This window comes from Polaromonas sp. DSP2-3-2b2 (assembly GCF_049895905.1).
Taxonomy (GTDB): Bacteria; Pseudomonadota; Gammaproteobacteria; order Burkholderiales; family Burkholderiaceae_C; genus Polaromonas.
The window spans coordinates 1-56,761 of record NZ_JAFCTH010000014.1 but is presented as its reverse complement, the minus strand read 5'-3'; the positions used below and the strand labels follow the sequence as shown (position 1 = coordinate 56,761).

The window sequence follows — 56,761 nt, the reverse complement described above, 5'->3', positions numbered from 1 at the left end:
CGGCGCGACAAACGACCACAGGCGGGCAAAAATCTGCCCGTTGAGCTCGCTCACCAGACTGGAAATGAGCTCGATCCGGGCCCCTCCGCTGTGCAGCAGCGCGATCAGGCCGTCCATCTGCAAGGCCGCCGTCCGGAGTTCCGCAATGGACGCGGCCTGCTCGACCTGCAGCGCAATCAGGTGCGAGTGGTTGGACACAAAGCTCATCAGGTCGAGCTGGCTCAGCACGCCCAAAATAGCATCGCCTTCGCGCACCAGCACGCGATGGACGCGGTGGCGAATCATCGCCAGCAGGGCCTCGGACAGTTCCGCGTCGGCCTGAACCGACACCAGCGTGAACTGCGCGACCTCGCGCACGGCCAGTTGCTGGGGCGGCTCGGGTCGCAGCAGGGCATCGCGCAAATCGGTGGTGGTGAACATGCCGATGCGTTCCACGCCGTCCTTGGTGTCCCGCACCAGCGCATTGCCCAGCCCCTGCGCCGACAGCAGGCGGCAGACCGACACCAGGTCCAGCCCGCCATCGACAAAAAAGGGCTTGCGGATGTACGCGTCCTTGACCCGCACCATCATCAACGACAGGAATTCACGGCTTTTACGGTTTTCTGCTGCAGCCGAAAGCCGTTGCGACAAGTCGGCAAACACCAGCGCACTGAACAGCGCGTTACCCGAAATCAGCGCGCGCGCCGTGGCGCCGGGCAGCTGCCAGGCCTCCACCTCGTCCAGCGCCTGCAGCACGCCGCTGGCGCGGCCGGCCATCACCGCGCGAAAGGCAAAAAAATCGGGCGGCCCATAGACCGCCACGACCTCACCGGCTTCCATCTGCTGGACATGTCCCTTGACCAGCACATACACATGGGCCGGTTCCATGTCAGGTGTCAGGATCACGTCCCCCTTCGGGAAAGACACCCTGCTCAGGTTGCCCCGCACCAGCGCCTGCTGCTCCGGGCTCAGGCAGTCAAAAGGCGGCGCATTGAAAGAAAAGGGTTCTGAAGAATCGTCCGGCATGACGGGTTTCCCATGAAAAAAGGACTGCAGGCTATTGAATCCTGCAGTCCTTCTAGGTTATCGCAAGTCGGACCGAATGGCCCGCCTTGTCAGGCAGACACCATCAGTGGCCCGAAGCACCCGCAGCGCCGATGCCGGTTTCGGAGCGCACCTGCTGCGCCAGGAAGCCAGCGCGGTCGATCTGAGCCTGCTTGCTATTGTCCAGAATGGAGAACAGCCAGATACCCAAAAAGCCGAGGGTCATGGAGAACAAGGCAGGCGAGGCATAAGGGAACAGCGCTGAACCCTTGGGGTTGCCCAGCGTGACTTCCCAGACAGAAGGCGACACCACCGTCAGCGCCACCGACGAGATCAGACCCATGAAGCCGCCAATCACCGCGCCGCGCGTCGTGCAGTCTTTCCACAGCACGGACATGAACAGCACCGGGAAGTTGGCCGACGCGGCAATCGCAAAGGCCAGTGACACCATGAAGGCGATGTTTTGCTTTTCGAACGCAATACCCAGCACCACGGCAATCACGCCCAGCACCAGCGTGGTGATTTTCGAGATGCGCAGTTCCGAAGCGCTGTCAGCCTTGCCCTTCTTGATCACCGTGGCATACAGGTCGTGCGAGACAGCCGAGGCGCCCGACAGTGTCAGGCCGGCCACCACCGCGACGATGGTGGCAAACGCCACCGCCGAGATGAAGCCCAGGAACACGTTGCCGCCCACGGCGTTGGCCAGGTGAATGGCTGCCATGTTGTTGCCGCCCAGCAGGCCGCCCTTGGCGTCCAGGAAGGACGGGTTGGTCAGCACGAAGCTGATGGCGCCAAAACCGATGATGAAGGTCAGCAGGTAGAAGTAGCCAATCCAGCCGGTCGCCCACATCACCGACTTGCGCGCTTCCTTGGCGCTAGGCACGGTGAAGAAGCGCATCAGGATGTGTGGCAGGCCGGCGGTGCCGAACATCAGCGCCATGCCAAAGGAAATGGCGGAAATCGGGTCTTTCACGAAGTTGCCGGGGCCCATGATGGACTGGCCAAGCTTGGCGGCTTCTTCAGCCGTCTTGCCGGTGCTCGATGCCAGGTCGGCCTTGATCTTTACCGCCTGGGCGAACATCGCTTCGGGGCTGAAACCGAAGTTCCAGAGCACCATGATCGCCATGAAACTCGCTCCGCCCAACAGCATGACAGCCTTGATGATCTGCACCCAGGTAGTGGCTGTCATGCCGCCAAACAACACGTAAATCATCATCAACGAACCGACGATGACCACCGCGATCCAGTATTCCAGACCAAACAGCAGCTTGATCAGCTGGCCCGCGCCCACCATCTGGGCGATCAGGTAAAACGCCACCACGACCAGGGTGCCGGAGGCCGCAAAAATGCGGACCGGTGCCTGCTTGAAGCGAAAAGCCGCCACGTCGGCAAAAGTGAACTTGCCCAGGTTGCGCAAGCGCTCGGCCATCAGGAAGGTGATGACCGGCCAGCCGACCAGAAAGCCGATGGAGAAAATCAGGCCGTCAAAGCCGCTGGCCATCACGGCTGCGGAAATACCCAGGAAGGAAGCGGCCGACATGTAGTCGCCGGCAATTGCCAGGCCGTTCTGAAAGCCGGTGATGCCGCCGCCGCCCGTGTAGAAGTCAGCAGCTGACTTGGTCTTGGACGCAGCCCACTTGGTGATGAACAAGGTCAGCACCACGAAGCCGCCGAACATGCCGATGGCCGTCCAGTTGGTGGCCTGCTTTTCAGACTGGCCCAGGTCTGCGCCGGCGGACCAGGCCGCAGCCGACACGCCAAACAAGGCCAGCAGCGTCAAGATGCGCCGGATGTTGTCAGATTTGAAATTCATTTGAGCACCGCCTTGGTAACTTCTGCCGTCAGGTCGTCAAACTCTTTGTTGGCGCGCTTGACGTAAATGGCCGTGATCAGGATTGTGAAAACAATGACGCCAAAGCCGATGGGAATGCCCACCGTCATGACACCCTCGCCCATCCGCTGGGACAAAAAGGGCTTATTAAAAGCCACCAGCAGGATGAAGCCGTAGTACACGAGCATCATGGCCAGCGTGAGCCACCAGCCGTAGCTGGTGCGCTTGGCCTTTAGCTCCTGGTATTTTGGATTTCTTGCAATCCGTTGAACCAAATCATCATCCATATCGCTATCTCCTCTGAGTAAATTTCGTGAGACGAAGGTTAAGTAGGAGGACTTACCGCCTACTTACTCGGCGACTAGGCACTTACCCTGTAGTCGCATGCGATGCAAGCAGCGGAAAACCCGAAAATGCGCCGGCGCAGGTTGAATAAAAAAGCGCGCTCCTCCACTGCGGTGGGCAAGACCCGCCAGATCAAACCCCGCCGGATCAATAGCCGCGCATGGGATCGACGACGCCAGCCACCGCCTCGCCGCGCTGCAGTGCACGGATCTTGCCGGCAATCTGGGCAATGCTTTCCTCGCGCAGCGTACGCGCCGAGGTGTGCGGCGTGAGGGTAATTTTTGGGTGCGTCCAGAACGGATGCGCCGCAGGCAGCGGCTCGGTGCGAAATACATCAAGCATGGCGCCTGCCAAGTGGCCGCTGTCGATCAGCGCGATCAGGTCGTCGTCCACCAAGTGGCTGCCGCGCGCGACATTAATAACGTAGCCGCCCGGCTGCAACCGGGCCAGCGTGTCATGGCGCATGACGTTGTCGGTGTCCGGCGTGAGCGGTAGCAGGCACACCAGGATGCGGCTGGCCGTCAGAAAGTCGTTGAAACCCGCGTCGCCTGAAAAGCAGCGCACGCCGGGAACGGCCCTGGCACTCCGGCTCCAGCCCATCACCGGAAATTCGAATTGCGCCAGCGCCCGGCTGACACGCTCGCCCAAAACGCCCAGCCCCATCACGCCGACCGGAAAATCGGCGCGCAGGCGCGGCTTGCGGTAAGACCATTTGCCTTGCGCCGCATCCGCCTCGTAACCATCAAATTCGCGGAAATGCCGGATCACTGCATGGCAGACGTATTCGGCCATCTGCACCGACATGCCGGCGTCGTCGAGCCGCACGACCGGAACGCCGGGCGGCAGGCGCAGCTTCATCAGCGCATCGACGCCGGCGCCAATGTTGAAGATGCCCTTGAGTTGTGCCTGCTCGTCGATGAACTGCTGTGGCGGCGTCCAGACCACGGCATAGTCGGCCAACGGCGCGCCCGCTGACCAGATGTCCACCTCGGCGCCGGGAAAGGCAACACGAAAGCCTTCAAGCCAAGGCTGGGCTTTGGTGTCGGTACAGCAAAAAAGGATGCGCATTCAGGCTTTCATGAGGTTCAAACTGCAATCTTAAGCAGCTCCGACCCCTCGGTGACCTGGTCGCCGGGCGCGTACATCAACTCCTCGACCACGCCGTCGGCCGGCGCGGCAATCGTGTGCTCCATTTTCATCGCTTCCATCACCGCCAGCGGCTGGCCCTTTTTGACCGTGTCGCCGGCCTTGACCGAGAACGACAAAATCTTGCCGGGCATGGGCGCGGTCAGGCGACCGCCTTCGGCGTGGCTCTCGCCGGCGTGGGCCAGCAGGTCAATCGCGGTGATCTGGGTTGCGCCGCGCGCGGTAAAGACATGATCGACCTCGCCTTGCGTATAAACCGTTGCGCTCAAGCGCTGGCCGGCGAACTGGATGTCTATGCCCTGCGCGCCTTTGGCAAACACCAGCGGACCGGACACCTCGCCCACCGTCAACTGCAAGGCGCCGTCATGCCCATAGGTCAACGTGGCTTTCGCCGGCTCGCCATGGAAGTCGAACTCGAACGGCCGCTGCGTCACGCCATGCGTTTGCCAGCCATCGCGGCGGCTGAACGGGTCGCTGCCTTCAGCGGCTTGTTCACTCAGCAGTGTCTGGGCAATCGCGCTGGCCGCCGCCATTGGCAGGCCGACCGGCTCCTGCCTGAACAGCACGGCTTCCTCGCGCGGGATCAAGGCCGTGTCAAGGTTCGCCTGGGCAAACGACGGGCTGCGCACCACGTAGCGCAGGAACTGCACATTGGTACTCAAGCCCACGATGCGGGTCTCCGCCAGCGCCTCGTCCATGCGGGCCAGCGCTTCTTCACGCGTCTGGCCATGCACGATCAGCTTGGCGACCATCGAGTCGTAGAACGGCGAAATCGTGTCGCCCTGGCGCACGCCGTCGTCAATGCGAACGGTGCCGCGCTCAAACGCCGTACACACCGGCTTGTCATACACATGCAACGTGCCGGTGGTCGGCAAAAAGTTGTTGTCCGGGTTCTCGGCGCAGATGCGCGCCTCGATGGCGTGGCCGTTGATCTTCAGCTGGTCCTGCGCCAGCGGCAGCTTTTCGCCCGACGCCACGCGCAGTTGCCACTCGACCAGGTCCAGCCCGGTGATGGCTTCGGTGACCGGGTGCTCGACCTGCAGCCGGGTGTTCATTTCCATGAAAAAGAAATTCATGCTGCCATCGGCGCGCTGCTCGACGATGAATTCGACCGTACCGGCGCCGACATAGTTGACCGCGCGGGCGGCCGCGACAGCGGCCAGCCCCATCTGCTGACGCATCTCGGGCGACAGGCCGGGCGCAGGGGCTTCTTCGAGCACTTTCTGGTGGCGGCGCTGCACCGAGCAGTCGCGCTCGAACAGGTAAACGTAGTTGCCGTGCATGTCGCCAAACACCTGGATCTCGATGTGGCGCGGGCGCTGCGCGTACTTTTCAATCAGCACGGTGTCGTTGCCAAAGCTGTTGATGGCCTCGCGCTGGCAACTGGCCAGAGCCGCCGCGAAATCCTCGGATTTCTCCACCGCGCGCATGCCCTTGCCGCCGCCGCCCGCGCTGGCCTTGATCAGCACCGGGTAGCCGATGCGGTCCGCCTCGTGCTTGAGCATCACCGGGTCCTGGTCCGCGCCGTGGTAGCCGGGCACCAGCGGCACGCCGGCCTTTTCCATCAGCTGTTTCGATTCAGCCTTCAGGCCCATGGCCTTGATGGCCGACGCCGGCGGGCCGATGAAGACCAGCCCGGCCTCGGCACAGGCTTTGGCGAACTCCTCGTTCTCGCTCAAAAACCCGTAGCCGGGGTGAATCGCCTCGGCCCCCGTTGCCTTGGCGGCTTCGATGATGCGTTCCCAGCGAAGGTAGCTGTCTTTGGGCGCGCTGCCGCCGATGTGGACGGCTTCATCACAAAAGCTCACATGCTTGGCGTCGGCATCGGCATCCGAATAGACGGCCACGGTCTTGATGGCCATGCGGCGGGCGGTGGCGGCAACGCGGCAGGCGATCTCGCCCCGGTTGGCAATGAGGATTTTTTTAAACATGAGGCTCATTCTTTGAAAAAGGGGACTTCAGGGTGAAAGCGGGCGGCAATCCCGGGTCGGTCTTGCCGCTGAAAATGCGCGCCATACGGGTAAACAGCTGGGTCAAAAAACGCCAGCAAAGGCGGATAAGCCAGACGCTGAGCACCAGCACCACGACCAGCAAGGGAATAAAAACAAAAGGATGCGCCACGGCCAGCCAAAGCCCGGCCGGCACCAGGCTGTCCTCGACCAGCGAGGTGCCGATATTGGTGAAGGGCTCGGGCGAGGTGTTGATGGCCGCCCGTGACGTCGCCTTGGCGGCAAAACTGGTGCCTGCGAGCGTTCCGCCTACCAATGCCGCTACTAAACTCATAGCAGCGCTGTCGGCGCTGAACACGCCCGCCGCCAGCGCCGCCCCGGCCGGAATGCGGATGACGGCATGCACCACGTCCCAGAGCGAATCGAGCCCCGGGATCTTGTCGGCGAAAAACTCGACAAACACCATGAACCCGCTGGCGCCCAGCACCACCGGATTGGCCAGCAGGTGCAGGCCCTGTGGCAATTCCATCCAGCCCAGGTAACCCGCCAGGCCGGTCAGCAGCAGCACCAGGTACAGGCGTATGCCGCTGGCCCAGCCGACGGCACCGGCCAGGGCGACGAGTTGCGCGGTATCCAAGGCTTGCATGGTGAAGCTCCTTTGAAAACTCAGGCCAGCCAGGACGGCTTGCGTTTTTGCAGGAAGGACTGAACGCCTTCCCGGCCTTCGCTGCTGGTGCGGATGTCGGCAATGCCCTCGACGGTGCGGCCGATCAGCGGCGCCTCGATGTCCCGGCCTGCCACTTCCTGCACCAGCACCTTGCAGCTGCGCACGGCATTCGGGCTGGCGCTGACCAGGGCATTCGTCAGTTCGGCCACCTTGGCGTCCAGCTGGTCGGCGCCCACCACTTCATGCACGAAGCCGATGCGGTGCGCTTCCTTCGCATCGAAGCGCTCGGCGGTCAAAAAGTAGCGGTGCGCCGCCCGCGCGCCCATGGCGCGGATCACATACGGGCTGATGGTCGCCGGAATCAGCCCCAGCTTGACCTCGCTCAGGCAGAAGTTCGCCGTGTCCACGCTGACCGCCATGTCGCAGGCCGCGACCAGCCCCATGCCGCCGGCATACACGTCGCCCTGGATGCGGGCGATGGTGGGCTTGGGGCATTCGTACATCACGCGCAGCATCTCGGCCAGCGCGCTAGCATCCGCCAGGTTTTCGTCACGGGTGTAGTCGGCCATGCGGCGCATCCAGTTCAGATCAGCGCCGGCGCAAAAGGCCGGGCCCACGGCGGCCAGCACCACGGCGCGCACCTCGGCGCGGCTGGCGGCGTCCTGGAAGGCGGCGGTGATTTCCGCAATCACCTCGTCATTGAAAGCGTTGCGGATGTCGGGGCGGCTGAGCGTGAGCGTCAGCACGGCGCCCCGCTGGGTGGTTTCAAGTGCGTTCATGGCTTGCATCCCTCACATGCGGAACAGGCCGAATTTCGTATCGGGAATGGGCGCATTCTGCGACGCGCTCAAGCCCAGCGCGAGCACGCGGCGGGTGTCGGCCGGGTCGATCACGCCATCGTCCCACAGCCGCGCCGTCGCGTAGTACGGATGGCCCTGGTGCTCGTACTGGCTGCGGATCGGCGCCTTGAAGGCTTCCTCTTCCTCGGCAGACCACGCGCCGCCCTTGCCCTCGATGCCGTCGCGCTTGACGGTGGCGAGCACGCCGGCGGCCTGGTCGCCGCCCATGACGCTGATGCGCGCATTCGGCCACATCCACAAAAAGCGCGGCGAAAACGCCCGGCCGCACATGCCGTAGTTGCCGGCGCCAAAACTGCCGCCAATGATGACGGTGAACTTGGGCACCGCTGCCGTGGCAACCGCCGTCACCATCTTGGCACCGTTGCGCGCGATGCCTTCGTTCTCGTACTTGCGGCCGACCATGAAGCCGGTGATGTTCTGCAAAAACACCAGCGGAATCTTGCGCTGGCAGCACAGCTCGATGAAGTGCGTCGCCTTGAGCGCCGACTCGCTGAACAAAATGCCGTTGTTGGCGATGATGCCGACCGGCATGCCTTCGATGTGCGCGAAGCCGCAGACCAGCGTGGTGCCGTAGCGCGCTTTGAACTCGTCGAACACGCTGCCATCGACGATGCGGGCGATGATCTCGCGCACGTCAAAAGGCTTGCGCACATCGACCGGAATCACGCCGTACAGCTCCTCTGCTCCGAATTTAGGAGCTAACAGCGCCCGCCCAGTCTGCGCAGAAGCCTTGTTTTTATTCAAATTCTTGACCGAAGCCCGCGCCAGCGCCAGCGCATGCAGGTCGTTTTGCGCCAGGTGGTCGGCCACGCCCGAGAGCCGGGTATGCACATCGCCGCCGCCCAAATCTTCGGCCGTCACGACTTCGCCCGTCGCGGCCTTCACCAGCGGCGGGCCGCCCAGGAAAATCGTGCCCTGGTTCTTGACGATGATGCTTTCGTCGCTCATGGCCGGCACATAGGCGCCACCCGCCGTGCAGCTGCCCATGACCACGGCGATCTGCGAGATGCCGAGCGCGCTCATGTTGGCCTGGTTGAAAAAGATGCGGCCGAAGTGGTCGCGGTCCGGGAACACCTCGTCCTGGTTCGGCAGGTTGGCGCCGCCTGAATCGACCAGATAGATGCAGGTCAGGTTGTTCTGCTGGGCGATTTCCTGTGCGCGCAGGTGCTTCTTGACGGTCAGCGGGTAATAGGTTCCGCCCTTCACGGTGGCGTCGTTGCAGACAATCATGCAGTCCACGCCGCTGACGCGGCCAATGCCGACGATCAGGCCGGCGCAGGGCGCATCGCCCTTGTACATGCCGAGCGCGGCCAGCGGCGCGACTTCCAGAAACGGCGTGCCGGGGTCGAGCAGCATCTGCACGCGGTCGCGCGGCAGCAGCTTGCCGCGCGCCGTGTGGCGGGCTCTAGCGACTTCGCCGCCGCCGGCAGCCGACTTGGCCAGCTGCACATGAAGGTCGTCCACCAGCGCGCGCATGGCGCTGGCATTGGCCTGGAAGTCGGCGGAACGGGCGTTGAGTTGGGTGTCTAGCGTGGTCATGGGTGCTTGGTTTCTTTCAGGCGGTTCAGGCAGTTTTGTCTTCTTCCAGCCCGAGCTGGTTTTTCATTTCGTCGCGGATCTTGAATTTCTGGATCTTGCCGGTCACCGTCATCGGGAAACCGGGCACGAAGCGGATGTAGCGCGGCACCTTGTAGTGCGCAATCTGGCCCTTGCAGAAGTCGCGAATCTCGTCCTCGGCCAGCGTCACGCCGGGCCGGGGCACGATCCAGGCGCACAGTTCCTCGCCGTAGCGCTTGTCGGGCAGGCCGACGACCTGCACATCCTGCACCTTGGGGTGACGGTACAAGAACTCTTCAATTTCGCGCGGGTAGATGTTTTCGCCGCCGCGTATCACCATGTCCTTGATGCGGCCGACGATGTTGACGTAGCCTTCGGTGTCCATCGTCGCCAAGTCGCCGGTGTGCATCCAGCCTTCGCCATCAATCGACTCCTGCGTGCGAACCGGGTCGTCCCAGTAGCCGTGCATCACCGAATAGCCGCGCGTGCAGAATTCGCCCGACACACCGGGCGCGACGATCTCGCCGCTTTCCGGGTCGATGATCTTGATGTCGAGGTGCGGCTGTACCAGGCCGACGGTCGAGACGCGCTTGGCCAGCGGCGTGTCGATTGAACTCTGGCAACTCACGGGGCTGGTCTCGGTCATGCCGTAGGCAATCGTGATCTGACCCAGATTCATGTCGCTGACGACGCGCTTCATGACTTCGGTCGGGCACGGCGAACCGGCCATGATGCCGGTGCGCAGCGTGGACAGGTCGAACTCGGCAAAGCGCGGGTGGTCGAGTTCGGCGATGAACATGGTCGGCACGCCGTGCAGGCCGGTGCATTTCTCGTCCTGCACCGTCTGCAGCACGCTCAGCGGCTCGAAGCCGTCGTTCGGGTAGACGATGGTGGCGCCGTGCGTCAAACAGGCCAGGTTGCCCAGCACCATGCCGAAGCAGTGGTACAGCGGCACCGGAATGCAGAGCCGGTCGGCCGGCGTGAGCTTCATGGCTTCGCCGATGAAAAAGCCGTTGTTCAGGATGTTGCGGTGCGTCAGCGTTGCGCCCTTGGGGAAACCGGTGGTGCCGCTGGTGAACTGCAGGTTGATCGGGTCGGTCGCCTTGAGCGTAGCGGCCACGGCGGCCAGCCGCGCATCGTCCGGGTTGCCGCTGGCCAGCAGATCGGAAAAGCGCGTCAAGCCGGGCTGGTCATCGCCCTGCCCGGCTTCGTCAATCCAGACCACGGTGTGCAGGTGCGGCAGCGTCACGGATTCGAGCTGGCCGGGCTGGCCGTGCGCCCATTCGGGCGCCAACTCGCGCAGCATGCCCAGGTAGTCGCTGGTCTTGAAACGCGCCATGGTGACCAGCGCCTTGCAATCGACCTTGTTCAGCGCGTACTCGACTTCGGCGGTGCGGTAAGCCGGGTTGATGTTGACCAGAATCAGGCCGACCTTGGCGGTCGCCAGCTGCAGCAGCACCCATTCGGCATTGTTGTGCGACCAGATGCCGACGCGCTCGCCGCTCTGCAGGCCCAGTCCCAGCAGCGCGCTGGCCAGGCGGTCGGTTTCGCGCTGCAGTTCGCGGTAGCTGTAGCGGCGGCGCTGATGAACGCTGACCAGCGCTTCGTGGTCGGGCTGCCGCGCCGCGAGGGCGTCAAAAAATGCGCCTATCGGCTGCTCGATCAGCGGCACGTCGGTGGCGCCACGGGCGTAGCTGCGCGTAAAGGGTAGCGTGGAAGGCGCGGCTGCGGGATGCGATGCGGAAAGTTCTTCGCTCATGGTTGTCTCCTTGCGCCGCCAGCTCGGGCGGATGCGACAGTATGGCCCATGCCTCGTGGCCACGGCCGCCAGCAGGCGCCACCGAGGTTGCAAATCGCGCCACTGACGGGCACACTTGCCGCCATGCTGCTGCCGTTATCCGTTTCTGCTGCCCTGAAGCCGTCCGGCGCGCCGGCCATGACGCCCATCGCGTTCGTGCAGGCGATCGTGCTGGCTTATGAGCGGCGCGGCATGCGCCCGGCCGAGGCGCTGGCGCAGGCACAAATTGCGCCGGCGGCACTGCTCGATCCCGCGTCGCGCATCACCGCCTGGCAGATGGAACGCATCTCGGACGCGGCCATGCAGGAACTCGACGACGAGGCGCTGGGCTGGTTCAGCCGGCGCCTACCCTGGGGCAGCTACGGCATGCTGGCGCGCGCGTCCTTGAGCGCGCCCAGCCTGGGCGTGGCGCTCAAGCGCTGGTGCCGGCACCACGGGCTGATTGCCGACGACATCGCGCTCAAGCTGTCGGTCACCGGCGACACGGCGATGCTGGCGATCACCGAGCAGCGCGACCTGGGCGCCTTGCGCGAGTTCTGTTTGGTCTCGGTGTTGCGCAACATTCTGGGCGTGGCCAGCTGGCTGATCGACTCGCGCATTCCGCTGCTGGGCGCGCAGTTTCCGTTTCCCGCACCGGCGCATCACGAAGCCTACTCGGTGCTGTTTTCCGGCCCCACCGCGTTCGACACCGCGCCGGCGGGCATCCGCTTTGACGCGCGCTATCTCGCCCTGCCGCTGCGGCGCGACGAACGCGCCTTGCAGCAAATGCTGCAGCGCGCCCTGCCGCTCACGGTGCTGCCCTACCGGCGCGACCGGCTGCTGGTGCAGCGGGTGCGCCAGGCGCTGGCCGCCCATCCGGCGCAAAGCCACAATGCCGAGGCGCTGGCCGTGCGGCTCAATGTTTCCCCGCGCACACTGCACCGCCAGCTCAAGGAAGAAGGCGCCACGCTGCAGGCGCTGAAAGACGAGGTGCGCCGCGCGCGCGCGCTGGAACTGCTGCTGCGCACGCAGCGGCCGATCAAGCAGGTCGCCGAAGCGGCGGGCTTTCAGAACGAAAAAAGCTTCATGCGCGCCTTTCGCGGCTGGACCGGCCAGTCGCCCGCGGAATTCAGGCGCGCCGGGTAAGCGGCAGACGGGCTAGGCGCACCGCCCATGCGGAATCGTCCCGTCCGGTTGCAAATCCATACACATCTTCTGTGGATAAGTTTGTGCAGCACTCCCGGGTAAACCCTTGAAACCCTTGCCAGACGCGGGCTTCAACAGGATGCCCGGCAAACAAGCAATGTGCGTAACTCGCAGCGACTAAGCGTCGATCAGGCCGCCGCCAGCAACGCCGGCAGGTCGGCCATATGGGCAAACAGCTGGTTCGCGCCGGCCTGACGCAAGGCCGCGCCGTGCTCGGGCAGCGGGCAATAGGCCCAGACCGTGGCCCCCGCCGCCACACCGGCCGTCACGCCGGTCGTCGTGTCCTTGATCACCAGGCAGCGCGCACCGCTTGCGCCCAGGTGCTTTGCTGCGGCCAGGTAAACATCGGGCGCCGGCTTGGAGCGCGGCATTTCTTGCCCGCTGAAGATGCGCCCCGCAAAGTAATCCATCAGCCCGACCTGCGCCAGCTGCATTTCGACCTTGAAGCGGTCCGCGCCCGACGCGCAGGCAATCCGCTCGGCCGCGTGGGCGTGGGCAGCGGCCACGGCCTCGTGCGCGCCGGCAATCGCCTGCAGGCGCGCCTGCAGTTCGCGGTTGCGCCGGTCATAGAACTCGGCCATCCAGTCCTCGGTCAGCGGCCGGCGGGTTTGGGCTTCGATGAGGGCGCGCTCGTCGCGCACCGCCTTGCCCACGAAGACGCGCATGCATTCGGCCGGCGTCAGCACCCAGCCGCCCGCTTCGAGCATGTCGCGCAGCACGCCGTTGGTGATGGGCTCGCTGTCCACCAGCACGCCGTCGCAGTCGAACAAGATGGCTTCAAAGGTCATATTTACTCACTTTTAATAGCTGCTTGCGCTCGCCAGCATTGCGCCAAAGGCCGATTTGGCACTAAAACTGGTCGCCATCGACGTAAAACCAGCGTCCCTGCTCGCGCATGAAGCGGCTGCGCTCGTGCAGCCGCACCGCGCGGCCCGCTTCGCGGCAGCGGGCGACAAACTCGACTTCGGCATGGTCGACGTCGAGCGTCCGGTGCGAACGCACTTCCAGCCCCAGCCATTTCGCGCCGGGCGCAAAGTCCAGCGTGGCCGGGCGCGTGGAGGCATGCCAGGTGGCGAGCAAATAATCGGCCCGCTCCAGCACGAAAGCGCTGTAGCGCGAACGCATCAGGGCTTCGGCGTCGGGGGCGGGGATGTTTTCTTCTAGGCACGGGCCGCAGCAGGCGGAAAAAGGCAGGGGCTGGGTTTTGGCGGGCTTGGTCGGATTCGCCGTGGTGCGGCCGCAGGGGCAAGGAGTTGTCATGCGTTCAGGGTCTCATGACCCATTGCCATACTCGTACCCTTCAAGCGTGTCAATGTCTCACTCATTACGCTGATTTATTAAAAGACTTCAGCGCAGGTTCGGGTAGGCGAACTTGCTTGTTGAAAGCATTAGGACTCTGGCGGCACGCTGGTAGAAATTTTGATTTTGGAATTGCAGCCATTGCAAAGATATTCGCTCGCACCATAAAAGTCACCTTGATTCTGGAGAACGTATTTCGCGCCCGCGTTGAGGCACCCCACGCATACCCAATGTGGAGGTTCGTCGCAAACCAAGTCTTCTTTCAACGAATACGCATAGATACCCGCCTCAATAGCGATGAGCCGATACCTTTGTTTCTCCTTGCTCCATGCTTCTTCTTTGGCGAGTTGCTCTTTAAGGTTCCGAATTTCATCAGCCATTGCAGCCTGATCTGCATTCGCTGCAAGCGCGTTGCTTTGCGCTAGCAAGATCGCGCTTTGAAGTTCAATGACCTTGCCTTGGACTTCAGCCATTGACTTGAGGTCGAGAAACCCCTTCGCCATATCGGATGCGACCTTCAAGCCGGAGATAGTTCCTTGAATTAGTGAAAGGTCCATGAGAGTTGCAATGTAGATTTAACTGGTGATGCGTAGCACTATCGTCAGGCCGCCAGCAAACTGAGCCGTCAATACCTCAGCCAACAACCGCCTCACCCATAGCCGCCCCCAGCCCAATCCCCTCCAGCGCCTCCGCCAGCTGCCCCACGGTGCGCTCCACCTGGTGCCACTTCTCCAACCCGAACAGCCCGACGCGAAAGGTCATGAAGTCCGCGCCTTCGTCGCATTGCAGCGGCACGCCGGCGGCGGTCTGCAGGCCCTGGGCCAGGAATTTCTTGCCCGACTGGATCTCAGGGTCGGTGGTGTAGCTGACGACCACGCCGGGCGCCTTGAAACCGTCGGCGGCAACGCTTGGCAGGCCCCGGCTTTCGAACAGCGCGCGCACCTTTTCGCCCAGCGCAATTTGCTCGGCCTTCACCTTGCCGAAGCCATAGGCCTGCGTTTCCTGCATGGCGGCGCGCAGGCGCATCAGGGCGTCGGTCGGCAGGGTGGCGTGGTAGGCGTGGCGGCCTTTTTCATAGGTTTCCATGATCTGCAGCCACTTCTTCAGGTCGCAGGCAAAGCTGGTGCTGGTGGTGCCGTCGATGGCGATTCTGGCGCGCTCGCTGAGCATGACCATGGCGCAGCACGGCGAACTGCTCCAGCCTTTTTGCGGCGCGGAAATCAAGACATCGACGCCGGTCGCCTGCATATCGACCCACATGGCGCCCGAGGCAATGCAGTCAAGCACGAACAGCCCGCCCACGGCGTGCACGGCGTCGGCCACGGCGCGCAGGTAGTCGTCGGGCAGGATCATGCCGGAAGCAGTTTCGACATGCGGGGCAAAGACGACGGCGGGCTTTTCGCGGGCGATGGCGGCCTGCACCTCGGCAATCGGCGCGGGCACCCACGGGACTTGCGCGCCGGTGCCCGTCTGGCGCGCCTTGAGCACGGTCGAGGCGGCGGGAATGTTCCCCATGTCGAAAATCTGCGTCCAGCGGTAGCTGAACCAGCCGTTGCGCAGCACCAGCACCGGCTTGCCGGTGGCGAACTGGCGCGCCACGGCTTCCATGCCGTAGGTGCCGCTGCCGGGCACCAGCGCCACCGAATGCGCGTGGTACACGTCTTTCAGGATGCGCGAAATGTCGGTCATCACGCCCTGGAAGCTGCGCGACATGTGGTTGAGCGCGCGGTCGGTGTAGACCACCGAGAATTCGAGCAGGCCGTCAGGGTCGATGTTGGGCAAGAGTCCGGGCATGGTGTTGTCTCACTTTGGTTGGCAGAAGTCGGATGGGCAGCTTAGCACTGTGCGCTGCAAAAAGGGATCGGCGTGTGCCGGGCGAACAAGCGATCCACCCACCGAACCGGCGCGCAGAAACCGCCCCATCGCCCGGCGGATACCGTTCGCATCGCTGGGCGGGGGCGACTCTGCGCCCGGCAGCAAAACCGGGGCGACTCAGTGCGCCGGATCAAGAAAAGGGGTGCCCGGCTCGCTCACATAAAAGATGACGACCCGCAAGGCGTCCGTGGCGCTCTTGTTGTGGCCCGTCATTTTCACGTTGGGCGGCTCGACAAAAGCCTGCCCCGCGCTGACGACGACGGGCGCCCTGCCCTCCAGGTTCAGCGTGAACTGGCCTTCGAGCACATAAACCGTGACCGGTGAGCGGTGCGTGTGAAACACGGTCTGATCGCCGGGCTTGAACGCGGCGGTCAGCACCCTGACCTCTTGCGTGTCCGACTTGGGCATCTGCAAGACGTTTTCCTTCAGGACCAGCTGCGGGGTGGCCAGGCCGGGCGCCTGCGCCTGCGCCGCCGGCCCGAAAGCGGCGCCCAGCGTCAAGGCCAGCAACGCGGCGCGCGTGCGACATGGGGGTTGATGGTGCGGTTTCATGGCAAGACCTTTCATCAGCGGTGGAGATACCGGTCAGTCTAGGCTTCCCCGCGCCCGTGCGCCAGCCGCAAATTTGCATAATGGGGCCGCAACCATGGGGAGTTCAGCATGTTCGACTGGGACGATCTCAAGCACTTTCTGGCCGTCGCGCGCCATGGCAGCACCACGGCTGCAGCGCGTGCGATGCACGTCGATCAATCGACCGTGCAGCGGCGCCTGGCGGCGCTTGAACGCCGCATCGGACAAAGCCTGGTCGAGCGGCGCGCCACCGGCTACCGCCTGACGGCCTACGGCCTGGCGTTGCTGCCGCACGCCGAGAGGGTCGAGCAGGACATGCTGTCGCTGGAGCGCTTTGTGCAGTCTTCTGCGCGTGCGCTGAATGGCGTCATCCGGCTGACCTGCCCGGAGCCGATCGTGCTGCGCATCAGCAAGTCAACGCTGCTGGAGCGCCTGGCGGCGCGCCATCCGGGTCTGCACGTCGAGTTTGTGATGAGCGACCACTACGTTGACCTGAACAAGGGTGAGGCCGATGTGGCGCTTCGGTCTGGCGACACCGTGGACAACCAGCTGATCGGGCGCAAGATCGCCGACTCCCTGTGGGCGGTGTACGGCGGCTGCGACTATTTGGCGCAGCACGGCAGCCCGCGCGGCCTGCAGGAACTGGCGCAACACGCCTGGGTCGGGTTCGACGAGAGCATGGCCAACCACCGCGCCACCCTGTGGCGGCGGCAGGTGGCGCCCGGCGCCAGAACGGTGGCCACGAGTGGCAGCGTGCTGGGAACGGTTCACTTCGCCAAAGCCAGCCTGGGTCTTGCGGCGCTGCCAACGGCGCTCGGTGATGCCGAGCCCGACCTGGTGCGGGTGCTGGGGCCGGTGGCCGAATTGACGCGCAGCTGGCGCATGCTGACCACGCGTCAGCTCAGGCGCACGCCCCGGGTGTCGGCCTTTTTCGAATTCATGGCGCAGGAGGTGCAGACGCTGCGGCCCATCCTCACGGGCTGAGTGGTGCGCAAGCGGCGCCGGACTCACGCAGTTTGCCTGCGCAGCGCTTAAGGCAGGGCTCTGGCCAAGCCGGCAAACACTCGCTTTTCGATAGCAACCTGTGCCGGCAAAGCGGGGGCCAGCGGCCTTTTTGGCTTGCAACTGGCCACCATCGTGGCAACACCGGGCAGCCCTGCCGGTCTCAGGCACGTCAGCCCTTCTTGGCTTTGCGCTCTTCCAAGGTTTCGGTCGGTGCGCCCTGCTTTTGCCACTCGGCATAGCCGCCGTCGATATGGGCCACATTGCGCATGCCCATGTCCTGCAGCGTCTTGGTCGCCAGCGCGCTGCGCCAGCCGGCGCCGCAAAACAGGATGAACTCCCGGCTCTCATCGGCAAAGATCGGCTTGAAATAGGGCGAGGCCGGATCAACCCAGAATTCCAGCATGCCGCGCGGCGCCAGGAAGGCACCGGGCACCGTGCCTTCGCGCTCCAGTTCGCGCACGTCGCGGATATCGACGATCTGCACCGCCGGGTCGGCCAGCCGCGCTGTTACGGCCTCGACCGAATAGGTTTTGACTTCTTCCATGGCCTCATCGACGAGGGACTGGAAACCTTTGGTAATGGGCATGAGTGTCTCTCCTGAAATGAGGGATGGCTTTAAGCCAGCGCGCGCTGGATGATGATTTTCTGCACATCCGACGTGCCTTCGTAGATCTGGCAAACCCGCACGTCGCGGTAGATGCGCTCGACCGGAAAATCGGTCACGTAGCCGTAGCCACCGAGCGTCTGGATGGCGATGCTGCAGACTTCTTCGGCCATTTCGCTGGCGAACAATTTGGCCATCGCCGCTTCCTTCAGGCAGGGCCGGCCGGCGTCGCGCAGGCTGGCGGCATGCCAGATCAGCTGGCGGGCGGCCTCCAGCTTGGTCGCGCAGTCGGCCAGCCTGAAGCCCACGGCCTGGTGGTTGAAGATGGCGGTGCCGAAACTCTGGCGGTCCTTGGCGTAGCTCAGCGCCACCTCGAACGCGCTGCGCGCCATGCCGACGCTTTGCGCGGCAATGCCGATGCGCCCGCCCTCCAGCCCGCCCAGTGCGATCTTGTAGCCTTCGCCCTCGGCGCCTATCAGGTTCTCGACCGGAATGCGGCAGTCGTCAAAGTTGACCTGCGCCGTGTCGCTTGAATGCTGGCCGAGCTTGTCTTCCAGCCGCGAGGCTGAATAGCCGGGCGCGTCGGTCGGCACGATGAAGGCGCTCATGCCTTTTTTGCCGGCGCCCTTGTCGGTGACGGCAATGACGATGGCGACCTGGCCGTTCTGGCCGCTGGTGATGAACTGCTTGACGCCGTTGAGCACGTAAGCGTCGCCTTGCCTGCTAGCGGTGGTGCGCAGCGACGAGGCGTCGCTGCCGGTGTGCGGCTCGGTCAGGCAGAAGGCGCCCAGCATGTCGCCCTGCGCCAACGGAGTCAGCCACTGCTTTTTCTGCGCCGGGTTGCCGTAGCGCATCAGGATGGCGTTGACCGGGCAGTTGGTCACGCTGATCGCCGTGCTGGTGCCGCCGTCGCCAGCCGCGATTTCTTCGAGCACCAGCGCCAGCGTGAGGTAGTCGAAGTTGGCGCCGCCGAATTCCTCGGGCACGCAGATGCCGTAGGCGCCCAGCGCGGCCAGGCCCCGGTGCGCTTCCTTGGGAAAGTAGTGTTCCTTGTCCCAGCGCGCGGCATGGGGCCAGAGTTCTGCCTGGGCGAAAGCGCGAACCGCGTCGCGCACCTGTTCCTGGTCTTGTGTCAGCAGCATGGTTGTTGTGTCCAGATCTTGATGAAGGGAATTACCACCCGGCAAACGGCCGGCCGTCGTGGTGTAAAAACTGGCCTTTGTGGGCCGGCGTGATGGCGCCAAGCGTGGCGCGCATGGCGCTCACGCTGTCTGAAGCGCTTTGTGGGGCGTTGGGTCCGCCCAGGTCGGTGCGCACCCAGCCGGGGCACAGCGCGACCAGAATGGCCGCCGGGTAGTCGTGCTGGGCTGACGCCACCGCCATGTTGAGCGCGGCCTTGCTGACGCGGTAGGTCCAGCCCTGGCTGGATTCCACGCTGCCGATATGCCCCATGCCGCTGCTGATGAAGGCAAACCGGCCCTGCGCAGCTTCCACCAGCGGGGCAATCTGCGGCAGCACCTGCATGGCGCCCATCACATTGGTGTGCAGGGTGCGGTCAAACAGCTCGCGCGTGGGTGGCGACAGCGCCGTGCCGGATGCATAGACGCCGGCAACATACAGCGCGGTGTCGATCTTTTCGCCGTCGAGTTGCCACGCCAGGCCGCTCACGCTGGCCGGCTGGCTCACGTCCACGGTCAGCACTTCGGCGCCCAGCGCCTGCGCTCGCTCGCGCCCGGCGGCGTCGCGCACGGTGGCAATGACGCGGTCGCCCGCCTCGGTGTACTGGCGCACGAACTCCAGGCCCAGACCGCGGGAAGCGCCGATGACAAGGACGACAGACATGATGTTTACCAGTAAAAAAGGCCTATAGCGCTTATACAGAAAGCGCCGAGAGCTATTATTTCAGGAGCAAGCATGACTTCATCAGGTCCGGTCAAAGCGGGCTGCATGCTGGCGTCCTCCGGGTGGGCTCAGAGCACTTCGATGGCAATGGCGGTGGCTTCGCCGCCGCCAATGCACAGCGTGGCAACGCCTTTTGTCAGGCCGCGCGCCTTCAGCGCATAAATCAGCGTGACGATGATGCGGGCGCCGCTGCAGCCAATCGGGTGGCCGAGTGCGCAGGCGCCGCCGTTGACGTTGACAATGTCGTGGCTCAGGTTCAGGTCGGCCATCGCAGCCATGGGCACCACGGCGAAGGCTTCGTTGATTTCCCACAGCTCCACGTCCTTGACGTCCCAGCCGATTTTCTTGAGCAGCTTGTTGACGGCGCCGACCGGGGCGGTCGAGAACCATTCGGGCGCCTGGGCAAAGGTGGCGTGGCCGATGATGCGGGCGATCGGCGTGGCACCGAGTTCCCTGGCGGTCGACTCGCGGGCCAGCACCAGCGCGGCAGCGCCGTCGCTGATGGACGAGCTGGAGGCGGCGGTGATGGTGCCGTCCTTCTTGAACGCGGGCTTGAGCGAGGCGATCTTGTCGAGCTTGACCTTGCCCGGGCCTTCGTCGCTGCTGATGACGGTGTCGCCGGCCCGGCCCTTGACGGTGACGGGCGTGATTTCGGCGCTGAAGGCACCGGACGCGATCGCGGCCTTGGCGCGCTGCACGCTGGCGGTGGCAAAGGCGTCCTGCGCCTCGCGGGTGAAGCCGTACTTGGCGGCGCAGTCTTCGCCAAAGGTGCCCATGGAGCGGCCAGGCTCGTAGGCGTCTTCCAGGCCGTCGAGCATCATGTGGTCCATCACGCGGTCGTGGCCGATGCGCATGCCGCCACGCGCCTTGGGCAGCAGGTAGGGGGCGTTGGTCATGCTTTCCATGCCGCCGGCCACCATCACGTCGCGGCTGCCGGCCACCAGCTGGTCATGCGCCAGCAGCGTGGCTTGCATGGCGGAGCCGCACATCTTGGACAGCGTGACGGCGCCGGTGCTGGCCGGCAGGCCGCCCTTGAAGCCGGCCTGGCGCGCCGGCGCCTGGCCCTGGCCGGCCATCAGGCAGTTGCCGAACAGCACTTCGTCGACCTTCTCGGGCGCGACGCCCGAGCGCTCGACGGCAGCCTTGATGGCGGCGCCGCCCAGGTCGTGGGCCGACAGGCTGGCGAAATCGCCCTGGAAAGCGCCCATGGGGGTGCGGGCGGCGCCGAGGATGACGATGGAATCAGACATGTTTTTCTCCTTGAATGGATGGTGGGTAAATGGGGTTGACGGCAGCGGCTTCAACCGGCAGATGCCGGGCCGTGCATGACGGCGAAGCGCTTTTGCTGCTCATAGGGAAACACGTCGTACACATGGCCGGCCTGGATGCGCGCCTGGTGCTGCTGCCAGAAAGCGGCATCGAGCAGGTCGGCATGGTGCTTCATGAAGACTTCGCGCACCGCGTCGTTGCCGAGCAAAAAGGGGCCGAAGGTTTCGGGGAACACGTCCTTGGGGCCGACCGAATACCAGATTTCGCCGCTCATTTCGTCTTCTTCGTTACGCGGCGTGGGCACTTTTCGGAACTTGCAATCGGTGATGTATTCGATCTCGTCGTAATCGTAGAAAACGACCTTGCCATGGCGCGTGATGCCGAAGTTCTTCCACAGCATGTCGCCGGGAAAGATGTTGGCCGCGACCATGTCCTTGATGGCGTTGCCGTATTCGACCACGGCGCGCTCGATCTGGTCCTTGCCCGCACGCTCGGCCACGCCGAAGTCGAACGCTTCCTGCAGGTAGATGTTCAGCGGGATCATGCGCCGCTCGATGTACACATGCTTGATGATGACTTCCGTCTGGCCGTCGCCGTCGCGGTCGCTGATCTCCAACTGGCTGGGGGCGAATTTCTCGATCTCGGCGATCAGCTCGTCGCTGAAACGGTCGCGCGGAAAGGCGACTTCGCTGTATTCCTGCGTGTCGGCCATGCGGCCGACGCGGTCGTGCTGCTTGACCAGCAAATACTTGCCCTTGATCTGCTCGCGGCTGGTGTCTTTTTGCGGTGGGTAGTAGTCCTTGATGATTTTGAACACATACGGAAACGACGGCAAATCAAACACCAGCATGACCATGCCCTTGATGCCGGGCGCGATGCGGAACTTGTCGGTCGAGTGGCGCAGGTGGTGCAGGAAGTCGCGGTAGAACAGCGTCTTGCCCTGCTTGGCCAGGCCCAGGGCGTTGTAGATTTCGGCGCGCGGCATGCGCGGCATCATGCTGCGCAGGAACTGCACATAGGCCGACGGAATGCCCATGTCGACCATGAAGTAGGCGCGCGCGAAGCTGAACAGGATCAAGAGGTCGTCCTCGCCGAACAGCGCCGCGTCAATCACCAGCCGGCCGGCGTCCGACTGGCTGGAAATGCCCTTGCTCTCGGCAGCCGTGGCCGGCCCCGGCGCTGGCTGGCTGTGCAGGATCGGCAGGGCAAAGGGCGTTTCACCAAAGCCGTTGATGATCTTGCCGACGACGTAGGCGCCCTTGTTGCGAAAAAACAGGCCCGAGAGCACCTGTATCTGGAAATTGGCGCGCAGCTTCACGTCGCCCAGACGCGCGGCCATGGCCTCGGCGACATAGCCGGCATCGCGCCACAGGTCCTCGAATTCGCAATGCAGGCCGAAGTCCCCGATCAGCTTGACAAGGGTTTCGTGCATGTTGTCGCGCGTCGGGTAGTAGGCGCGGTAGGTCGGCTGCGCGGTCGGCTCCTCGTTTTCGATGTACTCGGTGCTGACGGCGGGCCGGACAAAGATGAAATCGTTCTGGAAATAACTGCGGTGCAATATCTTGGTGGTGACCGAATTAAAAAAGGTTTCGGCCAGTTCAGGCTGCTGGTGGTTGACCAGCAGGCCGATGTAATGCAGCTTGACCTGATGCCACACGTCCATCGGCTGCTCGCCCGCCTTGAACTCGCGCTCCAGCCTGAACGACGCTTCGCGCACGCGCAGGTCGTAGAACTCGATGCGCTCGCGCTGGGCGCGCTGCTGGCCGTGCCAGTCGGCGGTCTCGAAGCGGTGCTTGGCCCGGCTTGATTCGGTGCGAAACAGCTGGTAGTGCCGGTTGAAGCCGTCCATCATCGCCTTGGCGATGTCATAAGCCACGGTGGAGTCAAGGCGCTGGGGGAACATCAAAAAAGTCCTTAAAGCTCGACGGGCCGGGCGCTCCAGTGCTGGCGTACACGGTCGATCGCCTTGCGGTACAGGTCATTCACGTCCTCGGGGCCGGGCACGCTCATCCGCAGGTCCTGCAGCAGCCCGTCATGCACGCCGAAGGACCAGCCATGAACCCTGACCGGCTGGCCTCGCGCCCAGGCGTCAACCATGACGGTGCTGACGGACACGTTGACCACCTGCTCGATCACATTGATGTCGCACAGTGCATGGGCGCGAACGTCGTCGGGCAGGCTGTCGAGCAGCGCCTGGTGGCGGTGGCGCACATCCTGGATATGGCGTATCCAGTTGTCGGCCAGCCCGATGCGCGCACCTTCCAGCGCCGCCTGCACGCCCGAGCAGCCGTAGTGGCCCACCACCATGATGTCCTGCACCTTGAGCCGCTCGACAGCGAACTGGATGGCCGACAGGGCATTGAGGTCCGAATGCACGACGATGTTCGCCACGTTGCGGTGGACAAACACCTCGCCCGGCTCCAGCCCGGTGATCTGGTTGGCGGGTACGCGGCTGTCGGAGCAGCCGATCCACATGTACTTGGGCGTCTGCTGCTTCACCAGGCTGGTGAAAAAGCCGGGGCGTTCAGCTTCCATACGCGCAGCCCATGCGCGGTTGTGGCTGAAAAGATCTTGAATGGATGAGGTCATGAAAGTGTGTCTTCGCCGGGCTGCGTTACATGGTCTCGGCAAAAAGCTCGCGGCCAATCAGCATGCGGCGAATTTCGCTGGTGCCGGCGCCAATTTCATAGAGCTTGGCATCGCGCCAGAGGCGGCCCAGCGGGTAGTCGTTGATGTAGCCGTTGCCACCAAAAATCTGAATGCCTTCACCCGCCATCCAGGTGGCTTTTTCGGCGCACCACAGGATGACGGAAGCGCAATCCTTGCGCACTTGGCGCACATGGTCCAGGCCCAGCATGTCGAGGTTCTTGGCGACGGTATAGGCAAACGAGCGGCCTGCTTGCAGCACGGTATACATGTCGGCGACCTTGCCCTGAATCAGCTGGAACTCGCCGATGCTCTGGCCGAACTGCTTGCGGTCGTGGATGTAGGGCAGCACGCTGTCCATCACCGACTGCATGATGCCCAGTGGCCCGCCGGTCAGCACGGCGCGCTCGTAGTCGAGACCGCTCATCAGGACCTTCGCGCCGCCGTTCAGGTTTCCCAGAATGTTCTGCCCGGGCACTTCGACGTTCTGGAACACCAGCTCGCCGGTGTGGCTGCCGCGCATGCCCAGCTTGTCGAGCTTTTGCGCGACGGAAAAGCCGGGCATGCCTTTTTCGATCAGGAAGGCCGTCACGCCGCGCGCGCCGAGTTCCGGCTCGGTCTTGGCATAGACCACCAGCGTGTCGGCATCGGGGCCGTTGGTGATCCACATCTTGCTGCCGTTGAGGACGTAATAGCCACCCTTGTCCTCGGCTTTGAGCTTCATCGAAATCACATCGCTGCCGGCGCCGGGTTCGCTCATGGCCAACGCGCCGACATGCTCGCCGGAAATCAGCTTGGGCAGGTATTTCTGGCGCTGTGCCTCGGTGCCGTTGCGCTTGATCTGGTTGACGCACAGGTTGCTGTGCGCGCCGTATGACAGGCCGACCGAGGCGCTGGCGCGGCTGATTTCCTCCATGGCGATCATGTGCGCCAGGTAGCCCATGCCGGCGCCGCCGTATTCCTCGCCAACGGTGATGCCGAGCACGCCGAGCGCGCCCATTTTTTCCCACAGGTCCATCGGGAACTGGTCGTTACGGTCCAGTTCGGCGGCGCGCGGCGCAATTTCAGCCTGCGCGAAGTCGCGCACCGCGTCGCGCAGGGCGTCGATGTCTTCGCCGAGCTGGAAATTGAGTCCTGGCATGTTGTTCATGATCGAGTCTTTCTTTAAAGGCCGGTTGGGAACGCGCTGCTGATGTCCGTTTGCGCGAGGGGATGAAGGCTAAACAGTGATTAATAGGTTTTGGGCACGGGAGCGATGGTTTGCTGCATTAGCGCGCAGGCGCTCTCCTTGCCGTCGACGCCGAGGTGCATCACCTCCGCCGTGGTCACGATGATGCGCTTGCCGGCCCGCGTGACGCGGCCCACGGCACGCAGCTCGCCATCCTTGAAACCGGCCAGGAAATTGATCTTGTACTCGACGGTGGTGACTTCCGTGTCAGGCGCAACCTGCGTCAGGGCCGCATAGCCGCCGGCAATATCAGCCAGCGCGCCCATGGCGCCGCCATGAAAGCCGCCCTGCTGCTGGATCACGCGATCCGAATAAGGCAGCGAGACCTCGCACAGTCCGGGTTCGACCCGCACCAGCCGCGCACCTAGATGCTGCATCAAGCCTTGCCGCAAAAAGCTCGCCTCGATTCGCTGAAACAGCGCTGATGGCGCGGTGGATGCTTCCATGGACAAGGCCCTGTAAGAATGGGTTGAGTCTGCCTTGCGGGCAGGCTTTTTGGTTGACGTTTACGTAAACGTCAATTATCACCTATTTTGACTTTTCAGCCTTTGAAAGCAGCATTTTGGTTTCCTTTTCATGGACACGGAGTTCTTCCAGGTTGGCCTGCAGATCGACCAGTTGCGCTTCGAGCTTTAGGCGGTGGTCGGCCAGGATGTTCAGGAACTTCCTCAGTTGCGGCGCCGTGTCTCGCGGGCTGTCATAGGAGTCGATGATCTCCTTGGCCTCGGTCAGGGAAAGCCCCAGGCGCTTGGCGCGCAGCGTGAGCTTGAGCCGCGTGCGGTCGCGCGCCGAATAGACGCGGTTGCGCCCGCCCGCCCCTTCACGCTCGGGCTGCAGCAGTCCCATGTCTTCATAAAAGCGCATGGCGCGGGTGGTCAGGTCAAACTCTTTGGCGAGATCGCTGATGGTGTAGGTAGTGGCCATGAGAGGAAGTAAAAGCCCAGCCGAGGCAACAGAACAATAGCGAAAACCGGTACTGTACTGTGGCCGCAATCCATAGACTCTTACGTTTACGTAAACGTCAAATATAACGTGAATGGGAGAAGCCGGTCTGCGGGCACGGCGCTTCCCGTTCACCGGTTTGCCGATACGCATTGGCAGGGAACCGGTTTTCAGGATGCACGCACGCACCGACAATGGCAAGAAACTAGGGTCAGGAAACGATCGGTTGCGCCTGCGGCAGCGACATGAAAAAGCTCGCGCCCATCTGATTGGGGCTTTCAGCCCATACCGTGCCGCCGTGCACCTGCGCGACCCGTTTGATGATGGCCAGCCCCAGACCATTTCCGGAGAAGTCGGCGGAAGAGTGGAGGCGCTGAAACGCCGTGAACAGATTACCGCTGTAGACCGGATCGAATCCTGCGCCGTTGTCAGCCACCACCAGGACCAGTTCCCCCGGCAGCTTGCCGGGCAACAGTCCGACCTTGATCCATGCTTCGACTTTTTTGGCGGTGAATTTCCAGGCATTGTCAAGCAGGCAGAACAGGGCAATGGTCAAAAGACCCCGGTTCCCGACGAGCATCAGGCTAGTGTCCATCTCGATCGTCACATCCCGGTCCGGATCGAGCTTGCGCAGATCGGCGAACAGGGATCGGCAGACGGGCACCAGATCGACCATTTCCGGCTTTCCGGAGCGAAGCGGCAGCTGGGCCAGCGTTCGCAGGTCGTCGACCAGCCTGGCGAGCTGGCTGATGCTGGCCTGAATGCGCCTGACGTAGTGCAGGCCCTGATCATCCAGGACCGGCGAATACTTTTCAGCCAGCCTGGACGCAAAACCCTGGGCGACATGCAGGGAATCCTGCAGGTCGCTGGAAACCGCCTGGGTGAAGGTCAGCAGGTCGTGCCTGGCATTTTTCAGTTCATCCTGCTGCGCAAGCAGTGTTTGCTGCAGCACGGCGTTGGATTTCTTGAGGACCGTGTCGGCAATGTGCCGGTCGCTGATGTCAGCCAGGCTGACCAGCACCGCATGGTGGCCATCCCACTTGACCTGGCTCCAGGCAAGTTCGACCAGGACCTCCTTGCCGTCCATTTTTTTCTGCCGGCACAGCCGCATCTCGGAATGGCCTTCCTTGCCGCTGTGCAGCGAATTCAGCAGTTCGGCGCCTTCCCCCTCGGGGAAAAGCACGTCCATGCTAAGTGTCATGAAGGTTTTGCGCGCAATGCCGTAAAACCTGATGGCGGCCTGGTTGGCCGCAAAGATTCGAAGCGAGGTGCGGTCGAACACCCACATGACATTCGGATTGGCTTCGAAGATCAGCTGGTTGTAGCGTTTGCTGTCTTCCAGCAGGCGCTGGTACTTTTGCGCTGGCCCCGCTTCGCGCAGGTTGACGATGTAACCGGCGGCGCATCGCCGCAGGGTGTATTCGACCCAGCTGTTTTCAAAGCTTTCATGAACAACGAAAACGTATTGATCCGAATCCACGAGCGCCAGTCCAGCCGCCGCTTCATGCTGGCTGGCGATTTCCTGCGATACGACGTCCCACAGGCTGTAGCCGCTGATGGCGGACAGGGACGCGCGCAAGAATACGAGCGCCCGGGGATTGGCGTCAACGATGGCCAACTGGTGGTCAAGAAGCACAATACCGTCCAGCGTCAGGTCGCCCACACCCCATTCCTGCCGTGACAACGGCAGGATGGCGTTGACATCATGCGGTTTTGCTTCGGGCGCGTCGGCTGGCGGGTTTGCCCGGAACTTGTCCAGAAATCGGGTCATGGCAGACGGGCGTAGGGTGTCAGGGACTGGAAGACTTACGGGGCGAGCAGGTCAGCGCCATTTGGCATTGGCCATGACCAGTGCGGTGACATAGCCCTGCAGCCAGTCGAAATTGACCGGCTTTTGAACCAGGCGCGCCTGTGGCGGAAGACCGCCGCGAGCGGCAATGGCATCCACGGCCATCCCGCTGATGACCACGATCTGCATGTCTGCCAGCTGCTGGTTGCGCTTGATGGTCCTGAGCATCTCGATGCCATCGACGCCCGGCATCGACAAGTCGGCAACCAAGAGGTCCGGGCGCATGCTGGCAATGTCCATCAGGGCGTCCAGCGCCGATGGCATCCAGGTGCAGTCAACCGGCAGATCCCACTCGTCAAAATGGCATCGGTACAGGTCACGCGTCGCCTCGTCGTCCTCGACCACCAGCACGCGCAAGCGGTGCTTGGGGTGAAGATCGGCACGCGAGAGCTGGGGACTGTGCTTGGTCAGGTAGGCATTGAGCGACTGCAGGGCAATGCGCCGATGACCGCCCAGCGTTTTCCAGGCATCGATTTCGCCTTTCTCGACCAGCGACTGAACCGTCGCCACAGACAAGCCGAGCATTTTGGCTGCATAGCTGGTCCCGCAGTAATCGTCACTTGAAAAGTCACTGGCAGTAATGGCAGCTTCGAAGGATTTTGGTTCACGCGACATCAAGGCACTTTAAAATGGTTTAAATTTGTCACAGTTGTAATCTTAATCAATTTAATGAGTTTTATCTGCATCGGGGCAAAATTCCCGTCCAGATACACAAAAGGACAACACCTGATGCCCTACGACAGGCCTTGTGCTAAGACAGCGTGAAGAAAAACGTGGTGCCAAGCCCCGGCGCGGACTCCGCCCATATGCGGCCGCCGTGCCGCTTGATCACGCGGCTAACGGTGGCCAGGCCGATACCGGTTCCCGAAAATTCAGAAACGCTGTGCAGCCGCTGGAAGGGCTGAAACAGCTTGTCAGCGTAAGCCATGTCAAAGCCTGCGCCGTTGTCTTTAATAAAAAAGACCGGCAAACCAGCCAGGTTGGATTGCTGGCCGACGCTGATTTCAGCCTGCGCCTTTTGCCCAGTGAATTTCCACGCATTGGCCAGCAGGTTTTCCATCACGATCCGGACCAGCCGCTCATCGCCATGCGCCTGCAGTCCGTTTTGAACCGTCACCGTCACCTGGCGCTCGGGCTGGCGGGTGCTCCATTCCTCCAGCAGCTTTCGCGCCATGAAGGACAGGTCCACCGGCGCGGTATTCAAGGGCGCACGCGAGACCTGTGACAGGGACAGCAAATCCTCGATCAACTGCCCCATTTGTGCCACGCCTGCCTGGATGCGCATCAGGTAATGACCCGCCTTGACACCGGCATCGCCCGCTATCTGCGGCGCCAGCTGCTTGGCGAGCAGCTTGCTGAAGCCGTCGATGGTATTGAGGGGCGAGCGAAGGTCATGGGACACGGAATATGAAAAGGCTTCCAGTTCCTGATTTGACAAGCGCAAAGCCGCTTCAATGGCCTTGATTTCCGTGATGTCCGCATCGATTCCCACCCAGAAGGCCACATTACCGTGGTCGTCCAGCACCGGGGACGCCCTGTAGGCCATGGTGTGAAAGCTGCCATCGCTGGCTCTCAGGCGCCGCAGTCCCGCGTACGAGGACTGGTTTGCTCTGGAAGCCGCCCATGTGCCCTTGATGTCAGCGACATCGTCGGGATGAACGACCGCCAGCCATTGGTAACCAGTCCAGTCCTTCAACGCGCCGCCCACCAGGTCAAACCAGGCCCGGTTGAAGTAGGTGGCGCGCCCGTCCGAACTGGCCGTCCAGACCATCTGAGGGGCCTGCTCGGCCAGCGCCCGGAACAATGCCTCCTGGCGAACCAGCGCAGCGGTGCGTTCCGCCACCTTTTGTTCCAGCACCGCATTGAGCTGGCCGATTTCTTCGAGAAGTTTCGTGTTTTCCAGACCGGCAGAAGCCAGGTGGCTCAGTTCCAGTGCGACGTATTCATCCTCTTTGGTGAACTCGCCTTCGTATTTGTCAGACAGCTGCAGGACACCGATATTTTTTCCATCCCTGCCCATCAATGGGACGGCGAGCCAGCCGCGCACGGGCGGAGGCATCGCTCCATAGTTGCCAAAATTCCGCCATCCGGGGTGCGCTTCAAGCTGGGCCTGGGTCATGCGTACGGAACGGTTGTTCTCGCAGACGACGGCATGGATGTCGCAGCCGTCGGTAGGCTTCATCATGCCCCGATAAGTTTCATACTTTTCGGAGAGCGACAGCGCATGCATGGTTTGCGGACGCATGCTGTCGGCGCTCAGGCACACGGCCGCCTGGTGTGCGCCAATGACGCCTCGCGCCTGCTCTGCAATTTCCTGCATGCTTCCTTCGACCGTCCGATGCCAGGTGATGGCCTGGGCCGCATCTGCTGCGCGTTGAAGGGTGAACAGGTACTCCTGCGCATCCTTTTCGGCTTTTTCCTGGACGGTCTTGTCCAGCGCGATAACAAACCGCGCATTCCGGCCGCCATATTGAACCGGCCGGGAAACCGTTTCGACCGCGAACAGCGAGCCGTCCTTGCGCAAATCGTGCGACACGGCACTTTTTCGCAGGGGACCGCCCAGCCGCTGGCGCAGTTCCTCACGCTCGGCGGCGGGCCGAATGTCAAAAATGCTCATCGACAGGAATTCCGCCTCTGAATATCCATAGGCCTGGCAGGCGGCCTGGTTCACGGCGAGAAAGCGGTTCGTCTCAATGTCATGGACACACATGGAAACTGGCGCCATGTTGAACAGCGCTGCGTAGCGCTGCTCGCTGTTGACAAGGGCCTGCTCGGCCAGTTTTCGCCCGGTGATGTCCCGCTCGACGGCCACCCAGTGGGTGAGGATGCCTTTTTCGTTGGCGACGGGAACCATATTCAGGTCGATCCAGAATTCGCGTCCGTTTTTAGCGTAATTGAGCAGCTCGGACTGGACAGGCTGCCATTTTTTGATGCTTTCCCGTATCCGGTCGAGTTCGCTGCGCTGGGTGTGGGCGCCCTGCAAAAAGCGGGGGGACGTGCCCAGTACCTCCGCACGGCTGTAACCCGTCAGGCGCTCGAAGGCGTCATTGACAAACACGATGCGCGGCCCCTGCTCATCGACCGGCTCCGCTTCGGTGATCATCACCACGTCGTTCAGGCGGGAAATGCAGGTTTCCAGCAGTTTCGCGTGCGCGTGCGCCTGGTGCTGTGCGGTGATGTCCTGTATCACGCCAGCCAGCCGGACGACCTTGCCATTTTCGAGCAGGGCGCGCCCCTGGGTGCGCACCCGGACTGGCTGGCCGGTGGCGGTCACCAGCGCAAGTTCAATATCCCACGGCGTTGCGTCCTTGATGGCCGATCGGATAGCCGACGTGATGACGGGCCGGGCATCGGCTTCAAAAAAATTGATCGCGTCTTCAAAGCTGATGTCCTGCGAAGGATCGACACCGTGGATGCGGTAGGTTTCCGCTGACCAGCAGGGCGTCATGCCGTCAACCATCAGCTCCCAGCCCCCGACCCTTGCCAGCGCGCCCGCACGGTTCAGCAGTTCGGCGCTGTGGACAGCGGCCTGCTGGGCGACGCACAATTTTTGCTGCACCGCGCGGCTTTTCGACAGTTCAGCTTGCAGCGCGCCCTGCTGTGCCTGCAGGGCCTGGGCCATGCGGTTAAAGCCCTCGGCGATACGGAAAAACTCGTCTGCAGGCTCGTTCGGGCCCAGCGCGATACGCGTGTCAAGCCGGCCTTGCTGTAACTGCCCGGTGGCCTCAAGAATGCTGGCAGCGGGCTTCACAATGGCACGCGTCCCCAGCATCCAGGCCAGCCAGCCGCCCAACAGCGTCACCAGCGCCAGCGCGGCCAGTTCCAGCCAGAGCTGGCGCTGGCTTGGTGCGACCACCAGGCGGCGGTCCATGCTGACCGCCACGACAAAGGCCGTACCCGTATCCGCACTGGTGGGCATGTAGGCCCACAAGCGTTGCTGGCCATTTTTGTCAGCGCCCTCGCGCACCGATGTGCTTCGGGTCTTGAGCGCCTCCTGAATCACCAGGCTGGCCGCGTTTTGTCCGATTTGGAGCGGCAGGCCGGGTGACCCGGCCAGCAAGGCTCCATGGCGGTCATGAACGCCCAGCCCAGCACCCGGTGGCAACTGGGCGGCGGCCAAAGAAGCAACCACCGAGGCCAGGTCAAGGGCCGCGTAGGCAACGAACAAGACAGAACCCTTGCTGTCGAGCACCGGCAAGGCAAACGGGACGACAGGCTTTCCAGACAGGCGGCCGACCATGAACTCACCGGCCACGAAGCGCCCGCTGGCGACAGCGTCGCGAAAAAAGGAACGATCACCGACATAAAGAGGCGCAGCCGTGACCAGGCCGCTGCAAAGAACAAAACCCTGCGCACTGGCAATGCCAAAATTGGCGTAAGAGGGCAGCTGCCGCCGGAGTTCGCTCAGGTGCTGGTTGCAGTGCGCATACTGGCCCTCGCGGATGCCGGGAACATGCGAGATGGCCACCAGGACCTGGTGCGCGGTCTCGATGACTTGCTGCTGGTTGGAAGCGGCCAGCGAGACGGCAAACTTCAGGTCGTTAGTGGCCCGGCTGAGCGCTGCGTCCGAGCTCAGCTCGGCATTGAAGATGGCCAGGCCCAGGAGCGGAACCATGGCGGCCGCCACCAGCAAGACAAGTTGCTTGCGCAGGGTAAGCTGCAAGTTCATAGGCGAGGCGGTAGCAGGCGCTGGGCGCCACGTCGTTCAGGGACGACGCCGGCGCAGGGCAAGGCGTCAGACAGCCGCCAGTGATTCATTCACATCCAGCCAGTAGGCCTGCAGACGGTTCAGTTTTTCGGTGAAGTCGATGAAATCGACTGGCTTGCGCACAAAGCTGCTGGCCCCGCTCTGGTAGCAGCCGACCATGTCCGAGTGTTCACTCGACGACGTCAGCATGATGACCGGAACCAGCGAGGTCAGCGGATTGCTGCGAACGCTGCGCAGCACGTCGAGCCCCGAAAGCTTGGGCAGCTTCATGTCCAGCAGGATAAAAGACGGCTGCCTGCGAACATCGCGGCCGGCATGTTTTCCTTGACCAAAAAGGTAGTCGAGCGCTGCGGCACCGTCGCAGGCCACGGCGATCTCTGCGCCAACGCCCAGCTCCTTAAGGGTCAGCACCGTCAGTTCCAGGTGGTCCGGGTTGTCTTCTACAACAAGTATCAGCTTATCGGACATGCTTGGTTCCATAGTTAATGATTAATTTTAGCCAGTTTTGGGTGTTTGTTGATTTTAATAATGTTTCATTAATTTCAATTTAATACAAAATACCATTGACTTATTTCAGGTTTCATCTTTACAAAAGCACTTCGTCCTTGAGCTGCCGGCGCAAAACAGCGTGCTCGGGCATGACGCCTTGCACGGTAGCCCAGAAACGGGGGCTATGGTCCATGAAACGCAGGTGGCTGAGCTCGTGCACCACCACATAGTCGATCAAGGCCGGACTCAAGTGCATCAGGCGCCAGTTCAGCCGGATGGCGCCGCTGCTGCTGGCGCTGCCCCAACGGGTGGCGGCGCTGGAAAGGCTGAGCTTGCGCCACTGCACCCCCAGTTGAGGCGCAAAAAAGTCCAGCCTGGCGGTAAAAACCGGCAAAGCCTGCGCTATGAGCCAGGCATGCACCATTCGTTCAATCTGGGCCGGCCCGGCGTCGGCGGGCAGCTTGAGGCGCAGGACGCGCGCCGCGCCGGTGCCTGCGGCTTCGGGGACCAGGGCGCTGTGCGGCTGGCGCGCATCGAGCACCAGCCGCACCGGCTCGCCCAGGAAAGGAAAAACGGCGCCGTCCCGCCAGTCGGTCCGCTGCGATTCCTGCTGGCGGTGCCGTTCGCGCGTGTCAATCAGTTTTTTGACGATCCAGCCGGACTTGCCCAGCACGGCCTGGTCAATTTCCTGGAGCGGCACCCATTTCGGCGCGCTGACGGCCAGGCCTTCCCGGCCTACGGAAAACCCGATGGTCTGGCGTTTTCCGCGCTTGAGTTCATAGGCCACCAGCTGGCCAGCCAGCACGATTTCGCGCGTGGCGCGCGGATGGCGAAAAACGACTGGCACCGGCAAAACCGGCTCTGCTATTACTTCCATAGCTGCATGCACAATATCCACGTGCGGAAAAGGCATATTTGATGCTGAATCTGCCGATTTTCTGGCGCCGGCGGGCAGTTCGGGCTCGGGCAAGAAAAAATCAAACGCCAACTGGACCCGCCTGCGCGCTGTGGCAGCCACCTGCGCGGCTTTCAGGAACGCGGCTTGGCCGGTACGGTTTCGCCGCCGGCATAGGCCTCGGGGTCGAGCCGGCGCATTTCGGCCTCGATCCAGGCCTCGACCTCGCGCATCAGCTCGTCGGGCTTGCGGCCGGCACTGGGAATCGGCTTGCCGATGGAAATGTCGACGATGCCAGGCTTCTTGATGAAGGCCTTGCGCGGCCAGCACTTGGCCGAGGTCACGGCAATCGGGATCACCGGGGCGCCGGTTTCGATGGCCAGGCGCGTGCCGCCCGACTTGTACACGCCTTTTTGCCCCCGGTTGATGCGCGTTCCCTCGGGGAACATGATGACCCAGGTGCCCTGCGCCATCAGCCGCTTGCCCTGCTCGACCACCTTGCCAAACGCTTGCGTGCGCTGGCTGCGGTCGATATGGATCATGTCCATGCGCGCCATCGCCCAGCCGAAGAACGGGATGTACAGCAGCTCCTTCTTGAACACATAGGCCAGCGGATGCGGCATGATCGCCGGCATGGTCAGCGTTTCCCAAGTGGACTGGTGTTTGACCAGCAGCACGGCGGCGCTTTTCTCGCCGGTGGGCAGGTTTTCCATGCCGGTCACGCGGTTCTGGATGCCCAGGATGACGGTGCCGCTGTCCACCGCCAGCTTGAGCCAGCGCGCGCACATCCAGTACATCGTGGTGCTACTGACGAACAGCGAGGCAATCACCACGAACAGCGCCCAGGGAATGACGGTCAGGATCAGCCACAGCATGTGCAAAAGGGAGCGAATCAGGGGCATGGCGTTGGTATCAAAGGTGGGTTGGAAAGGCCGGGCGTGCGGGACTGCCGGCGGGCTTCAAGCGCAGGATTCGCAATGCTTTTTGCCTTTTGCGCAGGCTGCATATGCGCAGGCAGCTATCTTTTTCATACCGGCGCCGAGGGCGTTGCACGCGCCAGGATGCAATCGGCAAAGGCCGACAGGTCCTGATGCACCAGCGTGCCCGGTGGCAGTCCTTCGGGCGGCGCCATGCCCCGGTATTTTTCCGACTTGCCAGTGAGCACCAGGTGCGGCTCGCAACCGGCCGCCGCGCCGGCCTGCACATCGCGCACCGAATCGCCAACGGTCGGGACGCCCTTGAGCGGAACGCCAAAACGCATGCCGATCTGCTCGAACAACCCGGGCCGGGGCTTGCGGCAGTTGCAGTGTTCCTCGGCGGTGTGCGGGCAGAAAAACACTGCATCGATGCGCCCGCCCTGCATGGCCAGCAGCTTTTGCATCTTGGCATGCATGGCGTTGAGCGACACCACGTCGAACAGGCCGCGCCCCAGCCCCGACTGGTTGGAGGCAATTACCACATGCCAGCCGGCATGGTTGAGCCGGGCAATCGCTTCGAGCGCGCCGGGCAGCGGCAGCCATTCTTCGGGCGTCTTGACGAAGTCGTCGCTGTCGCTGTTGATGGTGCCGTCGCGGTCGAGGATGACGAGTTTCATGGGGTTTTCGTGATGGGGGAAACGGGCGGCGCAACCTGCCAGCCGGTGACAAACAAGCCGCCGAAGCGGCCCGGCGCAAGCTGCAGCGCCAGCGTGTCGCCGGGCTGAAGCGGCAAGGCCCGGGCATCGTCGATCAGCAGGCGGTTCGGAATCTCCAGGCCCTCGACCTGCAGCACCAGCTCGGTGCCGCCCAGGCTGCGCAGGCTGGGCCGCTTGAACTGGGCGGTCACCACCCGGGCCCGTACCAAGGCCTGCGGCGCGGGCGCTGCGGCCGTCATGCCCTGCAAGACCAGCCCCTGCCGGTTGAAATGGCGCTGCGCCAGCGCGCCGCTGCCGGCCAGCCACAGCAGCAGCCAGGCGGCGCCGATCACCGGCATGACACGCTGCCAGCCCAGCCGGTAAATGACCAGCCCCGCCGCGACCAGTAAGGCCAGCGCCAATGCCACGGGCCACAGCAGGTCCAGCGCGCCGGCCGTGGTGGACACCGGCGCCAGCGGCAGCGCCGGCACGATGTTCTGGCGGTCGTCCATCATCTGAAGCAGCCAGCGGACCGCGACCATGAATGCAGGCGGCCCGAACAGCAGCCAGGCCGTGCGCTGGGAAGTCCAGCCGTTTGCGGCGGAATTCAAGCCGCTGCGCGTCAAGGGTTCGGTGGAAGGCATGGCCGCGTCAAGCCGCCAGACGCGACAGGTCGGCCACCCGGTTCATGGCGTCGTGCAGGCTTTTGAGCAGGCCCTGGCGGTTCAGCCGCAGGTCGAGTTCTTCGGCATTGACCATCACGCCGTCAAAAAAGGCATCGACCGGCGCGCGCAGGGCCGCCAGAGTTTGCAAGGAAGCGGCATAGTCGCCGGCATCGAACTGCGCATTGGCAGCAGGAACGATGTCCTTCATGGCCGCGTACAGGGCGATTTCAGCGGGCTCTTTGAGCAGCAGTTCGCTGACATGCGGGTCCACTTCCTGGGCTTTTTTCAGGATGTTGCCGATGCGCTTGTTGGCGGCGGCCAGGGCGGGGGCTTCGGGCAATGCCGAAAAGGCGCGCACGGCGGACAGGCGCCGGGCCACGTCGCCCAGGCGCTGCGGCTTTTGGGAGATGACTGAATCGACTTCCTGCGCGCTGTAACCCTGCTCGCGCAGACTTCCGGCGAAGCGGTCGTAAATAAAGTCCTGTAGTTCTACAACAGCACGTCCGAATTCGAAACCGGAAATTCCTTTAAATACAGTGGCTGCATCCTGGAGCAAGGTGTCCAGACCAAGCGGCAGGTCTTTTTCCACCAGCATCCGGATCACGCCCAAGGCATGGCGGCGCAGCGCGAACGGGTCCTTGTCGCCCGTGGGCAGGTTGCCGATGCCGAACATGCCGACCAGCGTTTCGAGCTTGTCGGCCAGCGCGACAACCACGCCTACGGGGTTGCGCGGCAGTTCATCACCGGCAAAGCGCGGCTTGTAGTGGTCTTCAATCGCGTCGGCCACGTCGGCGGGCTGGCCGTCGTTGAGCGCGTAGTAGCGCCCCATGATGCCTTGCAACTCGGGGAATTCGCCGACCATGTCGGTGACCAGATCAGCCTTGGCCAACTGCGCAGCCAACTGCGCATGGATAGCCAAGCCCGAGTCCCCCGAAGGAACAAGACTCTTGCCAATTGCATAGGCGATCTGACAAACGCGGGTTATCCGCTCGCCCTGCGAGCCCAGCTTGTTGTGATAAACCACCTTGTCCAGCCCCGCCACGCGCGAAGCCAGACTTTTCTTGCGGTCCTGGTCAAAGAAAAATTTCGCATCGGCCAGGCGCGGGCGCACAACGCGCTCGTTGCCGCCAATCACCGCGCTGGCGTCTTCGGGGTTGATGTTGCTGACCACCAGAAAACGGTTCGTCAGCTTGCCGCTAGCATCTAACAGCGGAAAGTATTTCTGGTTGGCCTTCATCGTCAGGATCAGGCATTCCTGCGGCACGCCGAGAAACTCTGTTTCAAACTGGCAGACCAGCACATTGGGCCGCTCGACCAGCGCCGTCACTTCATCGAGCAGCGCATCGTCCTCAATCGGCTGCACGCCGCCGCCCAGTTCAGCGGCAGCATCAAGCAGCTGGCGGGCAATCTCGGCCTTGCGCTGGGCAAAGCCGGCGATCACCGCGCCGTCGATTTCCATCGTCACCGCATAGCTGTCGGCATCCTTCAACACCACCGGATCGACGGCGGCTTCAAAACGGTGGCCGTGCGTGGTGTTGCCGGCCTTCAGGCCCAGCACCTTCACCGGCACCACGGTGCTGCCGTGCAGCGCGACCAGCCCGTGCGCCGGACGCACGAAGTTCACGCTGGTCCAGCCGGGCAGTTCGCAGTCGGTTTCCAGCTGGTAGCTCATGACCTTGGGAATCGGCAGCTTGGCAATCGCTTCTTCCAGCGCCTTTTGCAGGCCGGTGTCCAGCGTCGCGCCGGTCACCAGGCTGTCGTAGAACAGCGCTTCGGCCTTGCCGTCGGGCGCGCGTTTCAGCGCGGCGACAGCGGCGGCGGGGTCCGACACGTCAGCGCCCAGCGCCTGCAGCTTTTTCAACAGCGCGGGCGTGGCCTCGCCTGCCGTGTTCAGCCCCACGGAAACCGGCATGAGCTTTTGCTGCACCGCCTTGTCGTCGGCCTTGAGCCAGACGTGGCTGATGTGCGCGGCCAGCCGGCGCGGCGAGGCGTAAGCTGTCACCACGGACGCATCCGTGGCCAGGCCCAGCGCCCGGAGTTGCTCGGCCAGCACGCCGGCAAAGGCGTCGCCCAGCTTTTTCAGTGCCTTGGGCGGCAGTTCTTCGACAAACAGTTCGACCAGAAGGTTTTGGGTGGTCATGGCTCAGGCGCCCTTCTTCGTCGTCTTGTGTGCATTCGTCATTTGTTCGACCCATTCGCGCGGCGCCATGGGGAATCCCAGGCGCTCGCGGCTTTCCAGATAACTCTGTGCGACCAGGCGCGACACATTGCGGATGCGGCCCATGTAGGCGGCGCGCTCGGTCACGCTGATGGCGCCGCGCGCGTCGAGCAGGTTGAAGCTGTGCGCGGCCTTGAGCACCTGCTCGTAGGCCGGCAGGGCGAGCTGCTGCTCGATCAGGTTTTTCGACTGCTTTTCATGCGCGGTGAAGGCGGTGAACAAAAAGTCGGTGTCGGAATGCTCGAAGTTGTAGGTCGATTGCTCGACCTCGTTTTGCTTGTACACGTCGCCGTACGTCAAGCCTTCGGTCCACGTCAGGTTGTAGACGTTGTCCACGCCTTGCAGGTACATCGCCAGGCGTTCCAGGCCGTAGGTGATTTCGCCGGTGGCCGGCTTGCAGTCGATACCGCCGACCTGCTGGAAATAGGTGAACTGCGTGACTTCCATGCCGTTAAGCCAGACCTCCCAGCCCAGGCCCCAGGCGCCCAGCGTCGGGTTTTCCCAGTCGTCCTCGACAAAGCGGATGTCGTTTTTCTTCAAATCGAAGCCCAGCGCTTCAAGGCTGCCCAGGTAGAGCTCCAGAATGTTGCTCGGTGCGGGCTTCAAGACCACCTGGTACTGGTAGTAATGCTGCAGGCGGTTGGGGTTTTCGCCATAGCGGCCGTCTTTCGGGCGGCGGCTCGGCTGCACATAAGCAGCCTTCCAGGGCTCGGGGCCAAGCGCTCTTAAAAACGTAGCAGTATGCGACGTTCCGGCGCCGACTTCCATGTCATAAGGTTGCAAAAGTGCGCAACCCTGGTCGGCCCAGTAAGACTGCAGCTTCAGGATGATTTGCTGAAAGGTAAGCATAGGCATTGTTCTTGTCGGTGGCGGGTGCAGCTTCAAGGCACCGGGAAATCAAGGAGTTGGCAACACCAGAGGCGGCATCGCACAAGCATTTATTTTACGCGGCCACGGTTCAGCCCCGGCGCCTGGAAACCAGCGCCAGCCCGAGCGCCCCCAGGCCCAACGCCCACAGCGGCCAGAGCCCGAAACGCCCGGCCCACCAGGCGTAGGGCGTGATGCTGCTGCGGCCCTGTACGTCGCCGCTCAGCGCGCCCCGGGTGTGGCGCGGCAGCGAATGCGTGACCTCGCCCCGGTAATTGATGATGACGGTGGCGCCGGTGTTGGTGGCGCGGATCATCGGCCGGCCAAACTCCAGCGCGCGCATGCGCGAGATCTGCAGATGCTGGTCGATCGCCACGGTGTTGCCGAACCAGGCGATGTTGCTGACGTTGACAAACACCGTCGGCGCCTGGGGGCCATCGACAAAGCGCGCGGCCAGTTCCTCGCCAAACAAATCCTCGTAGCAAATGTTGGGCGCCAGCCGCTGGCCCTGCCAGGCGAAGGACGGCTGGCCGACTTCGCCCCGGTTGAAGTCTCCCAGCGGAATGTTCATCAGGCGGATGAACCAGTGAAAACCGGGCGGAATTACCTCGCCGAAAGGCACCAGGTGGTGCTTGTCGTAACGGTAGGGCTCAGGCTGCAGCGGCGGCGCCGCCTCGCCGGGCAGCGCGGGCTTGAAGCCCAGCACCGAATTGGAATAGCCGGTGTTGAAGTCGCCCAGCGGCAGGCCGATCAGCGCGGCCTGGTCGCCGGTGGAAAAACGCGCCCGCAGCGCCTGCCAGTAACCGTCGGGCAATTGCTGCGGCAGCATCGGCAGGGCGGTCTCGGGCGCAATCACCAGCGCGCCCCTGGCGGCCTGCAGTTGCTCGCCATACCAGCCAAGCGCGGTGGCCACGCCGGTGCCGGCGACGAATTTTTCGTCCTGCGGAATATTGCCCTGCAGCAGCGTGACCGACATCGGCTTGAGGAGCGCCGGATCGGGCTCGACATCGCCGACATTGAAGACCGGCAGCCAGGCCACGGCGGCACTCGCCAGCACGCCGGCCAGCGCCGAGCGCCAGCGGGTCCGCGGCGCCAGCAGGCAAAACGCCAGCCAAGCGGCGACCCCCGCCGCCATGAAGCTCAAGCCGTGCACGCCGACCCATGCGGCCAGCGGCCTGGCCCAGCCGTCCACATGGGCGTAACCGCCCTCGCCCCACGGAAAGCCGGTGAAGAACTTGACCCGGGCGAGTTCGGCCAGCAGCCACATCGCTGCAAAAAACAGAGCACGCCACGCAGTCTGGACGGGCGAAAATGCCACAAACAGTGCAGAAGCAGCAGCATAATACAGCCCCAGCAATGCAGCCAGCAGCACAATCGCCAGCACCGTCAGCGGCGCGGCCAGCCCGCCGTACACATGCAGGGAAATGAACAGCCACCAGTAGGTCGCGCACTGCATGGCGACGGCAAACAATCCGCCCAGCCAGGCGCCGCGCCGCCAGTCGCGCGCGCCATCGAGTTGCCCGGCCAGCAGCGCCAGCGCCAGCAACTGCAGCCAGCCCACGGGCTGGCCCGGCGCCAGGCCGAGCACGGGGACGCCAAAGGCAAAAGGCCAGGCCATGCTGGCGGCATGGAAACAGCCGGCGGCCACGACAATGGCCAATTGAAGCCATGCCAGCCGGTCGCCTGCCGGTTCGATCCGCCGGATGCCGGGCTGGCCGAAGCGCACCGCCGCTGCAGACCTCATGCGCCCGACAGCCCGGACAGGCAGCTGATGCGCGGCGTCACGGCGCGTCGTTCGCCGGGACGGCCGTGGCGGCCGCTGGCGACACCTTGAACCAGCGCACCGCGCCGCCCTTGGTGTGCAGCACGGTGAACTGCAGGCCGGCCAGCGCGTAATGCTCGCCGCGTTTGGGCACATGGCCCATTTCATGCGCGACCAGGCCGCCGATGGTCTCGAAGTCGGTGTCCGGCAGCAGCACCTCGAACGATTCATTGACCCGCTCGACCGCCGTGTCGCCACTCACGCGGTAGGTGTGGTCGGTCAGCGCGAAGATGTCGCCGGCGTCTTCTTCAATGTCGAATTCATCCTCGATCTCGCCGACGATCTGCTCCAGCACATCCTCGATGGTGATCAGGCCGGCAACGCGGCCGAACTCGTCGATGACCACCGCCAGGTGGTTGTGGTTGACACGAAATTCGCGCAGCAACTCGTTCAGCCCCTTGCTTTCAGGCACGAACACCGCCGCCCGCAGCAGCGCCCGGATGTTGAGGTCGGGCGCGCGCTGCAGCTTGAGCAAATCCTTGGCCATCAGGATGCCGATGATGTTTTCCTTTTCGCCTTCATAGACAGGAAAACGCGAATGGGCGGTGTCGATGATCAGGTGCAGCAGCTCGTCGAACGGCGCATCGATGTTCACCAGGTCCATGCGCGGCGCGGCCACCATCACATCGCCGGCCGTCATGTCGGCCATGCGGATCACGCCTTCTAGCATTTCACGGCTTTGCTGGCCGATGACATCATTGTCCTGGGCTTCCACCAGGGTTTCGATCAGCTCGTCTTTGGAGTCAGGACCAGGGTGGAGCATTTCAGCGAGCTTTTGCAAAAAGCCGCGTTTGTCTTCGTTTTTGGAAGACCGACTGGGAGGAACATCGGACACGTAAGGGCGGTCGGTAGTGAATAAGCGGTCTAGGATAGCCGAATTTATTGACCGCCCGGAAGTTTGGGTAGCCCACAGGCAGCTATTGAAGCGCCGCCAAGCGACAGCAGAGTCAAGGCCACGCAGCACAAAAGCCGCGCAAGCGTGGCGACCCCGTACACCAGCAGGGGCCGCGGAACCGGCTTGGCCGGGCCGCAGGCGCAGCGGCCCCCTCGGGGGGCAGGAAGCTACACGCAGTGAGCGACCGTGGGGGCCTTTTACGCCTTCATGCGGTCGCGGCTGTCACGCACGCCGCGCCTGACTTCCTGCAGCAGGGCCAGGAAATCCCAGAACTTCTTGGCCTGCACCTTGAGCCGGTAGTCGGTCTGCGCGATCTGCTCGTCGAGCATTTCGCTCATGCGCGAGTCCAGATCCGCCGGCTGCACCTTGAGATAAGCCTCGGTTTCCGAACCGTCGCGCTCCACCGTGGCGCCGGCCTTGCGGGCGATGTTGAGCATGGCGGTGTTTTCGCTCAGCGCATGGATGAACATCATCTGCACGCCTTCGTTGCGCGAGTGCATCGCAGCCCGGTCGAACAGGCGCGCGCCATAGCCCCTGCCGCGCGCATGCGCCAGCACGGAAACGCCGAATTCGGCGCAGCTCTGGAGTTCAGGGTCGGTGGAAAAGGCCAGATGCGCCATGGCGATCAGTTCGAGCTTGCGGTTGTAGATGCCGAAGATTTCATCGCGCTCGAAATTGAGTCCGGCGACATAGCGCTTGATCTGCTCGTCATTCGCCGAATAGCCAAAGCGCAAGTAACGGTCCCGGGGCTCAAGCGCCAGCAGGTGCGCGGTGATGCGCTCGGTGTGGCCGGGGCCGATGGAGCGGATCGGCACTACGACCGACGTCGCACCATGAGCCGCCGCGAGGCGGGGTGCGCGGCCATACGCAGGCGAGCGGAAGAACGCCATGCTCGCCATGAGGGAGGCCTTTAAAAGTGTGCCGGGATGAACCATGGCTTAAATGTAAGGGTTAGCCCTAGATAGATCGCGCTCACAGCGTAAAGCCCTACAACTTCGGGCCAGCCTTAAATCAGACAAAATAAGGCTTTCAAGCACTACCAGAAAGCACTAGTAGCTATACAAAGCATAGCAATACCAGGTCACACTACCGACTCAAAAATGTTGCAGTGCAGCAACGTCAGGTGGTCGCGCTTTTGGTAAGGCCGGCAGCCCTGCGGAGTGCGTCACAAGGGAACGGCCGTGGCGGACTTCACCCGGTCGAGCACGAAGCTGCTTTTGCAGTCTTGCACGCTGGCGTGCTTGAGCAGCGTGATCATGATGAAGCAACTGTAGTGCGCCCTGTTCGGGACCAGCAAAATTTGCCGGTCGAGCTTGTCAAGTGTCTGCATCGGGTTTATTTTGCAGCTTTGCTGCGCGAAGCACGGGGTACGCGCCTTGATTTGCATGAATCCATACCGCCTTCGCCCAAAAAGTAGAGGCACGATTACCGGAGACAAACATGAACAAGCCTCTTTCCACCGAAGCTGACGCCGCTTGGGACAACCCGATGGGCACCGACGGCTTCGAATTCATTGAATACGCCGCGCCCGACCCGAAGGCCATGGGCGCGGTGTTCGAGCGCATGGGCTTCAAGGCGATTGCCCGGCACCGGCACAAGAATGTGCTGCTGTACCGCCAGGGCGGCATCAACTTCATCCTCAATGTCGAGCCCGATTCCTTTGCCCAGCGCTTTGCGCGCCAGCACGGGCCCAGCGTGTGCGCCATCGCCTTCCGGGTGCAGGATGCCAAGGCGGCCTACGAACGCGCCATTTCGCTCGGCGCCTGGGGCTATGCCGATACCTCGGCACCGGGCGAGCTGAACATTCCAGCGATCAAGGGCATTGGCGACTCGATCATCTATTTCATCGACAAATGGCGCGGCAAGAACGGCGCCCAGCTAGGGGCCATCGGCAATATCGGCTTTTACGATGTGGATTTCGAGCCTCTGCCAGGTGCCGAGCTGAACCCGGCCGGCCACGGCCTGACCTATATCGACCACCTGACGCACAACGTGCACCGGGGCCGCATGGCCGAATGGGCGGGCTTTTACGAGCGGCTGTTCAACTTCCGCGAGGTGCGCTACTTCGACATCGAGGGCCAGACGACCGGCGTGAAAAGCAAGGCCATGACCAGCCCCTGCGGCAAGATCCGCATCCCGATCAACGAGGAAGGAAACGAAAAAGCCGGCCAGATCCAGGAATACCTCGACCTGTACCAGGGCGAGGGCATCCAGCACATTGCGCTTGGCTCGGACGACCTGCTGGCCACGGTGGACGCGCTGCAGTTCGCCGGCATGAAACTCCTGACCACCGGCGACACCTACTACGAGCTGCTCGACCAGCGCATTACGGGCCATGGCGAGGATGTGGCGGCGCTGCGGGCGCGCAACATCCTGGTGGATGGCAAGCCGGGGGACTTGCTGCTGCAGATCTTCAGCGAAAACCAGCTCGGGCCGATCTTTTTCGAATTCATTCAGCGCAAGGGCAACCAAGGCTTTGGCGAGGGCAACTTCAAGGCGCTGTTCGAGAGCATCGAGCTGGACCAGATGCGCCGTGGCGTGCTGGAGAAAGTCTGATGGCCGTCAAACCTGCTGTTTATGGCGAATCGGAGCGCCCGCCGCGTGGCGATTACAGCCGCGCTGGCAGCGACTACACCTGCGCGCAGGACCATGCCGCCTACAGCGCCGCGCACCACGACACCTATCGCCGCCTGTACGCGCGGCAGTCGGCGCTGCTGCCGGGGCTGGCCTGCAGCGCCTTCATCGACGCGCTGCCGCATCTGGGCGCCAGCGATGCGATTCCGCGCTTCGAGGACATCAACGAGCGCCTGTTCAGCGCGACCGGCTGGCAGCTGGTCGGCGTGCCGGGGCTGATTCCCGAGGTGCCCTTTTTCAGCCTGCTGGCGGCGCGCAAGTTTCCGGTGACCGACTGGATCCGAACGCCGGCCGAGTTTGACTACATCGTCGAACCGGACATCTTTCACGACCTGTTCGGCCATGTGCCGCTGCTGTTCGAGCCGCGCTATGCCGACCACATCCAGGCCTATGGCGAAGGGGCACTGAAGGCCCATGCGCTGGAACATGGGCCGGAGCCGGTCCCTGGCGCGGTGGAAATGCTGTCGCGCCTGTACTGGTACACGATCGAGTTTGGCTTGATGCGCGACGCGCAGGCCGGAGGCCAGATCCGGGCGTATGGCGCGGGGCTGCTGAGCAGCCCCGGCGAGCTGGCTTACTGCGTGCAGTCGCACGAACCGCAGCGCACGCCGCTGCGGAACACGGCGGACCTGCTGCGCTGCATGGCCTCACGCTACAAGATCGACAGCTACCAGCAGCAGTATTTCGTGATCGACAGCTTTGACACGCTGCGGGCGCTGACCCGGCCCGACTTCAGGCCGCTCTACCAGGCGCTGAATGCAGAGCGTTCGCAGGGCACGCAGGCCGGCTAGGCGACGGCCTGCGCGGCGGGCCAGCCGGCGAGCAACTGGCAGGTCCCGTCGGCCAGGGCCATCAGCCTGGCCACCTGGACGGCCGCATCCGCCGGCCACTGGCCCTGCTGGCATGACTGTTCCAGGGCGGCGCAGGCCTCGCTCATGGCCTGCGCGCCCACATTGGACGCCGCGCCCTTGAGCGCATGCGCGGCACGCGACAGCACGGCGCTGTCGCAGGCGTCCAGGGCGTCGCGGATATCCCTGGTGCGCTGGGGCATCTCGGCGATGAACAGCATCACCACCTCGCGCGTCATGCTGAGGTCTTCATCGTCAAACTCGCGGAACTGCTCCAGCCGGCTCCAGTCGAACAGCACGGGTTCCGGCTCCAGGCCCGAGGGGGCTTGCAGCGAAGCAGGCATGGCGTCAGGAGCGATGATTTCCGCAACATTCTCGTGCCCGGGCTGCCGGGCATAACGCGCCAGCGCCTCGGACAACTCGTCAATGCGCAGCGGCTTGGGCAAAAAACCGATCATTCCGGCCTTCAGGCAGCGCTGGCGGTCCTCTTCCAGCACCGAGGCGGTCAGCGCGATGAGCGGCGGCGCCGACGCGCCGTGCGCGGCAAGAATCAGGCGCGAGGCGACAAAGCCGTCCATCACCGGCATGTTGGCATCCATCAGGATGGCGGCGAACTGGCGCGCTAGCTCGCCCGGGCCGGAGCGCAGCGACGCGGCGACCATGTCCACGGCTTCGCGGCCGTTGACCGCTGTGGCGGCCTCGTAGCCCAGCTTGGCCAGCATGGCCAGCGCGACCTTGAGGTTGATGGGGTTGTCGTCAGCCACCAGGATGAACTGGTTGCGATAGGCGACCGGCTTGGCCCTTGCTATTTTTTCAATAGCTGTCGGGGCAGACGTGACGCGCGCCAGGGCCTCAAACAGCTGTGACTGGCGGTAGGGCTTGAGCAGTCGCGCATTGAACACCCGAGCCGGCTCGCCGGTCGGCATGGTGCCCGAGGTCAGCAGCACGATGGGCGTGGCCGGCATGCGTTCGCGCAGCAGGCGGGAAAAGCTCAGCCCGTCCATCTCGGGCATGTGCATGTCGCTGATCACCACATCGACCGGATTCCCGGCCAGCCAATCCAGCGCCTCGGCGGCGCGCTCGAAGAGCATCGGTGTCATGCCCCAGCGCCTGAGCTGCTTGTCCAGGATGCGCAGGTTGAGCGGCGTGTCATCGACGACGGCCACGCGCTGGCTGACCAGGCTGACCAAGTGCAGCCCGGACAGCATGGCGACTTCGGGCGCATCGGCATGGCCCAGCCGGGCGGTGAACCAGAAGGTGGAACCCGCGCCGGGCGCCGACTCCAGCCCGATTCGCCCACCCATCAGCTTGACCAGACGCTTGCAGATCGCCAGGCCGAGCCCGGTGCCGCCGTATTTGCGGGTGGTGCTGGCATCGACCTGGACGAAGGACTGGAACAGTGCGGCCTGGCGGTCCGGCTCAATGCCGATGCCGCTGTCCTTGATCCGGAACTCGATCAGCGCGCCCTGGCTCGGGCTGAAGTCTTCCAGCATGTGGGCCGAGACCACCACCTGCCCCTGGTCGGTGAACTTGACCGCATTGTTCACCAGGTTGAGCAGCACCTGGCGCAGGCGCGTCACGTCGCCGCGCACCCAGCCGGGCAAGTCGTCGCCCAGGTCCACCAGCAGTTCCAGTCCTTTTTCACGGGCGCGCGGCGCGCCGATGTCGCAGGCTTCCTCAATCGTCGCCAGCAGGTTGAGCGCCTCGTCCTCGAGTTCGAGCTTGCCCGATTCGATCTTGGAAAAATCCAGCACATCGTTGATCACGCCCAGCAGCTGGTCGCTGGAAATGCGCATGGTGTGCACATAGTCGCGCTGCTCGGCGTCCAGCGGCGTGTCGGCCAGCAGCGTGGTCATGCCGACCACGCCGTTGAGCGGGGTGCGGATTTCATGGCTCATGGCGGCCAGGAACGCCGCCTTGGCACGGGCGGCGCCCAGGGCTTCGTCGCGCGAGGCGTTCAGCTCGGCGGTGCGGCTGGCAACCCGGTCTTCCAGCGTGTCGTTGGCCTCGTGCAGGGCCACGGTCTGCGCCTGGATGGCTGCCCGGTTGCGCTTGAGCTCCCGGGCGCTGTCATGCAGTGACCGGGACAGCTGGCGAACTTCGTCAATGCGGCTGGCCGGGTGCGTGGGCGGCACTTCGTCCCGCGCCAGCAGCGCCGCGGCTTCGCCCAGGCGCCGGAAGTGCAGGCTCAGCCGCCAGGCCAGCGCGATGGCCAGCAGCGCGCCCAGCGCCAGGATCAGTGCGGTCACGGCCAGCGTGTCCTTCAGGGCCGCCTGCGTCGCTGCGGTGAAGTCGCTTTCGGGGGCTGCCACCACCAGGCTCCAGCGCACGCCCATGCTTTCACCGAAGGGATTCAAGGCAACCACCAGGCTATCGCCTGCCATGGGAATGCGGCGCAGGAAAGACACGCGCTGCACGCTGGACTCCAGGGTTTGTCCCAGGCTGGAGACGGTTTCGCCGTAGGCTTGCCGGATGATTGCGTTGCGGCTTTGCAGTGGCTTGTAGCGCTGCACATTGCCGGCGATATTGGAAAAAAGTTCATCGCCGGTCGAACTGGCCACGGTAAAACCCTGTTCGTCCAGCAGGAAAACCGCGCCATGGGAACTGATCCGCATGCTCTGGAGCATCTGGTTCAGGCTTTTGAGCGGCAGGTCCACGGCAACCACGCCCAGGGCGCCGCCGTCAAGGCCGTAGACGGGTTGCGCCAGCGTCAGCTGCAATTGCAATTGCGGGTCATTCGAGGAAACCGATATCGGCGTGAAGGCCCGTCCCTTGTTTTCCATCGCCGCCTGGTACCAGGGCCGGTTACGCGGCTCGTAGTTGGCGTTTTCCGCAGACAGTTCCAGCTGACGGTCGCCTGGCGACGCGGCCATGAAAAAGTGCCGGCCCTCACCGCCCGCCTTGCGCTCGCTCACGCGCACGAGGGTGGCGGCATCCCGGGCGAAGGTGTCAACCGCCAGGAACTCCCCGCGATGGCTTCCCATGTACATCCGGGAAACATCGGGCGTCATGCGTGTCATGGCGAACGCGGCCTGCTCGAACCGTTCGGGCGACTCGATCAGCTGGCGCGCACGCAGCACGGCCGACGCATCGGGTTGCGCGTGAACCATGCCATTGAGCACAACATGGGCCTGCGCCAGATGGGTTTCCACACCGGTCTGGATGCGTTGGGTCATGTCTTCGATGATTTTTTCCGACAGCAGCTGCACGCTTTGCACATTGCTGCGGTACAAAAACCAGCCCACGGTGGCCGCCGGAAGCAGCGAGAACAGCAGCAGGCTGACGATCAGCACCGTCCGCAACGAGAACGTCCTGGCTGGCCTCAGGCTTGAATTCATGCAAGGCCCAGAATTTCCAGCGTGTCCATGGGCTGGCTGCGCCCCGGCACTTGGACCAGGGCGCGTTCACCGGTGCGCACCGCCCCGGTGACCAGGCGACATGCCTGCACGCTGGCAGCCACCGACCAGTGCAGGCGCGGCTCGCCCTGGAACAGCTTGAGCGCCGCCGTCACTGTGTCGCCCACCGGCGTGGTCTGGCCGGTGCGGCTGATCAGGCCGTCCAGGTGGGCAAAGGCCACCGGCCCACTGTGCAGCGCCACGCCCAGCGAAAACTTCGGCAGTCCGCGTCCGGCCAGGTTTTTCTGCGCATGGGCGTCAATGCGGCGGGTGGCATTCGTCAGCCCCAGCGCGGCGCGGACCGCCCGCAGCCCGTGGTTCACGGAATGGGTGTCGGCGGCATCGACAAAAATGCACAGCATGCCGTCACCGACAAACTGCATGTAATGCGCGCCGAACAGGTACACCGTGTCGCCAACGCTGCTGTAGAGCAGCTGGACGATCTCGCTGAGTTCGCTGCTGCTCAGCGCTTGCGTCCACAGCCCGTAGTCGCGCATGTCGGCATACAGCACCGTGGCGCTGTCAAACTTCTCGCTGCCCGGCATGGTGCCGCTGTCGGGCCACTGCTCGCTGAGCGCCTTGACCATGCGGCTTTCATACAGCGCGCCGATCTTGTGGCGCTGCTCGTCCAGCGCCAGCTGCACCGCCTTGTCAACGCCCTCGGTGCGCAGGGCTTCGGCCCGTTCACGCTTTTGCAGCTGCGCACTGACGGCTTCGCGCAGCTCCTGCGGCGCGAACGGCTTGGTCAGGTAGTCGTCGGCGCCGGTGGTCATGCCCAGTCGCATGTAGCTGCGGTCTTGCAGCGAGGTCAGCAAAATCATCGACGTGGCCGCCAGCAACGGGTCGCTTCGCACCTGATCGAGCACTTCGAAGCCATCCATCAGCGGCATCTGCACGTCGCTGACAACCAGGTCGGGCTTGTGTTCGCGAATGAGCGCCAGGCCCTTGGCGCCGTCTTCCGCAGCCACGACCTGATGGCCTTCCTTCTTCAACACCTGGCTGACCAGCAGGCGCGTGCCGGCATCATCATCAATCACCACGATCAGGGGCATAACAGTTCTCGCTCATTTTTTGACGGCTGACCGGTGGCGGCTGACGGACAAGCTTTTTGGCCAGGGTCCATGGGCGCCAGCAAAATCCCGACGCCGGCCGTTTTTGATTTGAACCGGTACATGTGTTTTTGTTGTTTTTTGAAAAACCGGAAAGCTGAGAAATTTACCCCAACAAATTCAATTGTCACAAATAAACAAGATTTATTCAAAATATTGCAAATTTAGGTCTTTATCCAAGGTGAAACTCCTCTTTTCCAGAGAGTAATGATGTGTAAACCAGACACGCTCATTCCTTGGCGTCGGACTCAGGAAGGGGCCGGGTCCAGCAAGGCCAGCGTGGACTGCATGATTTTTGGCACGAAGGCCATCTGCACATGCGCAGCGCCGCGAACCAGCCGGTTGCAGGCGCCCGGCAGCGTGGCGCTGGAGGCCGGGAACACGATGTTGTCGCAGTTCGAATACCAGCAGGTGAACAGCGCATGGCGGCCAATGGGCATTTCGTGGTCCAGCGTGGTGTGCCAGTCTGCGAGAAGGCGCATCTGGCGGCTGTTGCGGCCATGGCCGAAACGCGCCAGCCAGGTGCCCCGGTGCGGCGCGCCAATCGTCACCACATGGTGCACGCGCGCCTCGGCCTTCATCAGCTTGAGCCAGGCCCGGGCCGCCAGGCCGCCCATGCTGTGACAGACCAGCAGCGGCGGCAAGCCGGTGGCGTCGGTGATGCGCCGGACGGCCTCGTCGATTTGCGGCGCATAGTCGTCGATCGAGCCGAACAGCGGCTCCAGATTGACGGCGATGAAGGCGTGGCCACTGCCCTGCAGGCGCGCAAGCCACGGCGTCCAGATGCCCCGGTTGCAGAAAAACCCGTGGACGAACACCACGCCCCGGCGCCCTTGCACCCGCGCGGGCGGGCCAAGCTGGTCAGCGATGGCGTTCGGCCGGAAAGGCTGGCGCCAGCAAAAAACCCGGGGTGCCGTGACGGTTTCGCCCCGCCACGCAGCGAACAGTTCGCGCCAGCTTGGCTGGGGCACCGGATCGCTTTTATTCAGTTGCCTTGCCAGTATTAATTCAATAGCAAGAAAGCCAGAGTAGGCAAGCGCAATCGCCATAAAACCCGTAAAAGCCAGAATTGGCGCGCTGCGGCCGAAGTACAGCAGCCAGGCCGTAGCCGCAGCGATGATGGACAGGGTGATGAGCCGTTGCAGCGATGCGAGCATAAGGTCAGGCGGTGCGCGGCCGCCGCTCAGGCCAGCGCCACATAGCGGCCCGTCAGCGTTTTGGCCAGGCCTTGCGCCAGCCGATTCACCGCGCCATACACCGACAGTTGCGGGTTGGCGCCAATGCTGGTCGGGAAAATCGAGCCGTCGTGAATCGAGAGATTACCTAGTTGCCAGTGCATGCCATCCGGCCGGGTCACGCCCTGGCGCGCGCTGCCGGCCAGGCCGCAGCCGCCCATCACATGCGCGCTGACGATCTTCAGCAGGCGCGGCTTCATCGGCAGCGCCTGCACCGCTTCGCGCGCCTGCGCCCAAGAGGTGTAGGGCACGGCCATTTCGTGCAGCGGCAGCACCTGCCGGGCGCCGGCGGCGAACTGAATCTCCATCATCGACAGCAGCGCCCGGCGCGCGCCCTGCATGACGTAGTCGCCCAGCGGGTAGTCCAGCACTGCGGAGCCATCGCCGCGCAGTTTGACCTGGCCGCCCGGCGCTTCGTCGTGAAAGCCGTCGCGCAGCAGCGCCAGCAGGGTGTGGTTGTGGGGAAACGAGCTGAGCAGGTCATGCTGTCCCTGGCCAAAACCCGGCACGGTGGAAGCAAAGATCAGCGGATGCAGCGGCGGCGCTTCCAGCTTGTAGCCCATGGCGCCGTCGATCGGCTCGGTCTGCAGGAAGTGGTCGGTGTAGACCGACTGCGGCGCGCCGCTCCAAGCCTCGACCTTCTGGTCAAAAATGCTGGACGACATCACCACCGGATGCAAAAAGGTCCGGATTCCCAGCCGTCCGTGCGGATCGGGAGCGCCAGAGCGCAGCAGCACCGCCGGCGAGTTGATGGCGCCGCCAGCCAGCACATAATGATTTGCTATTATTTTAGTAGCTGCTTGTGCAGAGGGGAACTGCGCAAGAGCCCCATTTGGCTTGATATTTCGGCAGATCAGAGCCGTAACCCGGCCATTGGCCAGTTCAAAGCGCTCGGCGCGGGTTTCAGTCAGCAGCTGGGCGCCCAGGTCCAGTGCCGCCGGAATGGTGGTGACCAGCATCGACTGCTTGGCATTGGTCGGGCAGCCCAGCCCGCACGAGCCCAGATTCCAGCAGCCCTTGACGTTGCGCGCGATGGCCTCGGCGTGAATGCCGAGCTTGCGCGCGCCACGGCCCAGCAAGGCATTGTTTTCATTCGGCGGCATCTGCCACGGCGCGATGTTCAGCCGCTGCTCGGCCTGCGCGAAATATGGCGCCAGGGCGGCTTCGGTGTAGCCGTCCAGGCCGAAGCGGTCCTGCCAGAACTTCAGCGTCGAAGCCGGCGTTCGAAAGGAACTCGTCCAGTTCACCGTCGTCGAGCCGCCGACGCAGCGGCCCTGCAAAATGTTGATCGCCTTGTCCTCGGTCTTGCGCGCCGCGCTTTCCTGGTAAAGCGCCGGATAGGCTTCGGATTCCAGCTGGTTGAAGTCGCTGCTGCTCTTGAGCGGGCCTTCCTCGATGATCACTACCTGAAGCCCGGCCTTGGCCAGCAGTTCGGCGGTGATGCCCGCGCCCGCGCCGCTGCCAATGATCGCGACATCGCAGACGATTTTTTCGGGGACGGGTCCGAGTGCGCCGCCAAGGACTTTCCAGCCGCGCTTCAGTCCTTCCTGGATTGGGTCATTCAATGAGCTCATGGGTGGTTCGCCATTCAGCAATGGTTTGTCAAATTTTCATCAGGCCGGGGTAGCCCAGCAGGGGCCAGGTCGCGGCATCGGCAAAATATGCCCCGGTCGCAATGTCGTGCAAGGCAGCGTACGCCTGTTGGCGCAGGGCTAGGACGGACAGCCGCATGTCCTGGAGCGCCAGTTGCAGATCGGCGATGGACGCTTGAGCCCAGGGCTGGCCAAGGCCCGCCAGCGCAAACCGGCCTGGCGCGCTGGCCAGCACCGACAGCAACTGCGACAGCTCGGCCTGCGCGTGCGGTGGCAGCGCCTGCACCAGCGTGTCGATCCGCGTCAAGAGTCCCGCAATGGCTTTGTGGCGTTCGCCCTCCTCCACTGGCAGGCTCTTGTCCAGCACGGCCCGGCCGACAGCGGCAAACACGCCTTGGCCTGCGGCCGAAAGGCGGCCATCTTGCTGCAGGCCGGGCTGCAGCAGCCAGCCCGCAGCGCCGCCGACCACAGCCAACGCGGCCGCCGATGCCAGGCCCAGCTTGAGCAGTGTTCGTCTTTGCATGGCGAGAAGTTTCGCATGGCCCTGCCGGCGCCAATAGAGCACGGTCTCTAGAGGGGCTGGCTACACTGGCAGCCACTATGGCGACTCCGGCACACACCATCCAGGACGCATTGCAGCGCGTGGAGCGGTTTCGGCAGCAGCATGCCTGCGATCCGGCGCTGGCCAAGGCAATTTCCGAGGTCAAGCGTTTTCAGGCGCGACGTTTCCAGGCCACCTACGCCGACCTGCTGCACAACCCGCGCTATGCCAGGGCAGCCCGGTTTTTTTTGCAGGAGCTCTACAGCGACAGGGACTACGCCAGCCGCGACCAGCAGTTTGCCCGGATTGCCAGCACCATCACCAGGCTGTTTCCGCAGCCTGTCGTTGCCACGTCGGCGGCGCTCGCCGAGGTCCACGCGCTGACGGAAACGCTGGACGACCGAATGGCCCACGCCTGGCGCGCAGACACCCTAGCATCGCCGCAAGATGGCGAGTCTGCCCGCTATGTCCGTTGCTGGCGGCAGTCGGGCGACCGGGTTGCGCGCCAGCATCAGCTTGACGTGGTGCTGCAACTGGGGCGCGAACTTGACCGCCTGACCCGCGCACGCGGGCTGCGCACCCTGCTCAGGATGATGCGCCGCCCGGCAGCCGCCGCAGGACTGGACGCGCTTCAGCAGTTTCTGGAAACCGGCTTTGATGCCTTTGCGCAAATGGGTGGCGCGGAGGAGTTCCTGGCGCTAATCCGGCAGCGCGAATCCGAATGGATCCGCGCCCTCTTCGACGACGGCGATGTCGCCTGCGCGACTAAATTGAGCCATTTGCTGGCAGCCGACGGCGCGCATTAGGACAAGCCCGCTGAAGTTTCGGCAGTCAGGCTTTCACAATGGTGCGCAAGAACGGCATCAGCGCTTATTGCAAGCAGCACCTGACGGATATTTGAACGACCCCAATAGATTGAGTTTCACGATGCACTTCCCTAAATCCATGTCGAAAAAATCCCCAGGCGGGCATTGCATGCAACAGCCTGAAGTAATTAAAGCGATCTGCTGGTGATGGCGGCGAACTTCCTGCCGGAAGGCATGCATGTCTTTGAAAGAGGATGGCTTTCGAGCAACAACATCCTGTTTACCGGCGGCGACAAATCCCTGCTGATTGACAGCGGCTACTGCACGCACGCGGAGCAAACGCTGTCATTGGTTGAAGCCGCTCTGGGTAACTGCCCGCTGAATGTGCTGATCAACACGCATCTGCACAGCGACCATTGCGGAGGCAATGCCGCATTGCAGGTACGTTACCCAGCGCTCCAGACATGGATTCCTCCGGGGCATGCACGGGAGGTGGCGCAATGGGATGCTATTGCGCTCACGTACATACCCACCGGCCAGTTGTGTCCAAGATTCAGTTTTGACCAAACGATTCAACCTGGAACCGACATCCGGTTGGGCACGGCTGACTGGCAGGTTCACGCGGCCCCCGGGCATGACCCGCATTCGCTTATCTTTTTTGAACCCGTCAGCAGGGTTCTGATTTCAGCGGATGCTCTATGGGAAAACGGCTTCGGTGTGGTGTTTCCAGAACTTGAGGGAGCGAACGCCTTTTCTGACGTTGCCGCTACGCTGGCCCTGATCGGCCGGCTGAATCCGAAAACCATCATTCCAGGTCATGGGCGAATTTTTAGTTGCACAGCAGAGACGCTGTCCAAAGCGAACCAGCGCCTGGACGCGTTCACCGCCAGTCCGGTACGGCATGCACAACATGGGGTAAAGGTATTGCTCAAGTTCAAATTGCTTGAAGTCCAACGCCAGTCGACCGCTGACTTTACGCAATGGGCCATGACGACCTCATATTTTCAACAGATCCGGGAGCTTTTCTTTGCAGATATACCTATGCGTCTATGGATAGAGCAGTTGTGTAATGAACTGATCGCCGCTGGCGTTGTGGCACAGGAAGGCGAATACATCGTCAATTTATGAGGAGCAGGAAGCGCTGTTCAAGCGAATAAACGCGAGCCAAATGAAAAAGCCCGGTCGATCTGACGATCAACCGGGCTGGTTCGGGATAAGAGCCTGACGATGACCTACTTTCACACGGGAATCCGCACTATCATCGGCGCTGAGTCGTTTCACTGTCCTGTTCGGGATGGGAAGGAGTGGTACCAACTTGCTATGGTCATCAGGCATAACTGTTTTGATGAGCGGCTCCACACGGGAAGCAGCCCATCGAATTCATAGAGCAAATCAGCTGTAATTTAGAGTCTTGCGCGTCTTTTTTAGGGATGCGTCTTTTGAATGCGTCAGTCTTGGCATAACACCTTTGAATTAATCAAAGTTATAGGGTCAAGCCTCTCGAGCAATTAGTACTGGTTAGCTTAACGCATTACTGCGCTTCCACACCCAGCCTATCAACGTCCTGGTCTTGAACGACTCTTCAGGGGGCTCAAGGCCCCGGCAGATCTAATCTTGAAACGAGTTTCCCGCTTAGATGCTTTCAGCGGTTATCTCTTCCGAACTTAGCTACCCGGCAATGCCACTGGCGTGACAACCGGTACACCAGAGGTTCGTCCACTCCGGTCCTCTCGTACTAGGAGCAGGCTTCCTCAAATCTGCAGCGCCCACGGAAGATAGGGACCAAACTGTCTCACGACGTTTTAAACCCAGCTCACGTACCTCTTTAAATGGCGAACAGCCATACCCTTGGGACCGGCTACAGCCCCAGGATGAGATGAGCCGACATCGAGGTGCCAAACACCGCCGTCGATATGAACTCTTGGGCGGTATCAGCCTGTTATCCCCAGAGTACCTTTTATCCGTTGAGCGATGGCCCTTCCATACAGAACCACCGGATCACTATGTCCTGCTTTCGCATCTGCTCGACTTGTCAGTCTCGCAGTTAAGCACGCTTATGCCATTGCACTATCGTCACGATGTCCGACCGTAACTAGCGTACCTTCGAACTCCTCCGTTACACTTTGGGAGGAGACCGCCCCAGTCAAACTGCCTACCATGCACTGTCCCCGATCCAGATAATGGACCTAGGTTAGAACCTCAAACACACCAGGGTGGTATTTCAACGTTGGCTCCACCGGAACTAGCGTCCCGGCTTCAAAGCCTCCCACCTATCCTACACAGGTCTGTTCAAAATCCAATACAAAGCTACAGTAAAGGTTCATGGGGTCTTTCCGTCTTTCCGCGGGGAGATTGCATCATCACAAACATTTCAACTTCGCTGAGTCTCAGGAGGAGACAGTGTGGCCATCGTTACGCCATTCGTGCAGGTCGGAACTTACCCGACAAGGAATTTCGCTACCTTAGGACCGTTATAGTTACGGCCGCCGTTTACTGGGGCTTGAATTCTCAGCTTCGCCGTGAGGCTAACCGGTCCTCTTAACCTTACCGCACCGGGCAGGAGTCAGTCCGTATACATCGTCTTGCGACTTCGCACGGACCTGTGTTTTTAGTAAACAGTCGCTTCCCCCTGGTCTCTGCGGCCCCGATCCCCTCCGGACAGCAAGTGTCCATCAAGGTTGGGGCCCCCCTTCTCCCGAAGTTACGGGGGCATTTTGCCGAGTTCCTTAACCATAATTCTCTCGATCGCCTTAGTATTCTCTACCTGATCACCTGTGTCGGTTTGGGGTACGGGCGGCTAAAACCTCGCGTCGATGCTTTTCTCGGCAGCATAGGATCACCAAATCCCCCCAAACGGGGGTCCCATCAGATCTCAGGCAT

At 62.9% G+C, this 56,761-nt stretch carries 47 protein-coding genes, 2 rRNA genes and 1 pseudogene (1 of these 50 cut by a window edge); 6 read left to right on the top strand and 44 right to left on the bottom strand.

The window, feature by feature from the left end; translation table 11 throughout:
• From ACP7AD_RS12780 to ACP7AD_RS12740, 9 genes are all read right to left on the bottom strand, one after another.
• A protein-coding gene (locus ACP7AD_RS12780) for a putative nucleotidyltransferase substrate binding domain-containing protein (protein ID WP_426147955.1) crosses the window boundary here: on the bottom strand, positions 1-1,005 show its 5' portion. 828 nt of this gene lie to the left of the window's left edge; 1,005 of the gene's 1,833 nt are visible here — the first part of the coding sequence; it begins with the start codon at positions 1,003-1,005; its stop codon lies off the left edge, out of view.
• A gap of 103 nt (positions 1,006-1,108) precedes the next feature.
• On the bottom strand, positions 1,109-2,836 hold the full coding sequence (locus tag ACP7AD_RS12775; protein ID WP_426147954.1) for a cation acetate symporter: 1,728 nt from the start codon (positions 2,834-2,836) through the stop codon (positions 1,109-1,111).
• Positions 2,833-3,141 carry a DUF485 domain-containing protein gene (locus tag ACP7AD_RS12770; protein ID WP_426147953.1) on the bottom strand — a complete coding sequence of 103 codons (309 nt, stop codon included), beginning with the start codon at positions 3,139-3,141 and terminating at the stop codon, positions 2,833-2,835. The genes ACP7AD_RS12775 and ACP7AD_RS12770 overlap by 4 nt, the downstream gene beginning before the upstream one ends.
• 205 nt (positions 3,142-3,346) lie before the next feature.
• Complete coding sequence (locus ACP7AD_RS12765) at positions 3,347-4,267, bottom strand: 2-hydroxyacid dehydrogenase (RefSeq protein ID WP_426147952.1); 921 nt, start codon at positions 4,265-4,267, stop codon at positions 3,347-3,349.
• A 17-nt stretch (positions 4,268-4,284) separates the two neighbouring features.
• On the bottom strand, positions 4,285-6,276 hold the full coding sequence (locus ACP7AD_RS12760) for an acetyl/propionyl/methylcrotonyl-CoA carboxylase subunit alpha (RefSeq protein ID WP_426147951.1): 1,992 nt from the start codon (positions 6,274-6,276) through the stop codon (positions 4,285-4,287).
• On the bottom strand, positions 6,269-6,940 hold the full coding sequence (locus ACP7AD_RS12755; RefSeq protein WP_426147950.1) for a DUF4126 domain-containing protein: 672 nt from the start codon (positions 6,938-6,940) through the stop codon (positions 6,269-6,271). The genes ACP7AD_RS12760 and ACP7AD_RS12755 overlap by 8 nt, the downstream gene beginning before the upstream one ends.
• Before the next feature lie 20 nt (positions 6,941-6,960).
• The gene (locus ACP7AD_RS12750) at positions 6,961-7,740 is read right to left on the bottom strand and encodes an enoyl-CoA hydratase/isomerase family protein (protein ID WP_426147949.1); all 780 of its coding nucleotides are present in this window, start codon (positions 7,738-7,740) and stop codon (positions 6,961-6,963) included.
• Between the two features lie 12 nt (positions 7,741-7,752).
• Positions 7,753-9,360, bottom strand: a complete 1,608-nt coding sequence (locus ACP7AD_RS12745; RefSeq protein ID WP_426147948.1) for a carboxyl transferase domain-containing protein — start codon at positions 9,358-9,360, stop codon at positions 7,753-7,755.
• Positions 9,361-9,385: 25 nt separating this feature from the next.
• Positions 9,386-11,137 (bottom strand): AMP-binding protein, encoded by a 1,752-nt coding sequence (locus ACP7AD_RS12740; protein ID WP_426147947.1) that lies wholly within the window; start codon positions 11,135-11,137, stop codon positions 9,386-9,388.
• 123 nt (positions 11,138-11,260) lie between these two features.
• Between ACP7AD_RS12740 and ACP7AD_RS12735 the strand changes: the two genes are divergently transcribed.
• Positions 11,261-12,301, top strand: a complete 1,041-nt coding sequence (locus ACP7AD_RS12735) for an AraC family transcriptional regulator ligand-binding domain-containing protein (protein WP_426147946.1) — start codon at positions 11,261-11,263, stop codon at positions 12,299-12,301.
• 188 nt (positions 12,302-12,489) lie between these two features.
• Here ACP7AD_RS12735 and ACP7AD_RS12730 read toward each other — a convergent pair whose 3' ends face one another.
• From ACP7AD_RS12730 to ACP7AD_RS12710, 5 genes are all read right to left on the bottom strand, one after another.
• Positions 12,490-13,149: an HAD family hydrolase gene (locus tag ACP7AD_RS12730; RefSeq protein WP_426147945.1), complete on the bottom strand. Its 660-nt coding sequence runs from the start codon at positions 13,147-13,149 to the stop codon at positions 12,490-12,492.
• Between the two features lie 61 nt (positions 13,150-13,210).
• Positions 13,211-13,621, bottom strand: a complete 411-nt coding sequence (locus ACP7AD_RS12725) for a YchJ family protein (protein WP_426147944.1) — start codon at positions 13,619-13,621, stop codon at positions 13,211-13,213.
• Positions 13,622-13,749: 128 nt separating this feature from the next.
• On the bottom strand, positions 13,750-14,217 hold the full coding sequence (locus ACP7AD_RS12720; RefSeq protein WP_426147943.1) for a hypothetical protein: 468 nt from the start codon (positions 14,215-14,217) through the stop codon (positions 13,750-13,752).
• A gap of 76 nt (positions 14,218-14,293) precedes the next feature.
• Positions 14,294-15,454 carry an aminotransferase class V-fold PLP-dependent enzyme gene (locus ACP7AD_RS12715; RefSeq protein WP_426147942.1) on the bottom strand — a complete coding sequence of 387 codons (1,161 nt, stop codon included), beginning with the start codon at positions 15,452-15,454 and terminating at the stop codon, positions 14,294-14,296.
• Positions 15,455-15,652: 198 nt separating this feature from the next.
• A complete protein-coding gene (locus ACP7AD_RS12710) occupies positions 15,653-16,087 on the bottom strand; it encodes a cupin domain-containing protein (RefSeq protein ID WP_426147941.1) in 435 nt (144 codons plus the stop codon).
• 108 nt (positions 16,088-16,195) lie between these two features.
• Here ACP7AD_RS12710 and ACP7AD_RS12705 point away from each other — a divergent pair, with 108 nt between their 5' ends.
• Positions 16,196-17,089 carry a LysR family transcriptional regulator gene (locus ACP7AD_RS12705; protein WP_426147940.1) on the top strand — a complete coding sequence of 298 codons (894 nt, stop codon included), beginning with the start codon at positions 16,196-16,198 and terminating at the stop codon, positions 17,087-17,089.
• A 190-nt stretch (positions 17,090-17,279) separates the two neighbouring features.
• Here the strand turns inward: ACP7AD_RS12705 and ACP7AD_RS12700 are convergent, their stop codons facing one another.
• The 23 genes and pseudogenes from ACP7AD_RS12700 to ACP7AD_RS12590 all read right to left on the bottom strand — a co-directional run.
• Positions 17,280-17,696, bottom strand: coding sequence for a rhodanese-like domain-containing protein (locus ACP7AD_RS12700; protein WP_426147939.1), 417 nt, complete (start codon positions 17,694-17,696; stop codon positions 17,280-17,282).
• A gap of 29 nt (positions 17,697-17,725) precedes the next feature.
• Entirely contained in the window at positions 17,726-18,856 is a 1,131-nt protein-coding gene (locus tag ACP7AD_RS12695) for an acyl-CoA dehydrogenase family protein (RefSeq protein WP_426147938.1), read from the bottom strand.
• Positions 18,857-18,887: 31 nt separating this feature from the next.
• Entirely contained in the window at positions 18,888-19,556 is a 669-nt protein-coding gene (locus ACP7AD_RS12690; protein WP_426147937.1) for an SDR family oxidoreductase, read from the bottom strand.
• Positions 19,557-19,684: 128 nt separating this feature from the next.
• Positions 19,685-20,866, bottom strand: a complete 1,182-nt coding sequence (locus ACP7AD_RS12685) for an acetyl-CoA C-acyltransferase (protein WP_426147936.1) — start codon at positions 20,864-20,866, stop codon at positions 19,685-19,687.
• 50 nt (positions 20,867-20,916) lie between these two features.
• The gene (gene aceK / locus ACP7AD_RS12680; protein ID WP_426147935.1) at positions 20,917-22,788 is read right to left on the bottom strand and encodes a bifunctional isocitrate dehydrogenase kinase/phosphatase; all 1,872 of its coding nucleotides are present in this window, start codon (positions 22,786-22,788) and stop codon (positions 20,917-20,919) included.
• 11 nt (positions 22,789-22,799) lie between these two features.
• A complete protein-coding gene (gene can, locus ACP7AD_RS12675) occupies positions 22,800-23,474 on the bottom strand; it encodes a carbonate dehydratase (protein ID WP_426147934.1) in 675 nt (224 codons plus the stop codon).
• Between the two features lie 25 nt (positions 23,475-23,499).
• A complete protein-coding gene (locus tag ACP7AD_RS12670; protein ID WP_426147933.1) occupies positions 23,500-24,681 on the bottom strand; it encodes an isovaleryl-CoA dehydrogenase in 1,182 nt (393 codons plus the stop codon).
• A gap of 80 nt (positions 24,682-24,761) precedes the next feature.
• Complete coding sequence (locus ACP7AD_RS12665; protein WP_426147932.1) at positions 24,762-25,205, bottom strand: PaaI family thioesterase; 444 nt, start codon at positions 25,203-25,205, stop codon at positions 24,762-24,764.
• A gap of 82 nt (positions 25,206-25,287) precedes the next feature.
• Entirely contained in the window at positions 25,288-25,683 is a 396-nt protein-coding gene (locus tag ACP7AD_RS12660) for a MerR family transcriptional regulator (protein WP_426147931.1), read from the bottom strand.
• Positions 25,684-25,912: 229 nt separating this feature from the next.
• Positions 25,913-27,472: a sensor histidine kinase gene (locus ACP7AD_RS12655; protein WP_426147930.1), complete on the bottom strand. Its 1,560-nt coding sequence runs from the start codon at positions 27,470-27,472 to the stop codon at positions 25,913-25,915.
• A gap of 51 nt (positions 27,473-27,523) precedes the next feature.
• Positions 27,524-28,165 (bottom strand): response regulator, encoded by a 642-nt coding sequence (locus ACP7AD_RS12650; RefSeq protein ID WP_426147929.1) that lies wholly within the window; start codon positions 28,163-28,165, stop codon positions 27,524-27,526.
• A gap of 136 nt (positions 28,166-28,301) precedes the next feature.
• On the bottom strand, positions 28,302-31,322 hold the full coding sequence (locus ACP7AD_RS12645; RefSeq protein WP_426147989.1) for a PAS domain S-box protein: 3,021 nt from the start codon (positions 31,320-31,322) through the stop codon (positions 28,302-28,304).
• A 963-nt stretch (positions 31,323-32,285) separates the two neighbouring features.
• Entirely contained in the window at positions 32,286-32,726 is a 441-nt protein-coding gene (locus tag ACP7AD_RS12640; protein WP_426147928.1) for a response regulator, read from the bottom strand.
• Between the two features lie 118 nt (positions 32,727-32,844).
• Complete coding sequence (locus tag ACP7AD_RS12635; protein ID WP_426147927.1) at positions 32,845-33,660, bottom strand: M48 family metallopeptidase; 816 nt, start codon at positions 33,658-33,660, stop codon at positions 32,845-32,847.
• Between the two features lie 116 nt (positions 33,661-33,776).
• Positions 33,777-34,544 (bottom strand): lysophospholipid acyltransferase family protein, encoded by a 768-nt coding sequence (locus tag ACP7AD_RS12630; protein WP_426147926.1) that lies wholly within the window; start codon positions 34,542-34,544, stop codon positions 33,777-33,779.
• Positions 34,545-34,669: 125 nt separating this feature from the next.
• Entirely contained in the window at positions 34,670-35,236 is a 567-nt protein-coding gene (gene gmhB, locus ACP7AD_RS12625) for a D-glycero-beta-D-manno-heptose 1,7-bisphosphate 7-phosphatase (protein ID WP_426147925.1), read from the bottom strand.
• Complete coding sequence (locus ACP7AD_RS12620; RefSeq protein ID WP_426147924.1) at positions 35,233-35,898, bottom strand: hypothetical protein; 666 nt, start codon at positions 35,896-35,898, stop codon at positions 35,233-35,235. The genes gmhB and ACP7AD_RS12620 overlap by 4 nt, the downstream gene beginning before the upstream one ends.
• A 7-nt stretch (positions 35,899-35,905) precedes the next feature.
• Positions 35,906-38,059, bottom strand: a complete 2,154-nt coding sequence (gene glyS, locus ACP7AD_RS12615) for a glycine--tRNA ligase subunit beta (protein ID WP_426147923.1) — start codon at positions 38,057-38,059, stop codon at positions 35,906-35,908.
• A 3-nt stretch (positions 38,060-38,062) separates the two neighbouring features.
• Positions 38,063-38,986, bottom strand: coding sequence for a glycine--tRNA ligase subunit alpha (gene glyQ / locus ACP7AD_RS12610; RefSeq protein ID WP_426147922.1), 924 nt, complete (start codon positions 38,984-38,986; stop codon positions 38,063-38,065).
• 109 nt (positions 38,987-39,095) lie between these two features.
• Complete coding sequence (gene lnt / locus ACP7AD_RS12605) at positions 39,096-40,748, bottom strand: apolipoprotein N-acyltransferase (protein WP_426147921.1); 1,653 nt, start codon at positions 40,746-40,748, stop codon at positions 39,096-39,098.
• A 37-nt stretch (positions 40,749-40,785) separates the two neighbouring features.
• On the bottom strand, positions 40,786-41,661 hold the full coding sequence (locus tag ACP7AD_RS12600) for an HlyC/CorC family transporter (RefSeq protein ID WP_426147920.1): 876 nt from the start codon (positions 41,659-41,661) through the stop codon (positions 40,786-40,788).
• Between the two features lie 257 nt (positions 41,662-41,918).
• Complete coding sequence (locus tag ACP7AD_RS12595) at positions 41,919-42,656, bottom strand: GNAT family N-acetyltransferase (RefSeq protein WP_426147919.1); 738 nt, start codon at positions 42,654-42,656, stop codon at positions 41,919-41,921.
• A gap of 230 nt (positions 42,657-42,886) precedes the next feature.
• Positions 42,887-43,006, bottom strand: a pseudogene (locus tag ACP7AD_RS12590) (Lrp/AsnC family transcriptional regulator); the annotation flags it as partial.
• A 155-nt stretch (positions 43,007-43,161) separates the two neighbouring features.
• Between ACP7AD_RS12590 and hppD the strand changes: the two are divergent.
• The gene (gene hppD / locus ACP7AD_RS12585) at positions 43,162-44,277 is read left to right on the top strand and encodes a 4-hydroxyphenylpyruvate dioxygenase (protein WP_426147918.1); all 1,116 of its coding nucleotides are present in this window, start codon (positions 43,162-43,164) and stop codon (positions 44,275-44,277) included.
• Positions 44,277-45,146: a phenylalanine 4-monooxygenase gene (gene phhA / locus ACP7AD_RS12580; protein ID WP_426147917.1), complete on the top strand. Its 870-nt coding sequence runs from the start codon at positions 44,277-44,279 to the stop codon at positions 45,144-45,146. Before hppD ends, phhA begins: the two co-directional genes overlap by 1 nt.
• Here phhA and ACP7AD_RS12575 read toward each other — a convergent pair.
• The 5 genes from ACP7AD_RS12575 to ACP7AD_RS12555 form a co-directional block, all read right to left on the bottom strand.
• Positions 45,143-48,541 (bottom strand): response regulator, encoded by a 3,399-nt coding sequence (locus tag ACP7AD_RS12575; protein ID WP_426147916.1) that lies wholly within the window; start codon positions 48,539-48,541, stop codon positions 45,143-45,145. The two genes, phhA and ACP7AD_RS12575, sit on opposite strands and share 4 nt — an antisense overlap.
• On the bottom strand, positions 48,538-49,650 hold the full coding sequence (locus ACP7AD_RS12570) for a response regulator (protein ID WP_426147915.1): 1,113 nt from the start codon (positions 49,648-49,650) through the stop codon (positions 48,538-48,540). Before ACP7AD_RS12570 ends, ACP7AD_RS12575 begins: the two co-directional genes overlap by 4 nt.
• Before the next feature lie 305 nt (positions 49,651-49,955).
• Positions 49,956-50,864 (bottom strand): esterase/lipase family protein, encoded by a 909-nt coding sequence (locus ACP7AD_RS12565; protein WP_426147914.1) that lies wholly within the window; start codon positions 50,862-50,864, stop codon positions 49,956-49,958.
• Positions 50,865-50,890: 26 nt separating this feature from the next.
• Complete coding sequence (locus ACP7AD_RS12560) at positions 50,891-52,516, bottom strand: GMC family oxidoreductase N-terminal domain-containing protein (RefSeq protein WP_426147913.1); 1,626 nt, start codon at positions 52,514-52,516, stop codon at positions 50,891-50,893.
• Between the two features lie 28 nt (positions 52,517-52,544).
• A complete protein-coding gene (locus ACP7AD_RS12555; RefSeq protein ID WP_426147912.1) occupies positions 52,545-53,057 on the bottom strand; it encodes a hypothetical protein in 513 nt (170 codons plus the stop codon).
• A 77-nt stretch (positions 53,058-53,134) separates the two neighbouring features.
• Here ACP7AD_RS12555 and ACP7AD_RS12550 point away from each other — a divergent pair, with 77 nt between their 5' ends.
• Positions 53,135-53,881: an FFLEELY motif protein gene (locus ACP7AD_RS12550; RefSeq protein WP_426147911.1), complete on the top strand. Its 747-nt coding sequence runs from the start codon at positions 53,135-53,137 to the stop codon at positions 53,879-53,881.
• A gap of 207 nt (positions 53,882-54,088) precedes the next feature.
• Positions 54,089-55,009, top strand: coding sequence for an MBL fold metallo-hydrolase (locus tag ACP7AD_RS12545; protein ID WP_426147910.1), 921 nt, complete (start codon positions 54,089-54,091; stop codon positions 55,007-55,009).
• A 91-nt stretch (positions 55,010-55,100) separates the two neighbouring features.
• On the opposite strand, the gene rrf is transcribed toward ACP7AD_RS12545, so the two are convergent.
• Both rrf and ACP7AD_RS12535 read right to left on the bottom strand, forming a co-directional pair.
• Positions 55,101-55,213 (bottom strand): 5S ribosomal RNA (gene rrf, locus ACP7AD_RS12540).
• 155 nt (positions 55,214-55,368) lie between these two features.
• A 23S ribosomal RNA gene (locus tag ACP7AD_RS12535) occupies positions 55,369-56,761 on the bottom strand; the annotation flags it as partial.

Excerpts from the sequence above, each read along its gene's own strand:
- ACP7AD_RS12635 (WP_426147927.1), bottom strand. The coding sequence starts at position 33,660 with ATGCCTTTTCCGCACGTGGATATTGTGCATGCAGCTATGGAAGTAATA.
- ACP7AD_RS12645 (WP_426147989.1), bottom strand. The coding sequence starts at position 31,322 with ATGCTGGGGACGCGTGCCATTGTGAAGCCCGCTGCCAGCATTCTTGAG.
- ACP7AD_RS12630 (WP_426147926.1), bottom strand. The coding sequence starts at position 34,544 with ATGCCCCTGATTCGCTCCCTTTTGCACATGCTGTGGCTGATCCTGACC.
- ACP7AD_RS12565 (WP_426147914.1), bottom strand. The coding sequence starts at position 50,864 with ATGCTCGCATCGCTGCAACGGCTCATCACCCTGTCCATCATCGCTGCG.
- lnt (WP_426147921.1), bottom strand. The coding sequence starts at position 40,748 with ATGAGGTCTGCAGCGGCGGTGCGCTTCGGCCAGCCCGGCATCCGGCGG.
- ACP7AD_RS12545 (WP_426147910.1), top strand. The coding sequence starts at position 54,089 with ATGGCGGCGAACTTCCTGCCGGAAGGCATGCATGTCTTTGAAAGAGGA.
- aceK (WP_426147935.1), bottom strand. The coding sequence starts at position 22,788 with ATGTTCCCCCAGCGCCTTGACTCCACCGTGGCTTATGACATCGCCAAG.
- ACP7AD_RS12570 (WP_426147915.1), bottom strand. The coding sequence starts at position 49,650 with ATGCCCCTGATCGTGGTGATTGATGATGATGCCGGCACGCGCCTGCTG.
- ACP7AD_RS12760 (WP_426147951.1), bottom strand. The coding sequence starts at position 6,276 with ATGTTTAAAAAAATCCTCATTGCCAACCGGGGCGAGATCGCCTGCCGC.
- ACP7AD_RS12730 (WP_426147945.1), bottom strand. The coding sequence starts at position 13,149 with ATGACCTTTGAAGCCATCTTGTTCGACTGCGACGGCGTGCTGGTGGAC.
- ACP7AD_RS12755 (WP_426147950.1), bottom strand. The coding sequence starts at position 6,940 with ATGCAAGCCTTGGATACCGCGCAACTCGTCGCCCTGGCCGGTGCCGTC.
- ACP7AD_RS12690 (WP_426147937.1), bottom strand. The coding sequence starts at position 19,556 with ATGTCTGTCGTCCTTGTCATCGGCGCTTCCCGCGGTCTGGGCCTGGAG.
- ACP7AD_RS12665 (WP_426147932.1), bottom strand. The coding sequence starts at position 25,205 with ATGGAAGCATCCACCGCGCCATCAGCGCTGTTTCAGCGAATCGAGGCG.
- ACP7AD_RS12550 (WP_426147911.1), top strand. The coding sequence starts at position 53,135 with ATGGCGACTCCGGCACACACCATCCAGGACGCATTGCAGCGCGTGGAG.
- hppD (WP_426147918.1), top strand. The coding sequence starts at position 43,162 with ATGAACAAGCCTCTTTCCACCGAAGCTGACGCCGCTTGGGACAACCCG.
- phhA (WP_426147917.1), top strand. The coding sequence starts at position 44,277 with ATGGCCGTCAAACCTGCTGTTTATGGCGAATCGGAGCGCCCGCCGCGT.
- ACP7AD_RS12735 (WP_426147946.1), top strand. The coding sequence starts at position 11,261 with ATGCTGCTGCCGTTATCCGTTTCTGCTGCCCTGAAGCCGTCCGGCGCG.
- glyS (WP_426147923.1), bottom strand. The coding sequence starts at position 38,059 with ATGACCACCCAAAACCTTCTGGTCGAACTGTTTGTCGAAGAACTGCCG.
- gmhB (WP_426147925.1), bottom strand. The coding sequence starts at position 35,236 with ATGAAACTCGTCATCCTCGACCGCGACGGCACCATCAACAGCGACAGC.
- glyQ (WP_426147922.1), bottom strand. The coding sequence starts at position 38,986 with ATGCTTACCTTTCAGCAAATCATCCTGAAGCTGCAGTCTTACTGGGCC.
- ACP7AD_RS12710 (WP_426147941.1), bottom strand. The coding sequence starts at position 16,087 with ATGAAACCGCACCATCAACCCCCATGTCGCACGCGCGCCGCGTTGCTG.
- ACP7AD_RS12775 (WP_426147954.1), bottom strand. The coding sequence starts at position 2,836 with ATGAATTTCAAATCTGACAACATCCGGCGCATCTTGACGCTGCTGGCC.
- ACP7AD_RS12660 (WP_426147931.1), bottom strand. The coding sequence starts at position 25,683 with ATGGCCACTACCTACACCATCAGCGATCTCGCCAAAGAGTTTGACCTG.
- ACP7AD_RS12745 (WP_426147948.1), bottom strand. The coding sequence starts at position 9,360 with ATGACCACGCTAGACACCCAACTCAACGCCCGTTCCGCCGACTTCCAG.
- ACP7AD_RS12685 (WP_426147936.1), bottom strand. The coding sequence starts at position 20,866 with ATGTCTGATTCCATCGTCATCCTCGGCGCCGCCCGCACCCCCATGGGC.
- ACP7AD_RS12640 (WP_426147928.1), bottom strand. The coding sequence starts at position 32,726 with ATGTCCGATAAGCTGATACTTGTTGTAGAAGACAACCCGGACCACCTG.
- ACP7AD_RS12700 (WP_426147939.1), bottom strand. The coding sequence starts at position 17,696 with ATGCCCATTACCAAAGGTTTCCAGTCCCTCGTCGATGAGGCCATGGAA.
- can (WP_426147934.1), bottom strand. The coding sequence starts at position 23,474 with ATGACCTCATCCATTCAAGATCTTTTCAGCCACAACCGCGCATGGGCT.
- ACP7AD_RS12705 (WP_426147940.1), top strand. The coding sequence starts at position 16,196 with ATGTTCGACTGGGACGATCTCAAGCACTTTCTGGCCGTCGCGCGCCAT.
- ACP7AD_RS12655 (WP_426147930.1), bottom strand. The coding sequence starts at position 27,472 with ATGACCCGATTTCTGGACAAGTTCCGGGCAAACCCGCCAGCCGACGCG.
- ACP7AD_RS12650 (WP_426147929.1), bottom strand. The coding sequence starts at position 28,165 with ATGTCGCGTGAACCAAAATCCTTCGAAGCTGCCATTACTGCCAGTGAC.
- ACP7AD_RS12620 (WP_426147924.1), bottom strand. The coding sequence starts at position 35,898 with ATGCCTTCCACCGAACCCTTGACGCGCAGCGGCTTGAATTCCGCCGCA.
- ACP7AD_RS12575 (WP_426147916.1), bottom strand. The coding sequence starts at position 48,541 with ATGAATTCAAGCCTGAGGCCAGCCAGGACGTTCTCGTTGCGGACGGTG.
- ACP7AD_RS12725 (WP_426147944.1), bottom strand. The coding sequence starts at position 13,621 with ATGACAACTCCTTGCCCCTGCGGCCGCACCACGGCGAATCCGACCAAG.
- ACP7AD_RS12555 (WP_426147912.1), bottom strand. The coding sequence starts at position 53,057 with ATGCAAAGACGAACACTGCTCAAGCTGGGCCTGGCATCGGCGGCCGCG.
- ACP7AD_RS12740 (WP_426147947.1), bottom strand. The coding sequence starts at position 11,137 with ATGAGCGAAGAACTTTCCGCATCGCATCCCGCAGCCGCGCCTTCCACG.
- ACP7AD_RS12750 (WP_426147949.1), bottom strand. The coding sequence starts at position 7,740 with ATGAACGCACTTGAAACCACCCAGCGGGGCGCCGTGCTGACGCTCACG.
- ACP7AD_RS12720 (WP_426147943.1), bottom strand. The coding sequence starts at position 14,217 with ATGGACCTTTCACTAATTCAAGGAACTATCTCCGGCTTGAAGGTCGCA.
- ACP7AD_RS12770 (WP_426147953.1), bottom strand. The coding sequence starts at position 3,141 with ATGGATGATGATTTGGTTCAACGGATTGCAAGAAATCCAAAATACCAG.
- ACP7AD_RS12560 (WP_426147913.1), bottom strand. The coding sequence starts at position 52,516 with ATGAGCTCATTGAATGACCCAATCCAGGAAGGACTGAAGCGCGGCTGG.
- ACP7AD_RS12765 (WP_426147952.1), bottom strand. The coding sequence starts at position 4,267 with ATGCGCATCCTTTTTTGCTGTACCGACACCAAAGCCCAGCCTTGGCTT.
- ACP7AD_RS12595 (WP_426147919.1), bottom strand. The coding sequence starts at position 42,656 with ATGGTTCATCCCGGCACACTTTTAAAGGCCTCCCTCATGGCGAGCATG.
- ACP7AD_RS12715 (WP_426147942.1), bottom strand. The coding sequence starts at position 15,454 with ATGCCCGGACTCTTGCCCAACATCGACCCTGACGGCCTGCTCGAATTC.
- ACP7AD_RS12695 (WP_426147938.1), bottom strand. The coding sequence starts at position 18,856 with ATGCTGCTGACACAAGACCAGGAACAGGTGCGCGACGCGGTTCGCGCT.
- ACP7AD_RS12670 (WP_426147933.1), bottom strand. The coding sequence starts at position 24,681 with ATGAACAACATGCCAGGACTCAATTTCCAGCTCGGCGAAGACATCGAC.